The organism is Streptomyces sp. NPDC050264, assembly GCF_040655895.1.
GTDB lineage: Bacteria > Actinomycetota > Actinomycetes > Streptomycetales > Streptomycetaceae > Streptomyces.
In genome coordinates this window covers 477,042-534,712 of record NZ_JBFAKV010000001.1, presented here as the reverse complement: position 1 = coordinate 534,712, position 57,671 = coordinate 477,042, and the positions used below count along the sequence as shown (strand labels likewise).

The 57,671-nt window shown below is 71.1% G+C and carries 44 protein-coding genes and 2 tRNA genes; 35 read left to right on the top strand and 11 right to left on the bottom strand.

Annotation, left to right across the window (positions count from 1 at the left end; genetic code table 11):
* Nucleotides 1-141: 141 nt before the first annotated feature.
* From AB0J02_RS02400 to obgE, 5 genes are all read left to right on the top strand, one after another.
* Nucleotides 142-4,137, top strand: coding sequence for an Rne/Rng family ribonuclease (locus tag AB0J02_RS02400; RefSeq protein ID WP_363191629.1), 3,996 nt, complete (start codon nt 142-144; stop codon nt 4,135-4,137).
* Between the two features lie 253 nt (nt 4,138-4,390).
* Nucleotides 4,391-5,719 (top strand): phospholipase D-like domain-containing protein, encoded by a 1,329-nt coding sequence (locus AB0J02_RS02395; RefSeq protein ID WP_363191628.1) that lies wholly within the window; start codon nt 4,391-4,393, stop codon nt 5,717-5,719.
* A gap of 177 nt (nt 5,720-5,896) precedes the next feature.
* Nucleotides 5,897-6,217, top strand: coding sequence for a 50S ribosomal protein L21 (gene rplU / locus AB0J02_RS02390; RefSeq protein WP_324772180.1), 321 nt, complete (start codon nt 5,897-5,899; stop codon nt 6,215-6,217).
* An 11-nt stretch (nt 6,218-6,228) separates the two neighbouring features.
* Nucleotides 6,229-6,486, top strand: coding sequence for a 50S ribosomal protein L27 (gene rpmA, locus AB0J02_RS02385; RefSeq protein WP_026245994.1), 258 nt, complete (start codon nt 6,229-6,231; stop codon nt 6,484-6,486).
* A 134-nt stretch (nt 6,487-6,620) separates the two neighbouring features.
* The gene (obgE, locus tag AB0J02_RS02380; RefSeq protein ID WP_363191626.1) at nt 6,621-8,069 is read left to right on the top strand and encodes a GTPase ObgE; all 1,449 of its coding nucleotides are present in this window, start codon (nt 6,621-6,623) and stop codon (nt 8,067-8,069) included.
* 115 nt (nt 8,070-8,184) lie between these two features.
* Here the strand turns inward: obgE and AB0J02_RS02375 are convergent, their stop codons facing one another.
* A complete protein-coding gene (locus tag AB0J02_RS02375; RefSeq protein WP_363191625.1) occupies nt 8,185-10,275 on the bottom strand; it encodes a hypothetical protein in 2,091 nt (696 codons plus the stop codon).
* 270 nt (nt 10,276-10,545) lie between these two features.
* Here AB0J02_RS02375 and proB point away from each other — a divergent pair, with 270 nt between their 5' ends.
* The 5 genes from proB (at nt 10,546) to AB0J02_RS02350 (ending at nt 15,536) form a co-directional block, all read left to right on the top strand.
* A complete protein-coding gene (proB, locus tag AB0J02_RS02370) occupies nt 10,546-11,685 on the top strand; it encodes a glutamate 5-kinase (RefSeq protein WP_363191623.1) in 1,140 nt (379 codons plus the stop codon).
* A gap of 167 nt (nt 11,686-11,852) precedes the next feature.
* Nucleotides 11,853-12,329, top strand: coding sequence for a hypothetical protein (locus tag AB0J02_RS02365; protein ID WP_363191622.1), 477 nt, complete (start codon nt 11,853-11,855; stop codon nt 12,327-12,329).
* A gap of 97 nt (nt 12,330-12,426) precedes the next feature.
* Nucleotides 12,427-13,716, top strand: a complete 1,290-nt coding sequence (locus tag AB0J02_RS02360; protein WP_363191621.1) for a glutamate-5-semialdehyde dehydrogenase — start codon at nt 12,427-12,429, stop codon at nt 13,714-13,716.
* Nucleotides 13,717-13,757: 41 nt separating this feature from the next.
* A complete protein-coding gene (locus tag AB0J02_RS02355) occupies nt 13,758-14,375 on the top strand; it encodes a hypothetical protein (protein WP_363191620.1) in 618 nt (205 codons plus the stop codon).
* Between the two features lie 78 nt (nt 14,376-14,453).
* Nucleotides 14,454-15,536, top strand: coding sequence for a hypothetical protein (locus AB0J02_RS02350; RefSeq protein WP_363191619.1), 1,083 nt, complete (start codon nt 14,454-14,456; stop codon nt 15,534-15,536).
* A gap of 18 nt (nt 15,537-15,554) precedes the next feature.
* Here the strand turns inward: AB0J02_RS02350 and AB0J02_RS02345 are convergent, their stop codons facing one another.
* Nucleotides 15,555-16,652 (bottom strand): M48 family metallopeptidase, encoded by a 1,098-nt coding sequence (locus tag AB0J02_RS02345; protein ID WP_363191618.1) that lies wholly within the window; start codon nt 16,650-16,652, stop codon nt 15,555-15,557.
* A gap of 123 nt (nt 16,653-16,775) precedes the next feature.
* Here AB0J02_RS02345 and AB0J02_RS02340 point away from each other — a divergent pair, with 123 nt between their 5' ends.
* The 7 genes from AB0J02_RS02340 (at nt 16,776) to AB0J02_RS02310 (ending at nt 21,120) form a co-directional block, all read left to right on the top strand.
* Entirely contained in the window at nt 16,776-16,937 is a 162-nt protein-coding gene (locus tag AB0J02_RS02340; protein ID WP_363191617.1) for a hypothetical protein, read from the top strand.
* A gap of 112 nt (nt 16,938-17,049) precedes the next feature.
* Nucleotides 17,050-17,214, top strand: coding sequence for a hypothetical protein (locus tag AB0J02_RS02335; RefSeq protein ID WP_363191616.1), 165 nt, complete (start codon nt 17,050-17,052; stop codon nt 17,212-17,214).
* A 46-nt stretch (nt 17,215-17,260) separates the two neighbouring features.
* Nucleotides 17,261-17,923 carry a nicotinate-nucleotide adenylyltransferase gene (nadD, locus tag AB0J02_RS02330; protein ID WP_363191615.1) on the top strand — a complete coding sequence of 221 codons (663 nt, stop codon included), beginning with the start codon at nt 17,261-17,263 and terminating at the stop codon, nt 17,921-17,923.
* A 25-nt stretch (nt 17,924-17,948) separates the two neighbouring features.
* Complete coding sequence (locus tag AB0J02_RS02325; protein WP_363191614.1) at nt 17,949-19,661, top strand: LCP family protein; 1,713 nt, start codon at nt 17,949-17,951, stop codon at nt 19,659-19,661.
* Between the two features lie 149 nt (nt 19,662-19,810).
* Complete coding sequence (gene rsfS / locus AB0J02_RS02320) at nt 19,811-20,269, top strand: ribosome silencing factor (protein WP_363191613.1); 459 nt, start codon at nt 19,811-19,813, stop codon at nt 20,267-20,269.
* Nucleotides 20,266-20,916: a histidine phosphatase family protein gene (locus AB0J02_RS02315; RefSeq protein WP_363191612.1), complete on the top strand. Its 651-nt coding sequence runs from the start codon at nt 20,266-20,268 to the stop codon at nt 20,914-20,916. Before rsfS ends, AB0J02_RS02315 begins: the two co-directional genes overlap by 4 nt.
* 131 nt (nt 20,917-21,047) lie before the next feature.
* A tRNA-Ala gene (locus AB0J02_RS02310) sits at nt 21,048-21,120 on the top strand.
* A 40-nt stretch (nt 21,121-21,160) separates the two neighbouring features.
* On the opposite strand, the gene AB0J02_RS02305 is transcribed toward AB0J02_RS02310, so the two are convergent.
* Complete coding sequence (locus AB0J02_RS02305) at nt 21,161-22,060, bottom strand: helix-turn-helix transcriptional regulator (protein WP_363191767.1); 900 nt, start codon at nt 22,058-22,060, stop codon at nt 21,161-21,163.
* A gap of 242 nt (nt 22,061-22,302) precedes the next feature.
* On the opposite strand from AB0J02_RS02305, the gene AB0J02_RS02300 reads away from it, so the two are divergent.
* The 3 genes from AB0J02_RS02300 to AB0J02_RS02290 all read left to right on the top strand — a co-directional run bounded on the left by AB0J02_RS02300 (nt 22,303) and on the right by AB0J02_RS02290 (nt 24,218).
* Nucleotides 22,303-23,667, top strand: a complete 1,365-nt coding sequence (locus AB0J02_RS02300; RefSeq protein ID WP_363191766.1) for an MFS transporter — start codon at nt 22,303-22,305, stop codon at nt 23,665-23,667.
* A gap of 88 nt (nt 23,668-23,755) precedes the next feature.
* On the top strand, nt 23,756-23,974 hold the full coding sequence (locus AB0J02_RS02295) for a hypothetical protein (RefSeq protein ID WP_363191611.1): 219 nt from the start codon (nt 23,756-23,758) through the stop codon (nt 23,972-23,974).
* A 10-nt stretch (nt 23,975-23,984) separates the two neighbouring features.
* Nucleotides 23,985-24,218, top strand: a complete 234-nt coding sequence (locus AB0J02_RS02290) for a hypothetical protein (protein WP_356493193.1) — start codon at nt 23,985-23,987, stop codon at nt 24,216-24,218.
* On the opposite strand, the gene AB0J02_RS02285 is transcribed toward AB0J02_RS02290, so the two are convergent.
* Nucleotides 24,187-25,407, bottom strand: coding sequence for a glycosyltransferase 87 family protein (locus AB0J02_RS02285; RefSeq protein WP_363191610.1), 1,221 nt, complete (start codon nt 25,405-25,407; stop codon nt 24,187-24,189). The genes AB0J02_RS02290 and AB0J02_RS02285 overlap by 32 nt on opposite strands.
* A gap of 118 nt (nt 25,408-25,525) precedes the next feature.
* Between AB0J02_RS02285 and AB0J02_RS02280 the strand changes: the two genes are divergently transcribed.
* Nucleotides 25,526-25,598: transfer RNA gene (locus AB0J02_RS02280), tRNA-Ala, on the top strand.
* Between the two features lie 57 nt (nt 25,599-25,655).
* Here the strand turns inward: AB0J02_RS02280 and AB0J02_RS02275 are convergent.
* A complete protein-coding gene (locus AB0J02_RS02275) occupies nt 25,656-27,233 on the bottom strand; it encodes an NADH-ubiquinone oxidoreductase-F iron-sulfur binding region domain-containing protein (protein WP_363191609.1) in 1,578 nt (525 codons plus the stop codon).
* Entirely contained in the window at nt 27,230-28,411 is a 1,182-nt protein-coding gene (locus AB0J02_RS02270) for a cytochrome b/b6 domain-containing protein (protein ID WP_363191608.1), read from the bottom strand. The genes AB0J02_RS02275 and AB0J02_RS02270 overlap by 4 nt, the downstream gene beginning before the upstream one ends.
* Before the next feature lie 499 nt (nt 28,412-28,910).
* On the opposite strand from AB0J02_RS02270, the gene leuS reads away from it, so the two are divergent.
* From leuS to holA, 8 genes are all read left to right on the top strand, one after another.
* Nucleotides 28,911-31,817, top strand: coding sequence for a leucine--tRNA ligase (gene leuS / locus AB0J02_RS02265; RefSeq protein WP_363191606.1), 2,907 nt, complete (start codon nt 28,911-28,913; stop codon nt 31,815-31,817).
* 134 nt (nt 31,818-31,951) lie between these two features.
* Nucleotides 31,952-32,635 carry a hypothetical protein gene (locus tag AB0J02_RS02260; RefSeq protein ID WP_363191605.1) on the top strand — a complete coding sequence of 228 codons (684 nt, stop codon included), beginning with the start codon at nt 31,952-31,954 and terminating at the stop codon, nt 32,633-32,635.
* A gap of 93 nt (nt 32,636-32,728) precedes the next feature.
* Entirely contained in the window at nt 32,729-33,577 is an 849-nt protein-coding gene (locus AB0J02_RS02255; RefSeq protein WP_363191604.1) for a DegV family protein, read from the top strand.
* Between the two features lie 565 nt (nt 33,578-34,142).
* A complete protein-coding gene (locus AB0J02_RS02250; protein WP_363191603.1) occupies nt 34,143-34,862 on the top strand; it encodes a ComEA family DNA-binding protein in 720 nt (239 codons plus the stop codon).
* 188 nt (nt 34,863-35,050) lie between these two features.
* Nucleotides 35,051-37,819, top strand: a complete 2,769-nt coding sequence (locus AB0J02_RS02245; RefSeq protein WP_363191765.1) for a ComEC/Rec2 family competence protein — start codon at nt 35,051-35,053, stop codon at nt 37,817-37,819.
* Between the two features lie 348 nt (nt 37,820-38,167).
* On the top strand, nt 38,168-39,049 hold the full coding sequence (locus AB0J02_RS02240) for a YceI family protein (RefSeq protein WP_363191602.1): 882 nt from the start codon (nt 38,168-38,170) through the stop codon (nt 39,047-39,049).
* Between the two features lie 66 nt (nt 39,050-39,115).
* Entirely contained in the window at nt 39,116-39,361 is a 246-nt protein-coding gene (locus tag AB0J02_RS02235) for a hypothetical protein (protein ID WP_363191601.1), read from the top strand.
* A gap of 405 nt (nt 39,362-39,766) precedes the next feature.
* Nucleotides 39,767-40,756, top strand: coding sequence for a DNA polymerase III subunit delta (holA, locus tag AB0J02_RS02230; RefSeq protein ID WP_363191600.1), 990 nt, complete (start codon nt 39,767-39,769; stop codon nt 40,754-40,756).
* 271 nt (nt 40,757-41,027) lie between these two features.
* Here holA and rpsT read toward each other — a convergent pair whose 3' ends face one another.
* Entirely contained in the window at nt 41,028-41,294 is a 267-nt protein-coding gene (rpsT, locus tag AB0J02_RS02225; protein ID WP_363191599.1) for a 30S ribosomal protein S20, read from the bottom strand.
* A 225-nt stretch (nt 41,295-41,519) separates the two neighbouring features.
* Here rpsT and lepA point away from each other — a divergent pair, with 225 nt between their 5' ends.
* On the top strand, nt 41,520-43,388 hold the full coding sequence (gene lepA, locus AB0J02_RS02220) for a translation elongation factor 4 (protein WP_363191598.1): 1,869 nt from the start codon (nt 41,520-41,522) through the stop codon (nt 43,386-43,388).
* A gap of 245 nt (nt 43,389-43,633) precedes the next feature.
* Nucleotides 43,634-45,523, top strand: coding sequence for an AMP-dependent synthetase/ligase (locus tag AB0J02_RS02215; RefSeq protein WP_363191597.1), 1,890 nt, complete (start codon nt 43,634-43,636; stop codon nt 45,521-45,523).
* A 21-nt stretch (nt 45,524-45,544) separates the two neighbouring features.
* Here AB0J02_RS02215 and AB0J02_RS02210 read toward each other — a convergent pair whose 3' ends face one another.
* Nucleotides 45,545-46,123 carry a response regulator gene (locus tag AB0J02_RS02210; protein WP_363191596.1) on the bottom strand — a complete coding sequence of 193 codons (579 nt, stop codon included), beginning with the start codon at nt 46,121-46,123 and terminating at the stop codon, nt 45,545-45,547.
* A 12-nt stretch (nt 46,124-46,135) separates the two neighbouring features.
* The gene (locus AB0J02_RS02205; RefSeq protein WP_363191595.1) at nt 46,136-50,290 is read right to left on the bottom strand and encodes a HAMP domain-containing protein; all 4,155 of its coding nucleotides are present in this window, start codon (nt 50,288-50,290) and stop codon (nt 46,136-46,138) included.
* A 110-nt stretch (nt 50,291-50,400) separates the two neighbouring features.
* On the opposite strand from AB0J02_RS02205, the gene AB0J02_RS02200 reads away from it, so the two are divergent.
* Both AB0J02_RS02200 and hemW read left to right on the top strand, forming a co-directional pair.
* The gene (locus AB0J02_RS02200) at nt 50,401-52,353 is read left to right on the top strand and encodes a SpoIIE family protein phosphatase (protein ID WP_363191594.1); all 1,953 of its coding nucleotides are present in this window, start codon (nt 50,401-50,403) and stop codon (nt 52,351-52,353) included.
* 27 nt (nt 52,354-52,380) lie between these two features.
* The gene (gene hemW, locus AB0J02_RS02195; protein WP_363191593.1) at nt 52,381-53,613 is read left to right on the top strand and encodes a radical SAM family heme chaperone HemW; all 1,233 of its coding nucleotides are present in this window, start codon (nt 52,381-52,383) and stop codon (nt 53,611-53,613) included.
* 138 nt (nt 53,614-53,751) lie between these two features.
* Here the strand turns inward: hemW and AB0J02_RS02190 are convergent, their stop codons facing one another.
* Complete coding sequence (locus tag AB0J02_RS02190) at nt 53,752-54,576, bottom strand: DUF3097 domain-containing protein (RefSeq protein ID WP_363191591.1); 825 nt, start codon at nt 54,574-54,576, stop codon at nt 53,752-53,754.
* 35 nt (nt 54,577-54,611) lie between these two features.
* Nucleotides 54,612-55,352: an MBL fold metallo-hydrolase gene (locus AB0J02_RS02185; RefSeq protein WP_363191590.1), complete on the bottom strand. Its 741-nt coding sequence runs from the start codon at nt 55,350-55,352 to the stop codon at nt 54,612-54,614.
* Nucleotides 55,353-55,482: 130 nt separating this feature from the next.
* On the opposite strand from AB0J02_RS02185, the gene hrcA reads away from it, so the two are divergent.
* Both hrcA and dnaJ read left to right on the top strand, forming a co-directional pair.
* Nucleotides 55,483-56,499 carry a heat-inducible transcriptional repressor HrcA gene (gene hrcA / locus AB0J02_RS02180; protein ID WP_363191589.1) on the top strand — a complete coding sequence of 339 codons (1,017 nt, stop codon included), beginning with the start codon at nt 55,483-55,485 and terminating at the stop codon, nt 56,497-56,499.
* Nucleotides 56,500-57,636, top strand: coding sequence for a molecular chaperone DnaJ (dnaJ, locus tag AB0J02_RS02175; RefSeq protein WP_363191588.1), 1,137 nt, complete (start codon nt 56,500-56,502; stop codon nt 57,634-57,636).
* Nucleotides 57,637-57,671: the final 35 nt, after the last annotated feature.

The window sequence follows — 57,671 nt, the reverse complement described above, 5'->3', positions numbered from 1 at the left end:
GAACCGGCGAGAACAGACAGAGAGCCCCCGTGCGGCGCCCGCGCCCCGGACCGGCGGCACCGCGCGACACGCGCGAGCCGCAGACGTCACCGGTCATGGATCAGGCGCGGCGCCCGGGGGCCTGACGGGAGATCCACCCGCATGCCCGAGCAGACCGAACCGAACGACCCCACCGCCACCGCCGTGGGCGACACGCCCAGCGACACCCTGCCCCCGCGCCGTCGGCGCCGGGCCGCGTCGCGCCCCGCGGGACCGCCCGCGGGCAAGGCCGCCGTGGAGACCGCGCCGGCCATACCGGCCGCTGCCGCGGACGCCGAGCCCGAGCTCGACGCCGCCGACGAGGCGACCACCCCCGAGACCTCCCCGGCCGCCGAGGCCCCGGCGCAGGACACCGCGCCCGCCGGCCGCCCGCGCCGCCGCGCCACCCGCCGCGCCTCCGCGCCCGCCGGTGCACCCGTGCAGGACGAGGCCGCGCAGCCCGTGGCCGAGACCGCCGCTCCCGTCGAGGAGCCGGCCGCTCCCGCCGCCGAACCGGCGGCCGAGGACGCGGCCCCGCGCCGCTCCCGCCGCCGTGCCACCCGCGCCGTGACCGCGCCCGCCGCGGAGCAGGCCGAGCAGCCCCAGCAGGCCGCTGAGCCGGTCGCCGAGCCCGAGCCCGCCGCTGTGGAGGCCGAGGCCGCCGCCGAGGCGCCCGCGCCGCGCCGCCGTCGCCGCGCGACCCGTACCGCTGCCGCGCCCGCCGCCGAGGCCCCCGAGGCCGCCGCCGACGAGCCGCAGCCGGTCGCCGCGCCCGAGGAGCCCGCCGCCGTCGAGCAGCCCGCCGAGGACGCGGCCCCGCGCCGCAACCGCCGTCGTGCCACGCGCGCCGTCGCCGCCCCGGAGGCCCAGCAGGCCGAGGCCGCCGCCGCGCCCGCCGAGCAGCGCTCCGAGCAGGCCGACACCGCCGCCGTGACCGAGGTCACGGACGCGGCCGACAGCTCCGACACCTCGGACAGCTCCGACAGCTCCGACAGCTCCGACAGCGAGGACGCCGCGCCGCGCCGCCGTCGCCGCGCCACCCGTAAGGCCGCGGGCGGCTTCGCCGAGCCGAAGTCGTCGCAGCGTTCCGCGTCGAGGGCCGGCCGGGACGAAGAGGGCCCGGGCCGTCCGAAGCGGCCGTCCGTCGCCGTGTTCCAGGCGCCCGTCTTCACCGAGCCGATGTTCCAGACCCCCGAGCGCGCCGCCGCCGCTGCCGCGGCCGAGGCCGCCGAGGAGAAGCCCGCCGAGGCCGAGCCGACGCCCGCCGCCGTTGCCGTCGCCGCCGAGGAGGAGCCGGCCCCGCGCCGCCGCCGCCGCGGCAAGCGCGCCGCCGACGAGCAGCCGGTCGCCGAGCAGCCCGTCGAGGCCGAGCCCGAGGCGGACACCGAGGTCGAGGCCGAGCCGGAGGAGCCCGCCGACCAGGACGACTCGTCCGACGACCACGACGAGAACGGTGACCGCCCGGCCCGTCGCCGCCGTCGCGGTGGCCGCCGCCGTCGCCGCGGCGAGTCCGCCGACAACGACGCCGACAACGACCAGGGCGCGTCCGACGACGACCAGGAGCAGGGCTCCGCGGACGACTCGGACGACCACGACGAGCGTGGCGAGCACGACGAGCGTGACGACCACGACGAGCGCGACGACAGCGCCGCGTCCGGGTCGAGCAGCAGCCGCCGTCGCCGTCGCCGTCGCCGCCGCGCCGGTGACTCGGGTCCGGAGAGCGAGCCGCAGTCGTCCGACGACCCGGAGCGCACGGTCGTCAAGGTCCGTGAGCCCCGCAAGAAGGAGAGCCACGCCGAGCGGTCGACCTCCGCGGACGAGGTGCAGTCCATCAAGGGCTCCACGCGTCTGGAGGCCAAGAAGCAGCGCCGCCGCGAAGGCCGCGAGCAGGGCCGCCGCCGTGTGCCGATCATCACCGAGGCCGAGTTCCTGGCGCGCCGCGAGGCCGTCGAGCGCGTGATGGTCGTCCGCCAGAACGGCGAGCGCACCCAGATCGGCGTGCTCGAGGACGACATCCTCGTCGAGCACTACGTCAACAAGGAGCAGTCGACCTCGTACGTCGGCAACGTCTACCTGGGCAAGGTCCAGAACGTGCTGCCGTCGATGGAGGCCGCCTTCATCGACATCGGCAAGGGCCGCAACGCGGTGCTCTACGCCGGTGAGGTCAACTTCGAGGCGCTGGGCATGGCCAACGGCCCGCGCCGCATCGAGACCGCCCTCAAGTCCGGCCAGTCGGTGCTCGTGCAGGTCACCAAGGACCCGATCGGCCACAAGGGCGCGCGCCTCACCAGCCAGATCTCGCTGCCCGGCCGCTACCTGGTCTACGTGCCCGAGGGCTCGATGACCGGCATCAGCCGCAAGCTCCCGGACACCGAGCGCGCGCGTCTGAAGACCATCCTCAAGAAGATCGTCCCCGAGGACGCGGGCGTCATCGTGCGCACCGCCGCCGAGGGCGCGAGCGAGGACGAGCTGAGCCGCGACGTCGAGCGTCTGCAGGCCCAGTGGGAGGACATCCAGAAGAAGTCCAAGCAGATCTCGACGTCGTCGCCGAGCCTGCTCTACGGCGAGCCGGACATGACGGTCCGCGTCGTGCGCGACATCTTCAACGAGGACTTCTCCAAGGTCATCGTCAGCGGTGACGAGGCGTGGGAGACCATCCACGGCTACGTCAACCACGTGGCGCCCGACCTGTCCGACCGCCTGACGCGGTGGACCAGCGAGGTCGACGTCTTCGCGACGTACCGGATCGACGAGCAGCTCGCCAAGGCGCTCGACCGCAAGGTGTGGTTGCCCTCGGGCGGCTCCCTCGTGATCGACAAGACCGAGGCCATGATCGTCATCGACGTCAACACCGGGAAGTTCACCGGCCAGGGCGGCAACCTCGAAGAGACCGTCACGAGGAACAACCTCGAGGCGGCCGAGGAGATCGTGCGCCAGCTGCGCCTGCGCGACCTGGGCGGCATCGTCGTCATCGACTTCATCGACATGGTCCTGGAGTCCAACCGGGACCTGGTCCTGCGGCGGATGCTCGAATGCCTGGGCCGGGACCGCACCAAGCACCAGGTCGCCGAGGTCACCTCGCTGGGCCTGGTCCAGATGACCCGTAAGCGCGTCGGCCAGGGCCTGTTGGAGTCCTTCTCCGAGACCTGCGTGCACTGCAACGGCCGCGGGGTCATCGTCCACATGGAGCAGCCCGCCTCCGGTGGCGGTGGTGGCGGCAAGCGCAAGAAGCGCCGCGGTGGCAACGGCGCGGACCACCACGAGCACGACGCCGCGCACCTCACGGAGTCGGACGACACCGAGACCGAGGCCGAGGTCGCCGCTGAGACGGCCGCCCCCGTGGCGCTGCCCGAGCCCGACTACAACCCGGACGAGGAGCTGTACTCCAGCGCCGCTGAGGCGGAGGCCGCGGCGAGCCGTGGCGGCCGCTCGCGCCGCCGTGCCACGCGCCGTGCGTCGGCCCCGGCCGGTGCGCCGAAGGAGCCGGTGGCCCAGCAGGCGCCGACGGCTCCCGCGCCCGAGCCCGAGCCGGTCGTCGAGGCCGAGGCCCCGAAGGAGGCCGAGCCCGCGCAGTCCGTGGCGGACGAGGCCCCCGCGCCGCGGACGCGTCGCCGTGCCACCCGTAAGGCCAGCGCGCCCGCCGGTTCGCCGAAGGCGTCCTCCGAGGAGGCCGCCGAGGTGACCGTCGCCGAGCCGGTGAAGGCCGAGGAGCCGGTCAAGGCCGAGGAGGCCCACGTCGTGGCGGAGGCTGCCGAGCCGGCGGCTCCGGCCCGTCCGCGCCGTCGTGCCGTCCGCAAGGCCACCGCCCCCACCACGTCCGAGGAGACGGCCGTCGTGGTCGTCCCGTCGGCCGCGGAGGAGGCCGGCCCCGCGGAGTCCGCGGCCGAGGAGGCCGGGGACGAGGCGCCCGCCGCCAAGAAGACGGCCCGTAAGACGGCCAAGAAGGCGACGGCGAAGAAGGCCGCCACCAAGAAGACCGCGGCAAAGAAGACGGCCGCGAAGAAGACGACGGCCAAGAAGGCGGCGAAGGCGCCCGCCAAGAAGACGGCCGCGAAGAAGACCGCGGCGGCCGAGCAGCAGTCGCTGCCGTCCGTCTCGGCGACGGCCGACGAGGCCTGAGGCACCGTCCGGGAGACCGGACAGGGCGACGCCCCCGCACAGCCACGCGCTGCGCGGGGGCGTCGTCGTACGTCGCGGTGTTCCCGGTCGCCGTGTGCGTGACGATCCTCATGTCTCTAATGTCTCGATGAGCACTCAATTCGACCCCGCCTCTTGGAGCCCGGTCAACTACCTGTAAAACTCACCAGTCGTACAAGTGAATGCGGGGGCGCGCGTTGGGGAGACGGGCGCTCGTGCCAGGGGAGGGGTTGCGATGGCGCACGTGCGTCTCAGAGGCACGGGACGACACCGGGCCGTGAAGCCGGCCAAGGGCGGACGGCAGGCCGTGGCGCTGGCCACCGTGCTCTCGGCGGCCGGTCTGCAGGCGGGACTCTCCGCGGGCACCGCGTCGGCCGAGACCACGCCGACCTGGACCGAGGGGCCCATCTTCAACAACCCTCTGGGCACCGCCGAGCAGCAGTACGCGATCCGTACGCGCCTGGTCGAGCTGACGAACGCGGCGCTGCCCGGCTCGTACATCAAGGTCGCCGTCTACCACGTGTGGGAGGCCACGGTCTCCGACGCGCTGGTGGCCGCCAAGAACCGCGGTGTGAACGTGCAGATCGTGCTCGACTCGTCCAGCGTGAAGGACCGCCCCGACAACCCGGTGTACGGCCAGCTGAAGGCGGCCCTGGGCACCAGCCGGACCAGCCCGTCGTTCGTGACGCTGTGCCCGACCGACAAGTCCTGCCTGGGCGACCCCAAGTTCGGCAAGTCGATCATGCACAACAAGTTCTGGCTCTTCTCGGCCGTCCGGGGCGCCACGAACGTCGTCGTGCAGACCACGTCGAACTCGACGCCGTCCGCGAACACGAAGTTCTTCAACGACGCCCTTCAGCTGCCCAACAACCGGGTTCTGTACGGGGCGTACGCGGACTACTTCGACGACATGGCCGCCAAGCTGTGGAAGGACTGGGACTACCGCACCGTCAGCAACGGCCACTACAAGGCGTACTTCTTCCCGCGGGCCGGCACGACCAACTCGACGGACACGCTGTACTCGGTGCTCAACAACGTCTCCTGCACCTACAAGGACGCGGGCGGCGTGAAGCGCAGCACCATCGTGCGGGCCGCGATCTTCCAGATCACCCGGCAGGCCATCGCCGACAAGCTGGTCGCGCTGAAGAAGGCGGGCTGCACCGTCAGCATCGAGTACGCCACCGCCGACGCCGGCACCTGGAAGACGATGAACGCCACGGGCGCACCGCCCGCGCGCTGCTACAACGACGACCGGGACCCGCTGCACCCGGGCACCAAGCTCACGACGCCGTTCATCATCCACACCAAGTACGTGGCGATCGACGGCTGGTACGACGGCGCGCGCAACAAGATCACGTTCACCGGCTCGCAGAACGCCTCGGGACCGGCGCTGCGGGAGAACGACGAGGCGTACGTCAAGATCGACGACGACTCCGTGCACGACACGTACCGCGCGCACTTCGCCAACGTGTGGAACGTCGCGTACCCGGGGTCGAACGACAACACGAACCTGTGCAAGGGCGTCAAGGTCCTGCCGCAGGACGGTGAGGTCAAGACGGCGTGAGAGGGCCGGTTTGACCCTGCTCAGGGCTGCCCCGTAACCTTGACCGTCGGCGTGTCCATAGAGACGCCGCACTCCCGTAAACCTATGTCCTCCGGGCGCATCCTTCTGTGATCGCCCGGAGAGGCCGCTTCGCGCGGCTGGACTGCGGGGGTCCCGTTCCGAGCGAAAGAGAGATCCGTGTACGCCATCGTGCGCAGCGGTGGTCGTCAGCACAAGGTTGCTGTCGACGACATCGTTGAGGTTGACAAGCTTCCCACCGCCAAGGTTGGCGACACCGTAGAGCTCTCTACGCTGCTCGTTGTCGACGGCGACGCCGTGACCAGCGACCCGTGGGTGCTGGCCGGGATCAAGGTTCAGGCCGAGGTCGTGGACCACCACAAGGGTGCGAAGATCGACATCCTTCGCTACAAGAACAAGACCGGCTACCGCCGTCGTCAGGGCCACCGCCAGCAGTACACGGCGATCAAGGTCACTGAGATCCCCGCGGCTGCGAAGTAAGGGACTGAGACATGGCACACAAGAAGGGCGCATCGTCCACTCGGAACGGGCGCGACTCCAATGCTCAGCGGCTCGGCGTGAAGCGCTTCGGCGGCCAGACCGTCAACGCCGGTGAGATCCTGGTCCGCCAGCGCGGCACCCACTTCCACCCCGGCAACGGTGTGGGTCGTGGCAAGGACGACACGCTGTTCGCGCTCGACGCCGGTGCGGTGGAGTTCGGTACCCACCGTGGCCGCAAGGTCGTGAACATCGTTCCGGTCGCCGCCTGAAAGGCAGCTTGACCGGTACTTTTCGCGAGGCGGACCTCACTTCCCTCCTGGGGAAGCGGGTCCGCCTTTCGCGTGTTGTTAATGAACACAGCACGCAGTAGCAATTCCCCGTACGTTTCTGGAGGCACTGACCAATGACCACCTTCGTGGACCGCGTCGAGCTGCATGTCGCCGCGGGTAGCGGGGGCCACGGCTGTGCCTCCGTTCACCGTGAGAAGTTCAAGCCGCTCGGCGGCCCGGACGGCGGCAACGGCGGCCGTGGCGGCGACGTCATCCTGGTCGTGGACCAGTCGGTGACGACGCTCCTCGACTACCACCACTCCCCGCACCGCAAGGCCACCGCCGGCAGGCCCGGCGAGGGCGGCAACCGCTCCGGCAAGGACGGCGAGGACCTGGTCCTGCCCGTCCCCGACGGCACGGTCGTCCTCGACAAGCAGGGCAACGTCCTGGCGGACCTCGTCGGCCAGGGCACGACCTTCATCGCCGCCCAGGGCGGCCGCGGCGGCCTCGGCAACGCGGCCCTCGCCTCGGCCCGCCGCAAGGCCCCCGGCTTCGCGCTGCTCGGCGTCCCCGGCGACCTGCGCGACGTCGTGCTGGAGCTGAAGACCGTCGCCGACGTCGCTCTGGTGGGTTACCCGAGCGCCGGCAAGTCCTCGCTCATCTCGGTGCTCTCGGCCGCCAAGCCGAAGATCGCCGACTACCCCTTCACGACGCTGGTCCCGAACCTCGGCGTCGTCACGGCCGGCGCGACGGTCTACACGATCGCCGACGTGCCGGGCCTGATCCCGGGCGCCAGCCAGGGCAAGGGCCTCGGCCTGGAGTTCCTGCGGCACGTCGAGCGCTGCTCGGTCCTCGTGCACGTACTCGACACGGCGACCCTGGAGTCCGACCGCGACCCCGTCTCCGACCTCGACGTCATCGAGGCCGAGCTGCGGGAGTACGGCGCGGGCCTGGAGAACCGGCCGCGGCTCGTCGTCCTCAACAAGATCGACGTGCCCGACGGCCAGGACCTCGCCGAGATGGTCCGGCCCGAGCTGGAGGCCCGCGGCTACCGCGTCTTCGAGGTGTCGGCCGTCGCCCACAGGGGCCTCAAGGAGCTGTCGTTCGCGCTGGCCGAGCTGGTGGGCGGCGCGCGTGCCGCCAAGCCGAAGGAGGAGGCGACCCGCATCGTCATCCGCCCGAAGGCCGTGGACGACTCGGGCTTCACCGTGGTCCGCGAGGATGTCGACGGGGAGCCGCTGTTCCGGGTGCGCGGCGAGAAGCCGGAGCGCTGGGTGCGCCAGACCGACTTCAACAACGACGAGGCCGTCGGCTACCTCGCCGACCGGCTCAGCCGCCTCGGCGTGGAGGACCAGCTGATGAAGGCGGGCGCCCGCAGTGGTGACGGCGTCGCCATCGGCCCCGAGGACAACGCGGTCGTCTTCGACTGGGAGCCCACCATGATGGCGGGCGCCGAGATGCTCGGCCGCCGTGGCGAGGACCACCGCATGGAGGCGCCGCGTCCGGCCACCCAGCGCCGCCGCGACAAGCAGGCGGAGCGGGACGAGGCGGACAAGGCCTACGACGACTTCAAGCCCTTCTAGGCCCTGGAGCAGGGCCGCACAGCCCTGCACGCTGGTCTTTGAGCAGGTCTTCGGCATGAGAGAGGGCCCGGGAGAAATCTCCCGGGCCCTCTCTCATGCTCGCGCGCGGCAGGCGCTACGCCGTGACGTCCTCCGACTCCGGGGCGGCCTCCGACGCCATCGCGTCGGCCACCTGCTCCTCTACGGAGTCCTCACGCTGCGCGGGGATCTCCGCGTCGCCCCGCGCGGCCATCCGCACGCGGCGCTCGTCGGCGCGGGCGCACAGGGCGGCCACACCGGCGTTGAAGCGGTCGATGGACGGCGGGTCGGAGGGGCCCAGGAGGTGCTCCTTGAGCTCCAGACGCGCCTCGGCGTACACATCCTCGCTCTCGCCGCGAACGGCCGCGAGAAGGCCGGGTACGCCCTTGGCGTCGGGTGCCAGGATCGTCGCGGCGCTCACCGTGGGGAAGCCGGTGCGGAAATCCGCCTCCGACAGGCCCGAGGTGTTCGCGACGGCGTACGGCTTCTCGCCGGCCAGCCAGTCGGAGACGACCGAGGAGACGTCGGAGACGAGCACGTCGGCCTGGTTGAAGCAGGTGAAGATCGCGGGGCGGGCCTCGGTGACGATCAGGTGCTCCCACTCGGGGAACGAGGCCCAGTACGCCTGCTCCCACGCCGCCGTCGCCTCGGCCACGGCGGCCTGCCGGTCGCCGTCGGGACGGCCCTGCAGCAGCATCTTCTCCATCTCGTCGGCGCTGGTGCGGAACGACGTGGAGGTCAGCTTGTCGAGCGTCGCGGCGCGGCGGGCCAGCTCGGCGGCGGCCTCGGGGCCCGGACGGGCGCCGGAGCGGCGGGTGTTGGCCTCGCGGATCATCGCCATGATGCGCGCGTTGGCGGCGCCCGCGGCGGGGACCTGCGAACCGGTCATCGGGTGCGGCTTGTAGACCAGACGCACCCGGTCGTCGGCGAGCAGGTGCCGCACGATGTTCTCGCCGGCCAGGATCACCGAGGTGTTGCCGGGGTTGCCGTCCCAGCCCTCCCAGGTGGGGGCGTACAGGACCGTCGTGAAGGCGCCCTTCGCGGGGCCCGTGCCGACGGTGATCGGGGCCAGCTGCGGGCGGCCCACCTCGACGACGTCCTTGTCCTCGACGCCGACGTCGGCCAGCTGGTAGCGGTCGCGGGCCGCGGGTCCCGCCACCCACACCTCGTCGTACGCCTTCGCGTACGGGTTGCAGGAGGAGAGCTTGTCGGACTCGCCGTGGTTGATGAACGCGTGCTTGATCGTCGGGATGCGCAGCACCTGCGAGGTCTTCGCCGCGTTCGCCGGGTGCAGCATCATCTTCAGCGTCGAGTTCTCCAGCGAGAACATCGAGGCGACCTTCGGGAAGCAGATGACCGGCACGTCGGTGGCGTCGATCTTGTTCACCATGAAGCGCTCGCGCAGCACGATCAGCGGCTTGCCGTCCACGTCGGCGAGCGTGGAGAGCCACATGTTCGCCTGGTACGCGGAGGTGGTGCCGCCCGAGAAGTACATGGCCACGGTCGGCTTGTAGTTCGCCAGCCACTTGTCCAGCCACGCCATGACCTTCGCCTCGCTCAGCGCCCGCTTCTTGGGCAGCAGCCAGGTGGCCAGGTACAGCGTGCCGCCGCCGAACAGGACGATCGAGAGGCCGATGCCGATGCCGCCCCAGTACGCGTCGGTCGTCGCGGCCGTGAGCAGCAGGCCGACGGTGGCCGGGATCGAGAAGGTCAGCATGCGGTGGCTGGAGCGGCGGGCCAGGATGCGCGGAGGGGCCGCGGACAGCCGCAGCTCCGAGGCGTCGATGTTGCGCGTGAGGATCGGCAGCGTGCGGGTGCGGCGCACCAGGACCGCGGCGGCCTGGCAGCCGAAGTGCAGCACGTACACGGCCAGCAGCGCGAAGAGCAGCGGCGCCTGCTCGCCCAGCGGCTCGATGCCGTCGATGCGCAGCAGGCCGACGAGGATCAGCATGTCGCGCAGCAGCTGTCGCACGGTGACGTCGAAGCGCACCTTGCCCAGGAGGGTCAGCAGGCCCGGCTGCTTGTACTGCATATACGTGTCGAGGGCGAGGCCGGCCGCGCTCGCGGCGACGAACACCGGTACGTACGGAAGTGACGCGCTGACGAGCTGGGCCACGTAGAGCGCGAACATCGCGAACAGCGTGGAGAGCTGCACGATGCGGCGCGGGGCAAGTCCGGCGGAGGGCACGGGCTGGGCTCCTGGCAGGGATTAGGAGGGGATCAGGGAGGGGGGTGCGACCGTGGGGGGTGATCCACCTCGGTGAAGAGGCTGACCACTGACCGTATGACTTCCAGAGGTCCCGTAGCAATCCTCCGTGACGGCAATCACCCGATAAAGGGGCAAAGGGCATGGAACCCGAGGGCCCAAATCCCCGTCCGCGGCCCGGCGGGTCGCGGTGTTGTCCGCTCCGCGAAACCCCAGCGCGTCCGCGTGGTCACGTCACGTAGATTGCGGAGCATGTCAGGGGCAACACGTGCGGCACGGCAGGGCGTGGCGGAAGCGCGCCGGATCGTGGTCAAGGTCGGATCGTCATCGCTCACCACGGCCGCGGGGGGCCTGGACGCGGACCGCGTCGACGCCCTCGTCGACGTCCTGGCCAAGCAGCGCTCCGGCGGGGAGCGGGAGATCGTCCTCGTCTCCTCCGGAGCCATCGCCGCCGGACTCGCCCCGCTCGGCCTGACCCGCCGCCCCAAGGACCTCGCCCGCCAGCAGGCCGCGGCGAGCGTGGGACAGGGCCTCCTGGTGGCGCGCTACACCGCCTCCTTCGCGCGCTACGGCGTCCGCGTCGGCCAGCTCCTGCTCACCAGCGACGACATGGCCCGCCGCACCCACCACCGCAACGCCTCGCGCACCGTCGACCAGCTCCTCGCGATGGGCGCCTTCCCGGTCGTCAACGAGAACGACACCGTCGCCACCGACGAGATCCGCTTCGGCGACAACGACCGGCTCGCCGCCCTCGTCGCCCACCTCGTCCACGCCGACCTGCTGGTCCTCCTCTCCGACGTGGACGGCCTCTACGACGGCGACCCCAGCAGGCCCGGCAGCTCCCGCATCGCCGAGGTGCGCGACCCCGCCGACATCGCGCACGTCAGGATCGGCAGCACCGGGAAGGCGGGCGTCGGCACCGGCGGCATGGTCACCAAGGTCGAGGCCGCCTCGATCGCGGCCGCGGCCGGCATCCCCGTCGTCCTCACCGGCGCCAGCCACGCCGCCGACGCCCTCGCCGCCCGCGACACCGGCACGTACTTCCACCGCACGGGCCGGCGCAGCGCCGACCGGCTGCTGTGGCTCCAGCACGCCTCCACCCCGCGCGGCGCGCTCACCCTGGACGACGGCGCCGTACGGGCCGTGGTCGAGCGGCGCACCTCACTGCTGCCGGCCGGAATCGCCGCCGTGGAGGGCGAGTTCAGCGCGGGCGACCCGGTCGAACTGCGCGACGAGAGCGGCCGGGCGGTCGCCCGGGGCCTGGTCAACTTCGACGCCAAGGAGATCCCGCAGCTGATCGGCCGCTCCACCCGGGAGCTCGCCCGCGACCTCGGCCCCGCCTACGAACGAGAAGTCGTACACAGGGACGATCTGGTCCTCCTCAGGGCGTGATCCTTGCCCGTCTGCCTTCGAAACCGTTGTGCAATCGGCCGAAAGCCTGCCACCCGAGGGGGACCTTCCTCAAAACCACCCCACGACGTCTCGTGTCCTGCTCAACTCTTGATGCAGGGACCTCATGCAGGGAAGTTCCGCACGACCATTGCGCAAAGGAGGCCGTCGTGAGACGAGCGCGCCCGGGGGCGACGCCCCGAGGGTCGGCGGAGCGGGCACTGACCAGCGTGGCCGCCGGGGCGGCGTACGAGGAGGGGACCGCGGGCGACTTCGGCTCCGACCCCGGCGCGATGGCCGAAGCGGGACCCCGCCTGTGGCACATCACACTCAGCGTCTCGGGCGCCGAGTCCCCCCTCGCGGAGATCCGCCGCGGCCTCGAACAACTCGCCCACGACCACCCGTTTCTGCTGACCAGCCGCTATGCGGTCGACCACGCGGAGATCCGCTACTGGGAAGAGGCCCGCGACCTGCACGACGCGGCGGCCGTGGCGCTGCGCCTGTGGGGCGAGCACCGCCAGACCTCGCGGCTGCCGCCCTGGGAGATCGTCGGCCTGGAGGTCATCGACCGCCAGACCTATCACCACCGCATCGCGGAGGGTTACGGCCCGCTCCCCGCCACCCCGGTGGGCGTGCACCCTTTCTAGGAGCCGTCACCGCCGCCGAACCTGCACCTTTTCGGCCATGTCTCAGCCCCCGGAACAGGATCTGGACGCCCGCCCGTCCCCCGTTACCCTGCGGAGCATGACGTCGCCTTCGCTCAACCCGTACGACTCGATGACTCCGGTCACCCGGGTCGCCTACCGCGCCCGCGCCGCCGCCAACGACCTCGCCCCGCTGCCGCGCGCGGAGAAGGACGACGCGCTTGCCGCGATCGCCGACGCCCTCGAGGTACGCACCGCCGAGATCGTCGAGGCCAACGCCGAGGACATCGCCCGCGCCCGCGAGGCCGGCACCAGCGAGTCGGTCATCGACCGGCTGACCCTGACCCCCGAGCGGGTCCGCGCCATCGCCTCCGACGTGCGCGACGTCATCGCCCTGCCCGACCCGGTCGGCACGGTCGTCCGCGGCAACACGCTCCCGAACGGCATCGACCTGCGCCAGGTCCGCGTCCCGCTCGGCGTCGTCGGCATCATCTACGAGGCCCGCCCGAACGTGACGGTCGACGCCGCCGCCCTCTGCCTCAAATCGGGCAACGCCGTACTCCTGCGCGGCAGTTCCTCCGCGTACGCCTCGAACACCGCGCTCGTGCGCGTGCTGCGCGACGCCGTCGGCGGCAGCGGCCTGCCCGCCGACGCCGTCCAGCTCGTGCCCGGCGAGAGCCGCGACTCGGTCACCGAACTCATGCGCGCCCGCGGCCTCGTCGACGTCCTGATCCCGCGCGGCGGCGCCTCCCTCATCAAGAACGTCGTGGAGAACTCGATCGTGCCCGTGATCGAGACCGGCACCGGCAACTGCCACGTGTACGTCGACGCCGACACCGACATCGACATGGCCGTCGACATCCTCGTCAACTCCAAGGCGCAGCGCCCCTCCGTCTGCAACGCCGCCGAGACGCTCCTGGTCCACCAGGACATCGCCGACGCGTTCGTGCCGCGCGCCCTGGACGCACTCGCCGACGCGGGCGTCACCGTCCACGCCGACCCGCGGATCCTCGCGTACGCGGACCGGACCAAGGCCACCGTCGTCGAGGCGACCCACGACGACTGGGAGACCGAGTACCTCTCGTACGACATCGCCGCCGCCGTCGTCGATGACCTGGACAAGGCCGTCGAGCACATCCGGCTGTGGTCCTCGGGGCACACGGAGGCCATCGTCACCACGTCCCAGCAGGCCGCCCGCCGCTTCACCCAGCTCGTCGACTCCACGACCGTCGCGGTCAACGCCTCCACCCGCTTCACCGACGGCGGCCAGTTCGGCTTCGGCGCCGAGATCGGCATCTCCACCCAGAAACTGCACGCCCGCGGCCCCATGGGACTGCCGGAACTGACGAGCACGAAGTACATCGTCACCGGCGACGGTCACATCCGTTAAGCAGTGTCTTGTGGGGTGAATTCCCTTACCGTCTGCCCAAATTGACCCCTCAGGTCTACTCTGGAGAGGTGCCGGAGGACGTGGGGGGCGCGCCGTTCCCGGACGGCTGGGAGCCCGACGACGACCACGACCGCGGGGGCTGGGACGAAGAGTTCGCCTCCGTGGTCTTCGATGAGGACTTCGTGCGGGCCGCCGAAGTCCATGAGCCCACCGCGGTCGAGCGGCTGCTCGCCGCCGCCCAGGCGCGCGCCGAGGCCCAGGAGGCCGAGGCCCGCCGGGCGCGCACCCGCCGCGGCCCCGACGACGACTTCTACGAGGACGGCGAAGGGTTCGGGACGGCGGGCGCGGGCCGGTTCGGGCACGTGCCGGACGACGCCGACGGCCTGTACGAGGAAGGGCTGGAGGCGGACGGCAGGGCGGGAGCGCACGCGGGCATGGTCCGCTGGCGCAGGCCCGTCGCCTGGGCGCTCGCCCTGCTCATGGGCGTCGGCATGGTCGCCCTGGCCTTCACGGCCGTCTACCGTGGCGCCGCGGCCGGCCGCCAGGACCAGGTCCCGCCGCCCGCGACGACGGAGCTGGAGAAGGGCGCCCCGAGCCTGCCCTCCGCCTCCGCGGACTATTCGCAGCCGGCGGTTTCCGCGGTCCCGAGAACGCCTTGAGCGGTCGCGCGGGGCGCTGTCAGAAGTTGTCGTGCACCAGGGCGTTTACCGGAGGTCCCGGAGACCTACCCTGAAGGTATGGGCGGGCCAGTGGACCCACCGGAGGGGTCACCGGAAGGCGGACCCGGCGGTGGCGGCGCAAGTGACGACGAGTACCGATCCGTCGTGTTCGACGAGTCGTTCGTCCGGGCTGCCCGCCTCCAGGAGTTCTCCGCGCAGGAACGGATCACCGACCACGCGCCCGCCGTGCGCCGCACACCCGCGCTGCGCCGCGGCCTGACCAGGCAGGTCGTCATACTCGTCGTCCTGATCGTCATCGCCTTCGGCACCGCGATCTACATGGGCGTGCGCAGCCCGTACCGCACGGCCCCCGTCGCCCGGCACACCGAACCGCTGCGGATGACCGTGATCCCGCTCGCCCCGACCGGGGCGGTCCCGGGCTCCGGCTCCGTCCGCGACCTGTACGAGCACAGCCCCGCCGCCCAGTTCCGCACCGCCGCCGACGGCATCGCACTGCCGGCCGCCGTCCGCCGCACCGCGCACTTCTCCGACAGCCAGGTCGTCACCGCGCTGACCACCGCCAAGGACTATCTCGTCGACTCCTCGCTCGACCCCGACGTGCTCACCGGGGGAGCGGTCAGGACCGTGCGCATGCTCGTCGACCCGCAGCAGCTCGACCAGTTCGACCAGAGCTTCGACCAGCCCGTCGTGGACGGGCGGCACGCGGCGACCGGCTGGCTCGTCCGCTTCGACCCGGCGCAGGCCGAGCTCGCCGACCCGCACATCCGCGTCCAGGGCACGCTGCACGCCGCCGAGACCGACACGGACTCCCTCGAAGTGACCTCCGACCACACGTTCGTGTACGCGCTGCGGCCGGCGGGCGCCGTCGACGGGGCGCGGGCCTCCCTGTTCACGGTCCGCCGCGAGCTGCACTTCCGCTTCGACCGCGAGGACCTGCGCAACCACCAGGCCGAGCTGCTGGTGTCCTACGTCCAGGCGGGCCCGCTCTCCTGCTCCGTGGACTCCGCCGAACACCTGCACCCGCTGCTCGCGGGCCAGACGGCGAAGAAGGACGGCCCGGCGGGTACCGACCCGTACGCGACGGGCGGTGCGACCGCGCTGTGCGGCGCGCTCGCACCGAGCGCCCAGCCGTCCGTCTGACGCTGAACTTTTTGGGGCTCAGCTCTCGGCGGCGTCGTCCTGAGCACCGTGGTTGCCGGTGTTGCCCCCGCCCCCATTGCCGTTGCCGAAGCCGCCGAAGCCGCGCTTCACTCGGCCGCCCAGGTCGCCCGCGCCGCCCGCGATGTCGCTGACCAGCTTCATCAGCGGGTCCTTCGAGTTCTTGACGTGGTCCGTGTAGTGCGCGGCCGACTCGCGGAAGGAGTCGGTCACCGAGGCTTCCTTGTCCTCCGTGCGGCGCGGGTAGTGCCCGTCCATCAGCCGCTGGAAGTCACGGGACTCGGCCCACTTCTTCAGCTCCGCGGCCCGCACCGTCGTGAACGGGTGGGAGCGCGGCATCACGTTCAGGATCTTCAGCACGGAGTCGCGCAGATCGCCCCCGGACTCGTACTCCTCGGCCTGCTTGAGGAACGCGTCCACGTTCATCTCGTGCAGGTGGTTACCGCCCGCGATCTTCATCAGGCCGCGCATGGAGGCCTTCAGGTCCTGGCCGACCAGCAACCCGGCGCGGTCCGCGGAGAGTTCGGACTTGCGGAACCACTCGCGCAGCGCCGTCACGATCGCCATGATCGCGAGGTTGCCGAGCGGGATCCACGCCACCCGCAGCGCGAGGCTGGTCAGGAACAGCAGTATCGTCCGGTAGACGGAGTGCCCGGACAGCGCGTGGCCCACCTCGTGGCCGACGACCGCCCGCATCTCCTCCTCGTCGAGCAGCTCCACCAGGCCGGTGGTGACGACGATGATCGGCTCGTCCAGACCGATGCACATCGCGTTCGGCTGCGGGTCCTGGTTGACGTACATCGGCGGGACCTTCTCCAGGTCCAGGATGTAACAGGCGTCCCGCAGCATCGAGTTGAGGTGCGCGAACTGCTCGTCCGAGACCCGCACGGAGTCCGACAGGAACAGCAGACGCAGGCTGCGCTCCGGGAGCAGACCGCTCAGTGCCTTGAAGACGGTGTCGAATCCGGTGAGCTTGCGCAGCGCCACCAGGGCCGAACGGTCCGCGGGGTGCTCGTACGCCCGCGAGGAGATTCCCGGGAAGCGCCTGCGCTGCCTGCTGGGTACGTTCTCGTGCTGCTCGTTCGGTACGTCGGGCATGCGGCCCCCCATGTCGATGGCATGTCGATGGCATGCCGGTGTGATTCGGTTGTGCCCCCAAGGCGGGATCCACACTAGGCGGAGATACCGTGACGGGGCAGCACACAGAAGGAGCGAACCGTGATGGATCACCACGCCGGCGCCGCCGGGCTCGGGCACGTCGTCAACGCCGCCGCGGCCGGCCAGGGCCCCGGGAGCCTGCTGCGCATCGTGCTGATCGTCGGCATCCTCGGCGCCCTCTTCATGGCCTGGTTCCTGCTGCGCGGCTACAAGCGCGACGACTGATCCGGGGTTTTGGACCCGTACGGCAGAGTCGGCGTGATCGCCGCGAGCACCCCCGCTTACGATGGGCCGGAAGTCTTTATCCCGATCCCACACCGGATAGGTCCTGCTGACGATGAGCCTCGCAAGCACCACTGCCCAGCTGGCCACTCTCGCCGCCGAGGGCGGCGAGCACGGCGGCAACCACGAGAGCATCAGCCCCCTCATGACGGGTGGCGGCGCCTTCGTCATCCTGCTTCTGCTGCTGTGGATCGTGACCCGCTTCAACCGCGACCGCTGAGCACGGGGCGCGGACCACTCCGATCGGGCCAGTAGGCTCTGCACGCATGGGAGCGCAGGACATGCCTACCGGCCCGGTCAATAGCCCGGCCGGCGGCCCGGATCACGAGTGGGTGTCGCCCGCAAAGCGACGTCTCGGCGTCATGGGCGGAACGTTCGACCCGATCCACCACGGACACCTGGTGGCGGCCAGTGAGGTCGCCGCGCAGTTCCACCTCGACGAGGTGGTGTTCGTGCCGACCGGGAAGCCGTGGCAGAAGAGCGACAAGCAGGTTTCCCCGGCAGAGGACCGTTATCTGATGACGGTCATCGCGACCGCCGAGAACCCGCAGTTCTCGGTGAGCCGCATCGACCTCGACCGCGGCGGTCCGACGTACACCACGGACACACTGCGCGATCTGCGGGGACTCAACCCGGAAACGGACCTCTTCTTCATCACCGGCGCGGACGCCCTGGGGCAGATCCTCACCTGGCGTTACACCGAAGAGCTCTTCTCCCTGGCACACTTCATCGGCGTCACCCGGCCCGGCCATCCGCTCACCGACCCGGGCCTCCCCGAAGGCGGTGTCTCGCTGGTCGAGGTGCCGGCACTCGCGATCTCGTCCACGGACTGCCGGGACAGGGTCGCCAAGGGGGACCCCATCTGGTACATGGTGCCGGACGGTGTGGTGCGCTACATCGACAAGCGCCAGCTGTACCGAGGCGAATGACCCTGCACCGCCGAGAGGGGCATCGGTGAACGACCGCTACGACGGTTACGACCAGCGCAACGACGAGTACGAGCTGGTCGGCTACGACGAGTTCGGCCAGCCGGTGTACCGGCAGGTCCAGCAGGCGCCGTCGTACGAGCAGCACGCAGACAACTCCGGGTACGGATACGGCTACGACCCGTACGCGACCGGACAGCAGCCGCCGGTGCCGCCCGCTCCGCCGCAGCAGTCCGCGCACACCTACGACCCGTACGGAACCGGTGGCTACGACCCGTACGGGCAGGCCACCGGGACCGGTGAGCAGCCGCGGGTCACCCAGCAGGCGCCGTACCCCCCTCAGGCGCCCCAGGTACCCCAGCAGGCCCATCCGACACCTCAAGCGCCCCAGCAGACCGAGCAGGCCACCGCCTACATCCCGCAGCAGGCGCCGGCACCCCAGGAACCCGAGCGGCACGGCCGCGACCAGCAGCAGGACCGCGACTACCGCACCGAGCAGTTCTCCTTCGTGGAGGAGCCGGACGAGAACTCCGAAGACGTCATCGACTGGCTGAAGTTCACCGAGTCGCGCAGCGAGCGGCGCGAGGAGGCCAGACGGCGCGGCCGCAACCGGGTCGTCGCCCTCGTCGTCGTGCTCGCCCTGTGCCTGGCCGGCGGCATCGGCTACCTCTGGTACGCGAACAAGCTGCCGTTCCTGTCCAAGGACGACACGAAGGCGGGCGGCGCCGCCGCGACCGGCCCGCAGAATCGTGACGTCATCGTCGTCCACCTGCACAACACCAAGGGCGGCGGCACCTCGACGGCGCTGCTCGTCAACAACGCCACGACCAGGCAGGGCAGCACCGTCCTGCTGCCCAACTCCCTTGCCCTGACGGGCGATGACGGCACCGCCACCACACTCGGCAAGTCCGTCGACGACGACGGCTCCTCCGGTACCAGCGGCGCGATCGACACCCTGCTCGGCACGGACGTCGAAGGCACCTGGCGGCTCGACACCCCTTACCTGAACAACCTTGTGGAACTCGTCGGCAACATCGAGATCGACACCGACACCGACGTCCCCGACCCGGCCAAGAAGGGCACGTTCCTCGTCCACAAGGGCGAGGCCCAGACCCTCAGCGGCGCGGCGGCCGTCGCCTACGCCACCTACCAGGCCAAGGGCGAGGCCGAGACGGCACAGCTCATGCGGTTCGGGCAGGTCATGCAGGGCGTACTGCGCAAGCTGTCGTCCGACCCGCAGGCCGCGACGACCACCGTGCAGACGCTCGCCCAGATCCTCGACCCGTCACTGACGGAGAAGGACCTCGGCGCCTTCCTCGCCAAGCTCGCCGACCACGCCAAGGAGGGCGACTACAAGACCGCCCTGCTGCCGGTCCAGCAGAACGGCACCCTCTCCGAGGCGGCCTCGGACTCCGTGGTCAAGGACGTCCTCGGCGGCACCGTCAAGGCCCCCGCCAAGGGAGACTCGCTGCGCGTCGCCATCAAGAACGCCACCGGCGACAAGGCCCGCACCGAGAAGGCCCGCGTCGCCCTGGTCAACGGCGGCTACACCTTCGTCGAGGGCGGTACCGGGACCGCGGCGGCGGCGTCGCAGGTCACATACGGCGACGACGCCCGCAAGCAGGACGCGGTCGAGGTCGCCAAGACGCTCGGCCTGCCGACCTCGGCGGTGAAGCAGAGCAAGGCCGCGGCGAACGCGGACGTGTCCGTGGTCCTCGGCCAGGACTACACCGGCAAGTGACCGCCTGGTGGCCCCGGAACCGCCCCGGAATCTCCGCGAACCGGGGCCACCAGGAACGCAGTGAGGCCATCCGGCGGTCCGTGAGACCCTTGAGGTACCCCCGTCAGGGATATCTCGGGGGATTCTGACCGCCGACGGAAAGCCATGTAGTGACCGCCACTGACCGTTCCCTCGAGCTCATCACCGTCGCCGCACAGGCGGCCGCCGACAAGCTCGCGCACGACATCATCGCCTACGACGTCAGCGACGTGCTGTCCATCACGGACGCCTTCCTGCTCGCCTCCGCGCCCAACGACCGCCAGGTCAAGTCGATCGTCGACGAGATCGAGGAGCAGCTGAACAAGCAGCTCGGCACCAAGCCGGTCCGCCGCGAGGGCGACCGCGACGCCCGCTGGATCCTGCTCGACTACGTCGACATCGTCGTCCACGTCCAGCACAGCGAGGAGCGTGTCTTCTACGCCCTCGAGCGCCTGTGGAAGGACTGCCCCGAGCTGGACCTGCCGGCCGACGCCAAGGCGACCCGCGGCAAGGGCGCCGAGCACTCTCAGCGCGAGCAGGCCGCGGCGGAAGCGGAGGACATCCGCGAACTCGGCGGTGAGGTTCTTTGACCGGCGGTTCCCAGCGGGGCCGCCGGGTCGTCCTGTGGCGGCACGGCCAGACGGCCTGGAACCTGGAGCGCCGCTTCCAGGGCACCACGGACATCGAGCTGACCGACACCGGCGTCGCCCAGGCCCGCCGGGCCGCGCGGCTGCTCGCCTCCCTGAAGCCGGACGCCGTCGTGGCCTCCGACCTCAAGCGGGCCGCCGCCACCGCCGCCGAGCTGACCGCTCTGACGGGCCTCGACGTCACGTACGACGAGGGCCTGCGCGAGACGTACGCCGGTGACTGGCAGGGCCTCACGCACGACGAGATCATCGCCCGCTACGGCGAGCAGTACGCCGCGTGGAAGCGCGGCGAGCCGGTGCGCCGCGGCGGCGGCGAGCTGGAGACCGAGGTCGCCGACCGGGCGGCGCCCGTCGTGCTGCGGCACGCCGACAAGCTGCCGGACGACGGCCTGCTCGTCGTGGTCAGCCACGGCGGCACCATCCGCACCACCATCGGCCGCCTCCTGGGCCTGGAGTCCCAGCACTGGGAGGGACTCGGGGGACTGTCGAACTGCTGCTGGTCCGTCCTCGGCGAGGGCGCGCGCGGCTGGCGGCTGCTCGAGCACAACGCGGGCACGCTGCCCGAGCCCGTCCTCGGCGACGACGACTGATCCGGTCCCCGCGGGCCGCGGGGACCGGATTTCACTTTCGGGCAGGTCGCAAGCTAAAGTTCTTCTTGTTCGGGCCGCCGGGAAAACCGGCGGGAAGAACAGTGAGAAGGACCGCGAGAAGATCGCGGCGCGGGGCTATAGCTCAGTTGGTAGAGCGCCTGCATGGCATGCAGGAGGTCAGGAGTTCAATTCTCCTTAGCTCCACAGAATTTCCTGTTCCACAGGTACCGAAGATCCCGTCCCGTCAGGGGCGGGATCTTTCGTTGTCCGCACGCAGCCTCCCCAGCAGCTCGCGGGACTCCTCGTCCGCCGGCGAGTAGACGACGATCCGGCACTCCGGCAGGTTGTCGATCCCGAGCGACGTCGACGTCATGCGCAGGTCGCGATCGAGCGCCTGGTGCCGGAACGTCTTGACGTACTGGCCGGGCGGCGCGACGTCGCCGCCGCGCCACAGCTCGGCGAAGTAGTCGCTGGCCTCCGACAGGGCGTGGATGAACTCCTCCCAGACGGGCTCGCCCACATGGCGCCCGTACGCCGAGCGCAGGATCGCCACCATGACGGGCAGCTCGCTCTCGCGGAAGAGCAGCGGGCACAACTCCTCGGGCGCGACGAACAGGGTCCACATGGCATTGGCGAGCCGGCCCGTCGCCGGGTCCCGCAGATCTCTTCGGACCTGGAAGAGCAGGCGGTATCCGAGGTTCGTGGCGAGCAGGTCGTACCGCGCGTTGTAGACCACCGCCGGGAGCGGGTCGAGGGCGTCGAGGATGCCCTGCACATCCGGCGCGACCGCCTCGACGCCGGCCTCCGGCGTGGCCGCGTACGCCACTCCCGCCAATTGGTACAGGTGCTCCCGCTCCGGCCGGTCGAGCCGCAGCGTGCGCGCCACCGCGTCCAGGACCTGGGGCGAGGCGTTGATGGGGCGGCCCTGCTCCAGCCACGTGTACCAGGTGACGCCGACGCCGGAGAGCTGCGCGACCTCCTCGCGGCGCAGGCCGGGCGTGCGTCTGCGCGGGCCCGGGGGCATGCCGACGTCCTGGGGCGTCACTCTGGCGCGGCGGCTGCGCAGGAAGGCGGCCAGCTCGGGCCTGCGGCGGTCGGTCGTCGGCCCCGCCGGGTGTTCTGCCGTGCGGTCCGTCGCGGTCATCGTCGTCACATCCCCCATCGTGTGCGTCGGCTCCGTACCCCGGAAGGCACGTACCGGGTGCTGCCGGTACCAGCATCAGCGGGCTCTCGTGACCCGGATCCGATCGGCGTCAGGCTCCGGACATGACGACAACCGTCCCGGAAAGTCCGCAACTCCCAACTCCCGGATCACTCCCCGCATCCAGTAAAGCGCCCGGCACCGACAACGGCACCGCGTCCGGCCGGGGGCGGCTGCTCGCGGTGGTGCTGACCGCCCAGTTCATGGCGGTCCTCGACGTGTTCATCGTGAACGTCGCCGCCCCCACGCTGCGCACCGAACTCGACGCGTCCGGCGCCGCGTTGCAGCTGGTCATCGCCGGATACACCATCACGTACGCCGTGCTCCTGATCACCGGCGCGCGGCTCGGCGACCGGTTCGGGCACCGCCGGGCCGTGCTCGGCGGCCTCGCCGTGTTCACCGCGGCCTCGCTCGCCTGTGGACTGGCGCAGAGCAGCGGCCAGTTGATCGCGTTCCGCATGCTGCAGGGCGCCGGGTCGGCGCTGATGATCCCGCAGGTGCTCAGCCTCATCCAGCGGAACTTCGCCGGGGAGTCCCGCACCCGGGCGCTCGGCGCCTACGCGGCGGTGCTCGCCGTGGGCGCCGCGGCCGGACAGGTGCTCGGCGGGGTCCTGGTCAGCGCCGATCTCCTCGGTACCGGCTGGCGGGCGGTATTCCTGGTCAACGTGCCCGTCGGCCTGGCCCTGCTCGCCCTCGGACGCCGGGAACTGCCCCGCGACGGTGCGCGCCGGGCGGGGCAGCCGCGGCCGCTCGACCTGCCCGGCCTCGTGCTGCTCGGCGGCGCCGTCTCGCTGCTCACCGTGCCGCTCGTGCTCGGCCAGGAGGAGGACTGGCCGCTGTGGTCCTGGCTGTGCCTGGCCGCGTCCGTCGTGGTGTTCGCCCTGTTCTGTGCCTACGAGGCCCTGCTGGCGCGGCGCGGTGGCGCACCGCTGATCGCGCTCAGGGTGCTGCGTGTCCCCGGCATCGGCCGGGCCGTCTTCCAGATCCTCGCCGCGATGGCCGTCAACGCCGGCTTTCTCTTCGCGCTGACGCTGCACATCCAGGGCGGCCTCGGGTACAGCGCGCTGCGCGCGGGGCTGACGTTCGCGCCCGCCGCCGTCGTGTTCGGCGCGGTCGGGCTGACCTGGCGGCGCTGGCCCGCGCGGTGGCAACGGGTCCTGATTCCCGGTGGGTTCGTGCTCGCGGCGGCCGGGGCGCTCGGTACCGGTCTCGCGCTGCACGGCGGGGGCGACGGCGGGTTCCGGCTCTACGCCTCGTTCGTGGCGATCGGTGCGGGGCTCTCGCTCGGTTTCAGCCCGACGCTCACGCGGGCCCTGGCGACGGTGCGGCCCGAGGACGCCGCAGACGCCAGCGGACTGCTCGCCACGGTGACGCAACTCGGCCAACTCGTCGGCGTCGCCGCCTTCGGGACACTTTTCCTCCATCGCGTTGAGACGTCTGGGGCCTCAGGGGCGTATACCTCTGCGGACGCGCTCCTGATGTGCGCGTATGCGCTGGCGGGGACGGCATTTCTGGGTGCCGTATCCGGACTGGTACGCAGGCGTCGCTGACCGTATTGCTCCGGCCGTGGCAGAATCGGACGGCCGGAAGGGGGCTGCGTCCGACCGACGAAGACGGCCCGACGGGAGGGAGTGCGCGATGCCCTTGAGCATCATCGAGGAGGCCGACCGCCTCCTCGGCGTGGCAGCGATACCCGTCGAGCCCCCGGCTCCGTCTCATTTTTCCGGCGATGTCCCTCTTGTTGTAGATGTTCTCCTCAACTGTCCGTCCTGCGGATCCCGCCACGTCGCCCAGATGCTGGGCGACAACGGTGGGATCTCGTACGTGTGCACGGCCTGCGGCCACAGCTGGAGCTGAGCGGATCGACATGGGGTCACACAGGAGGAAGTGCGATTGGTGCGGCAGTGGTACGCCCATCGTGCGCGACATGGAGCCGGTGAACCCGGACTACCAGTACTGGTGCGAGGAGTGCGCGCGGGCGCTGATCATAAAGGGCGACCCGATCGAGACGTATCGGGAGCTGGAGGGCGAGCCGATCTATGGCCGGCTTCTCGACGAACACTGCACCCTCAAGCGGTTCTACTCGTTCGCCAGAGCCTGAACCCGGAGCACACCAAGAAGGCGTACGCCACGCCTACGTAGAGCGCCGACAGCGCCAATTGCCCACCGTTCTGATGGAGTTCGAGCCGGCCCGGGCCGTGCGGCACCCACCACAGTGCGTACGAGCAGAACACCGACGTCAGCAAGGCGGCGGTGCGCCTGCGGCCGGACTCCCACACCAGGAGGAGCAGGGGTACGCACCACACCCAGTGGTGCGACCAGGAGACGGGACTGACCAGGAGCGCCGTCATCGCGCACGCCACCACGGCCTGGGCCCGCCGCCCGCGCAGCGCCGCCGCGACGGCGACCGCGAGGCCCAGAGCGCCCGTCACGGCGGCGGTGAGGGCCCACCACGGGCCGGGGTCGCCGGTGTGCAGCAGCCGGGCCAGGGTGCCGCGCAGCGACTGGTTCGCGGTGTCCTCGGCGTACCCCACCCGGCTCGCCTCGAAGACCATCCGGGTCCAGAACCGGCGGGAGTCGTGGGGCAGGACGGCTGCGGCCGGCGCCGTGGCACCGGCGAACGCACACCCCGCCACGCACGCGTGCCGCAGCCACGGCCGCCAGTCGCCCCTCCTGAACACCGCCACCGTGATCCCCGTACACACCAGGAAGACGGCGAAGAGGGCGGGCGTCAGCTTGATCGCGGCCGCCACGCCGATACCGATGCCCGCCCAGCGGTGCCCGGGGCGCCGCGTCAGATCCCACAGGACGAGCACGGCCAGCAGGAGATTGACCTGCCCGTAGCGCAGCGTCGTCCACACCGGCTCGCACCACACGGCGCCCGCCGCCACCCACAAGGCGTGCTCCACGCGCGCGTGGCGCCCCACGAGACGCAGGGACAGATGCGCGAAGGCGACCAGAAGGGCGAGGTTCGCCACGGTCGCCGCGGCACGCATGGTGGCGACGTCCACGAGCGTCAGCGGGGCGAACAGCAGCGCGGCGAACGGCGGATACGTCGTGGGCAGTCGGGCATGCGTCGTACGCAGCGCATACAGGTCGCCACCCGCTCTCACGGTCGCGCCCTCCGCCCGGTAGACCAGCAGATCGATCATCGAGACATGGGCGGCGCGCTGGGCGATCCAGAAGCTCACGAAGGAGAGCAGGCAGACGGCCAGGGCTGCGGGCACGCGGCGACGGGCGCGGGGCAGGACGAGCACGGTCACCCAGGGGACCCTAGTGGTCGTTTCCATCCTCTTTCTCCACAGAGCGGGTCAGATGGGAAACGATTTGGTGATGCACCTGGGGGACCGTGTAATGTTGGCGTCGCCGCCGGGGAAACCGACAGGAAAACCTGGCGGACCACGGCACGGGGCTATAGCTCAGTTGGTAGAGCGCCTGCATGGCATGCAGGAGGTCAGGAGTTCAATTCTCCTTAGCTCCACAAGAATTGAAAGCGGGCCATCCCATCGGATGGTCCGCTTTCGTCTGTCCCGGCCCCTTACTGCTTACGAGCCCGACTGCGGCCCGGCGGAAGCGCGGGCGGGAGCGGCGGCCGGGCGGGCAGCGCCGCCGCGTCCTCCTCCAGGCGCAGGGCAAGGGCCGGGCAGCGCCGCACTGCACGTACGGCGTTCGCCTCCGAATAGCGTGGCACCGCCGCGTCCGCGACCGCCGGATACCCGTCCGGGCCCAGCTGGATCAGCTCCGGCACGATGTCCGCGCACAGGCCGTGGCCCCGGCACAGCGTCCAGTCCACGGCGAGCCGCTTGCCGCTGGGGGCCGCGCCGGCCGGCGCCTCCGTGTGCAGCGGCAGCACCCCGCGCACCGGGCGGCCGCACCCGGCGCCCAGGACGTGCGCCGCCAGGTCGTCCGTGAACGCGGAGATCGTCGACTCGATGAACGCCGCCGAACCGTCGGGGTGTTTGCACGCCCCGCGACGCTTCACCGCCCGGGTGACCTCGCGCAGCGCCTCCAGGGCGGTGGGCCCGCCGCCGTTCAGGACGTCCTCCAGGCCGCGCGCCGCCGCGGGCAGGCCCAGATAGCAGGGCCCGCACTGGCCCGCGCTCTCCGAGGCCAGCCATTGCGCGACCCGTAGCGCTTCGCCGAGCGGGCAGGTGTCCGGGCCGATCGGCAGGATCGCGCCCGCGCCCAGAGCGCCGCCGCTCGCCTCCAGGGACGCGCGGGAGACGATGGCGTCCTGCGCGGCGGCCGTGTCCAGCCACTTGCCGTGATAGCCGCCCGTGAGCACGCCCTGGGGGAGCGGCGGAGCACCCGCGAGCTGGAGGACGTAGCGCAGCGGGACGCCGGAGGGCACCTCCAGGACCATGGGCCGCGTGACGGCGCCGGAGAGCGTCAGCAGGATGGTGCCGGGCTCGTCGTGCAGGCCGGTGCGGCAGTAGCGCTCGGGGCCCGTGCGGGCGGCGACGGCGAGCTGGGCGAACGTCTCCGCGTTCGACAGGAGCGTGGGGGCGCCGCCCACTCCGGAGTCGGAGGCCCGCACCTTGCGGCCCGGCGGCATCGGCGGCCCGCCGTCCGCCGAGCGGATCAGGGCGGAGGACTCGCCGGTCACCATGCGCACCGGATTGCGCTGCACACGCGCGCGTAGCGGTGCGTTACGCCGGTTCGTCAGGCCGCGTTCGGCGAGGGCCGCCTGCATCGAGGCCTCCGTGGAGTCGCGGGTCACGCCCACGACGAGCGTGCGCGCGCCGAGCGCCTCGGCGACCAGGAGAGCGCCGTCCAGGATCAGGTGGGGTGCCCGGTTGATCAGCACGGTGTCCTTGCGGCACGCGGGTTCGTCCTCGCTGCCGTTGACGACGACCACGGGGCGCACACCGCGCCGGATCGCCGACTCGGCGACGGCGCGCAGCTTCTTGGCGAACGGGAAGCCGGCGCCACCCCGGCCGCGCAGCGCCACCGCCTGGGCCAGCTGCGCGAGCGACTCGCCCGCCATGGGTTCCAGCGGGCCGTGCACCTTGAGGTGCATGTCGAGGTCGAGCCGCTCCACGAGATCGAATCCCGACGTGAGCTGGGGAAGGCCGACGACGCGGACCTCCGGGACGTCGGGCAGCGCGGTGTTCACTGCGGGCCTCCGTAGGGCGTGGTCCAGGGCTCACCCGACGAAGGGGCCTGGAAAGGGCCGGGCAGCGGTTCGGTGGGTGACTCGTCGGCCGCGTACTGGCCGCCGTATGTGGCCTCGTAGGAGCCGCTGTTCTCGTATGCGGTGTCGTACGAGGGGACGCCTCCGTAAGGGGTGTCGTACGAGGGGTCGTACGAGGAGGGCGGCGCCTCGGCCGGGGGCCGGGGAGACGGAGCGGGCCAGCGCTGGGCGGGGGCGGGTCCGACGGACTCTCCGTATGCGGGCTCTGCATAGGCGGGTTCTACATGGGCCGGTTCTATGTATGTGGGTTCTACGTATGTGGTCTGCGGGGACTCCGTGTAGGGGAGCGAGGATGTGGGGGCCTCGCTCCGCGGGGTCACGGAGACAGCGCGGTAGGCGGCCGCGAAGCCGACCCCGGCGGTTGCCGGCGCCGGGCGGGCGGGGGCCTCTGTGGCGGGCAGCGGCTGTTCGGCCACGTCGCGGGCCACGTCACGGTCCGCGTCGCGCGGGGCGGCACGGGGCATGCGCGGGCCCGGGTCCAGGAAGGCGAGGACCCGTGCCGCGACTTTGAGCTTGACCGGGCGGGGAGCCGCCCGCAGGCCCACCGCTCCGGCGACCGCGAGCAGACACAGGCAGTACAGGACCACCACGTACGTCTTGGGCGGCCGCCCCGCATACAGGCCGTGGATCAGGGCCATGCACCACGCCGGGTAGGCGAGCATGTGGGTCGCGCGCCAGCGCGCGGCGAGCCCGGCCGGGGACGCCATGGAGCTGCGCAGCGCGCCGGTGATGCCGGTGGTCACCATGAGGAGCCCGGCGAGCACGCCGATGCCGATCAGCCCGCTGCTGCCCGTGACGCCCGCCCCGAAGGGGATCAGCGCCCCGATGAGCGTCACATGGGCCAGCGCCACCTTCACGCTGACGTGCAGCAGCAGGAAGCCCAGCGAGGCGATCGCGGTGGCCCGGTGGACGCCCTGGGCGAGCAGCCGCTGCCTGGAGGTCAGGAACAGGCGGTCGGAGGCGACCAGGCCCCACACGACGGACGCCGTGAGGGAGACCAGGGACAGGACGCCCGTGGTGAAGTCGAGCGCCGCTCTGAAGGCGTCGCTCCCGATGACCACGATCACGGGTATGAGGAGCAGGACCGCCGCGCTCAACACCCCCGTGGTCGCGCGGCGGCGGCTCCCGGTGGTGCGTGGGGTGTTGCGTGAACTCGTACGTGAACTCCTGGGTGTACGAGGCGAGTTCAGAAAGTGAGGGGTTCGAGGGTTCATGGGGGCGACTCCGAAAGGTTCGGCACAGTGGACCCACAGGCCCGCACTCTAGGTCGGCGAATACCAGCCAGTACGAGGTTTGAGTTATCTCGTCGTTATCTAGAGGCGGCCTGGTATTTGCGTTGCCCCGATAGCGGGCGGTACGCGGAGTAACCGTTGGCCATGGGTGGGGCCTGTGGAAGCCCGTCGCGGCCCGCGTGGGGGCTGCGGTACCCTGACGCCATGCGTGCCGTACGCCTTCTGCTTAGTGAGCCGCGCTGATCAGTCCCGACCCGCCTTCGCGCGTGTGGTCGGCATCGGCGCGGCGTCCCCTCCTGTGCGAGGGGCTTTTTCATTTCCCGAGCACTGGCAGCCGGCAGAGACGATCGATGGAGCTTTGAGGATCATGAGCGAGACGAATACTGCCGCCGCTTCCGAGGCGGCGGTCGCACCGCACCGCTACACGGCGGCCATGGCTGCCGACATCGAGGCACGCTGGCAGGACTTCTGGGACGCCCACGGCACGTACGAGGCGCCCAACCCGACCGGTGACCTGGCGGGCGACCCGGAGGTCGCCGCCCGGCCCAAGAAGTTCGTCATGGACATGTTCCCGTACCCCTCGGGCGCGGGCCTGCACGTCGGTCACCCGCTGGGCTACATCGCCACGGACGTCTACGCGCGCTACCAGCGCATGACCGGGCACAACGTGCTGCACACCCTGGGCTTCGACGCGTTCGGCCTGCCGGCCGAGCAGTACGCCGTGCAGACGGGCACCCACCCGCGCACGTCGACCGAGGCCAACATGGAGAACATGAAGGTCCAGCTGCGCCGCCTGGGCCTGGGCCACGACAAGCGCCGGTCGTTCGCCACGATCGACCCGGAGTACTACAAGTGGACGCAGTGGATCTTCCTGCAGATCTTCAACTCCTGGTACGACGACGAGCTGAAGAAGGCCCGTCCGATCGCCGACCTGGTCAAGCAGTTCGAGACCGGTGAGCGCGCCGTCGACGGCGGCCGTTCCTGGACCGGCCTGAGCAAGGCCGAGCAGGCCGACGTCCTCAGCGGGTACCGCCTGGCGTACGCCTCCGACGCGCCCGTGAACTGGGCGCCCGGCCTGGGCACCGTCCTGGCCAACGAGGAGGTCACCGCCGACGGCCGCTCCGAGCGCGGCAACTTCCCCGTCTTCAAGGCGAAGCTGCGCCAGTGGAACATGCGCATCACCTCCTACGCGGACCGCCTGCTGGACGACCTGGACGGCCTGGACTGGCCCGAGGCGATCAAGCTGCAGCAGCGCAACTGGATCGGCCGCTCCGAAGGCGCCCGCATCGACTTCGAGGTGCCGTCCGGCTCCGGTTCCGGCGCGGAGGCGATCACCGTCTTCTCGACCCGCCAGGACACCCTGTTCGGCGCCACCTACATGGTGCTGGCGCCCGAACACGACCTGGTGGACCGGATCGCCCCGGCCGCCTGGCCCGAGGGCACCCACGACGTGTGGACGGGCGGCCACGCGACGCCCGCCGAGGCCGTCGCCGCCTACCGCAAGCAGGCCGCCTCCAAGTCCGACGTCGAGCGCCAGGCCGACGCCAAGGAGAAGACCGGCGTCTTCACCGGCGCGTACGCGATCAACCCGGTCAGCGGCGAGCAGGTCCCGGTCTTCATCGCCGACTACGTACTGATGGGCTACGGGACCGGCGCGATCATGGCCGTCCCGGCGCACGACGTCCGCGACTTCGCCTTCGCGCGCGCTTTCGAGCTGCCGATGCGCTGTGTCGTCGAGCCCTCGGACGACCGCGGCACCGACACCGCCACGTGGGACGACGCCTTCGTCGCGTACGAGGCGAAGCTGGTCAACTCCGCGGGCGAGGGAATCAGCCTGGACGGACTGGGCGTCACCGACGCCAAGGCACGGATGACCGAATGGCTGGAGCGCAAGGGCATCGGCCACGGCACCGTCAACTTCCGGTTGCGCGACTGGCTGTTCAGCCGGCAGCGCTACTGGGGCGAGCCCTTCCCGATCGTCTACGACGAGGACGGCATCGCCCACGCGCTGCCCGAGTCGATGCTGCCGCTGGAGCTGCCGGAGGTCGAGGACTACAGCCCGCGCACGTTCGACCCCGACGACGCCGACACGCAGCCCGAGACGCCGCTGTCGCGCAACGACGAGTGGGTCCACGTCACCCTGGACCTGGGCGACGGCGCGGGGCCGAAGAAGTACCGCCGCGAGACCAACACCATGCCCAACTGGGCGGGCTCGTGCTGGTACGAACTGCGCTACCTGGACCCGCACAACAGCGACAAGCTGGTCGACCCGGACGTCGAGCAGTACTGGATGGGCCCCCGCGAGGGCATGCCCACCGGCGGCGTCGACCTGTACGTGGGCGGTGCCGAGCACGCCGTGCTGCACCTGCTGTACGCGCGTTTCTGGTCGAAGGTGCTGTTCGACCTGGGCCACATCTCCTCGGCCGAGCCGTTCCACAAGCTGTTCAACCAGGGCATGATCCAGGCCTACGTCTACAGGGACGCGCGCGGGATCGCGGTACCCGCCGCCGAGGTGGAGGAGCGCGACGGCGCCTTCTGGTTCGAGGGCGAGAAGGTCTCGCGGCTGCTGGGCAAGATGGGCAAGTCCCTGAAGAACGCGGTCACGCCGGACGAGATCTGCGCCGAGTACGGCGCGGACACGCTGCGCCTGTACGAGATGGCGATGGGCCCGCTGGACGTGTCGCGGCCGTGGGACACGCGCGCGGTGGTCGGCCAGTTCCGCCTGCTGCAGCGCCTGTGGCGCAACGTGATCGACGAGGCGACCGGCGAGGTCACCGTGGTCGACGTGCCCGACGCGGAGATCGACCCGGCCACGCTGCGCGCCCTGCACAAGGCGATCGACGGCGTCCGGGGCGACCTGGAGGGCATGCGCTGCAACACCGCCATCGCCAAGGTCACCGAGCTGAACAACCACCTGACCAAGGTGGGCGGCGCCCTGCCGCGCTCGGTCGCCGAGCGACTGGTGCTGCTGGTCGCGCCGCTGGCCCCGCACGTCGCCGAGGAGCTGTGGCGCAAACTGGGCCACACCGACTCGGTCGTCCACCGGGACTTCCCCGTCGCCGACCCCGCGTACGTCGTCGACGAGGCCGTGACCTGCGTCGTGCAGATCAAGGGCAAGGTCAAGGCCCGCCTGGAGGTCTCCCCGTCGATCTCGGACGAGGAGCTGGAGAAGGTGGCCCTGGCCGACGAGAAGGTCGTCGCGGCGCTGGCCGGCGCCGGTATCCGCAAGGTCATCGTGCGGGCGCCGAAGCTGGTGAACATCGTGCCCGCGTAGGCATCGTGCCCGCGTAAGCACTCAGGGTTGTTCCCTACGGGCAGGTTGGGGGTTCTGATGGAACCCTCGGCCTGCCCGCTCCGTTTACGGTGGAGAAGCGGGACAACGGGGTACGGACGAATCGGAGGAGCGCCGTGGAAACTGTGCTGGTGATCGTGGCGCTGATCTTCATCGCATTTCTGGTGCTCGGCGCGTACGCGACGGTGAAAGTGGTCGGCGCGGCCAAGCGCGGCGTGGACCGCACGGTCGGGCAGGCCCGGCGGGCGGTGGAGGACACCACCCTGCGGGCCAGATCCTTCACGCAGCCCGGCACAACGAGCCAGTTGGCGCAGTTGCGGCTGAAGCTGCGCACCTCCATGCGGGCCACGCAGGACTCGCTGCACGCGCGCGTCGGCGAGGACGTCACGCTCAAGGAGTCCCTCGGCCTCTTCGAGCGGCTGAGCGCGCACGGGCACGAGCTGGACAGCGAGCTCAAGCGCCTGGAGACCGAGCCCGACAAGGCCCGCGTGGCTGCCCTGCTGCCGGAGCTGAAGGCGCGCACGGAGCAGATCACGGCGTCCGCCGACGCGCTGCGGCACGCGGCCCGGGACCGGGCCAGCCGCTTCGCGGGCGACGACCTGGACTCGCTGCGCGCGCAGATCGACCTGGAGGCCGGGGCGCTGCGGCACTGGACGACCGAGGACGTCACGCCGGGCGCTCCGCAAGGCGCCGAGGGCGCGGGTACGGATCAGGAGCCCGCGCGGCCCGCGATCACTCCGCCAGGTGTGCGGCCGGTGTATCCGTGGCAGAAGAAACCCCGTCCCGAGAGCACGACTTGATCCCTGAGGTCCTTGGCCGACGGACGCCCGTCGGCAGCCGGCCGGTGGGGGCCGGGCTGCCGCCGACGGGCCCCGGCGGGTAACCTCCGGTGCATGTCCCGCCATGTCGCGATCGTCACCGATTCAACGGCCTACCTGCCGCAGCGGACGATGGAGCGCCACAGCATCACGGCGGTGCCGCTGACCGTGGTCCTGGGCGACCGGGCGCTGGAGGAGGGCACGGAGATCTCCGCCCGCTCGGTCGCCGAGGCGCTGCAGAAGCGCCGTTCGGTGACGACGTCGAGGCCCAGCCCCGAACAGTTCGCCGAGACCTACCGCAAGATCGCCGAGTCCGGTGCCACCGGCATCGTCTCGCTGCACCTGTCCGCCGAGTTCTCCGGGACGTACGACGCCGCGGTCCTGGCCGCACGGCAGTCGCCGGTCCCGGTACGGGTCGTGGACACCGGCATGGTGGCCATGGCCCTCGGGTTCTGCGCGCTCGCGGCGGCGGAGACGGCCGACGCCGGCGGCACCGTCGACGAGGCGGTGACGGCGGCGGAGAAGCGGGCCGCGGACACCTCCGCCTATTTCTATGTCGACACCCTGGACTATCTGCGCCGCGGCGGACGGATCGGCGCCGCGCAGGCGTTGCTCGGCTCCGCGCTCGCCGTCAAGCCGCTGCTGCAACTCGACGGCGGCCGCATCGAGTTCATGGAGAAGGTTCGCACGGCGTCGAAGGCGATCGCGCGGCTGCAGGAGATCGTCGCAGAGCGTGCGGGCAGCGGGCAGGTCGACATCGCCGTGCACCACCTGGCGGCGCCGGACCGGGCGGAGGCGCTGGCCGGCTGGTTGCGCGAGCATGTGCCGGGCCTCGGCGAGCTGCATGTCAGCGAGGTCGGGGCGGTGATCGGGGCGCACACCGGGCCGGGGCTGTTGGGGGCGGTGGTGTCGCCTCGGGCCTGAAGACGCGGGCGCGTTATTTTCGCGGGTGGGCTGTGGGCTGTGGGCTGTGGGCGATCCCGGGGCGATCTCCGGGCGAGCTGGGCATCGGTGGGGCACCTGTGGGCGGGTCTGCGGGTGAGGGAGTTATCCACAACTGCCAGGTTCTCCACGGGAATTGACCAAGATCCACTGGTTCGCCGCGGGATGTCTACCGTCTCGTGACATGGCACTTCGATCACTGGCCCGAACAGCACGGGCATCCAGCGGGCCGGGGCGCGTCCCCGCTTCCGACAGCCGCGCACAGCACCGGCACGCCGTCCGACGGCGTACGCGGCGCAGGCACCTCGCGGCGGAGCGGACGCGGCTGCGGGCGGAGGCGTTGTTCGCGCCGCCGCCGCCGCCGCAGCAGCAGCGGTCCGCGGAGCCCGGGGCGGCGCCGGGGGAGGCGGTCTCGGCTGTTCCGGCGGTTCCGGCGGTTGCGGTGGTTTCGGGGGTTCCGGCGCGGGACCCGATGCCGGACGTCCCAGATCCGTTCCCCGATCCGATCCCTGCGTGTGGGCCCCGGGCCGAGCCCGCTCCGGAGCCGGTGCAGTCGTGGCGTGAGCGGGTCGCGCTCGGCGTGCGCGACCGGGTGCCGCTGTGGGTGCAGACGAGGTGCGGGATCGAGCGCCGCGGCGCGGTGGCGCTGGTCGTCGTCCTCGGTGTGGTGGCGCTCTTCGCGGTGCAGCACTTCTGGGCGGGCCGGACGCAGCAGGTACGGGCGCCGGAGACGGTCCGCGCCGCGGCGCCGCAGATGATGGAGCCGTCGGATGTCCCTGCCTCCCCGGCCGCGCCAGGAGCCGTCGCGCCGGGACCCGGGGCGACGGGCAGTGCGGGGATCATCGTGGATGTCAGCGGCAAGGTCCGCAGGCCCGGAGTGCAGCGGCTGCCCGCAGGGGCCCGGGTGGCGGACGCGTTGCGGGCGGCCGGTGGGGTCCGCCCCGGAACGGACACCGCGGGGCTCAACAGGGCGCGGCTCCTGACCGACGGCGAGCAGGTACTGGTGGGCGCCCAGGGGGTGGCGGCCCCGGTGCCTGCGGCGCCGGGTGGTGGGTCCGCCGGGGCGGCTCCCGCGGGGCCGATCGGCCTCAACACGGCCACGCCGGAACAGCTCGACACGTTGCCCGGCGTCGGGCCCGTGCTGGCCCAGCACATCATCGACTACCGCACGGAGCACGGGGGTTTCCGCTCCGTCGACGAACTGCGCGAGGTCAACGGGATCGGGGACCGCCGCTTCGAAGACCTGCAGAACCTTGTGCGGCCATGAGGGGCACACGCGTCGACCGTCGACGTCGTTCGCCATTGGCTCCGGGTCCGGCACGGGTTTCGGATCCGGTACGAGTTTCGGCCTCGGCCTCGGCTCCGGATCCGGCACGGGTTTCGGCTCAGGCTCCGGTTCGGGCATCGGCCTCGACCGGTCGACTCGGCGACGCGGACCCGCGTCAAGAGGAGTCGCTGGACTTGAGGTTGGTGCCGCCGGCACTCGCGGCATGGCTGACGGCGGCGGTGGCCTTGACGGCTCCCTGGCGCTGGGCGGTGGTCGTGGCGGCGGTGAGCTTGGTCGCCGGCCTGGCGTTCCTGGTGGCGTCGGGGCGTGGGCGCCGACGGCAGGGGGGTGCGGCGCGGGGCGCCAGCGGCACGCGGTTGGGCCACGGGGTGGGCGTGGCGTCCGAAGGTTCGGCGCCCGGGGGTCACGTTGCTGGAGGCTCGGATCCCAGAAACCCGGTGCTTGAAGGGCCGGTGCCTGGAGGCTCGGATCCCAGAAACCCGATGCCTGAAGGGCCGGTGCCTGGAGGCCCGGCGCCCAGAAACCCGGCGCCCAGAAACTCGGCGCCCGGGGGCTTGGCTCGGGGGAACCCGACTCCCGGAGGCCCGGCCCCGGGGGACCTGACTTCCGGAGGCCCGGCCCCCGGAAGCCCGGCGCCCGGAAACCCGGCCCTCCAAGACCCACCCCCGCCGGCCACCCCAACTCACCCCTGGCGGAGCCCATCCGTCGCCGTGCTTCTGTTCTGCATCGCCGCGGCCGCGGCCTCCGCGGGGTTGCACGGGGCCGATCTGCACAGAGGGCCCGTGCCGGGGCTCGCCGTTCAACATGCGCGGGTGGACGCCGAGTTGGAGGTCACTTCCGATCCGCGGGTCACCCGGCCCCGGATCACGGGGGACCACGCGGCGCCGTCCGCCGTATTGATCGAGGCGGACGTGGTGCGGGTGAAGGCGCCCGACGGGGCGGTGTCGCGGACCAGCGTGCCGGTTCTGGTCCTGGTCGAGGCGCGGGGCGGTCCCTGGCTGTCCCTGTTGCCCTCCACGCGGATCGCCGTCAGGGGCGGGCTGGTTCCGCCGCTGAGGAACGGCGACCGGATCGCGGCAGTGCTGCGCGTGGCGCACGGGGAGCGGCCGCGCGTGGTGGCCGGGCCGAGCGGTCCGCAGCGCCTGGCCGGGGCGCTGAGGGCGGGGCTGCGCGAGGCGACGGACGGCCTGCCGGGGGACGCGCGGGCGCTGCTGCCGGGCCTGGTGGTCGGCGACACCGCGCGCGTCACGTCGGAGTTGCACGCGGCGTTCCAGGCGACGGACCTGCTCCATTTGATGGCGGTCAGCGGGGCCAATTTTACGATCTTGCTTGCCTTGTTGATCGGCCCGCCCGGCATCGCGCACCGCGTCGAGCGCAGGGGTCTCGCGCCCCGGATCGGCCTGTCCCTCAGGGCGACGGCACTGCTGGGAGGGGTTCTCACGCTCGGGTTCGTCGTGGTGTGTCGGCCCGAGCCGAGCGTGTTGCGGGCGGCGTCGTGCGGTGCCATCGCGCTGCTGGCCGTCGCCACCGGGCGCCGCAGATCCCTGATCCCGGCGCTGGCCACGGCGGTGCTGCTGCTCGTTCTCTACGACCCCTGGCTGGCGCGGAGTTACGGGTTCCTGCTGTCGGTGCTCGCCACCGGGGCGCTGCTGACGCTGGCTCCGCGGTGGAGCGCGGGGCTGCGGCGGCGCGGGGTCCCGGCGCGGCTGGCCGAGGCGCTGGGAGCGGCCGGGGCGGCGCAGGCCGTGTGCGCGCCCGTCGTCGCGGTTTTGGCGGCGCGGGTGAGTCTGGTGGCGGTGCCGTGCAATCTCCTCGCGGAGTTCGCCGTGGCTCCGGCGACGGTGCTCGGGTTCGCCGCGCTCGCGACGGCGCAGGTGGCGATGCCGGTGGCCGAGTTCTTCGCGTGGTGCGCCGGTTGGCCCGCGGGGTGGATCGCGGACATCGCGCGGGCGGGGGCCGCGTTGCCGGGCGGCGGGGTGGACTGGCCCGGGGGCTGGCGCGGCGGAGTGTTGCTGGCGGTCGGCACGGTGGTGGCCGTGTGGTTGGGGAGGAGAGTGCTGAGGTCGCCGTGGGTCGTCGCGGGCTGTGTGCTGGTGCTGGTTCTGATGGTGGTGCGGCCGCCGCCGCTCACCCGGGTGATCACGGGCTGGCCGCCACCGGGTTGGCGCCTGGTCATGTGTGACGTGGGGCAGGGGGACGCGCTGGTGCTGGCAGCGGGGGCCGGGGCGGGCGTGGTGGTGGACGCCGGGCCCGATCCGCTGCTCGTGGACCGGTGCCTGCGTTCGCTCGGTATCACGAAGGTTCCGCTGGTGCTGCTCACGCACTTTCACGCGGATCATGTGGCGGGCCTCGCTGGGGTGTTGCGCGGGCGCTCCGTCGGGGTGATCGAGACGACCGGGTTCCAGGAGCCGGTGGGCCAGGCCGCGTTCGTCCGGCGGCTCGCCGCGCGGCACGGTGTCCCGGTGGCCGGCGCGGTGGCGGGGGAGCGGCGCAGGACCGGGCCGCTCGACTGGGAGGTGCTGTGGCCGCCGAGGCCGATGGTGACTCCGGACGGCCCGAACGACGCGAGCGTCACGCTGTTCGTGCGCACGGCGGGGCTGACCATGCTGCTGCTCGGGGATCTCGAGCCGGCCTCGCAGCGAGCCCTGTTGAGAACCGGCGACGGGGCCCGGCTGCCCCCGGTCGATGTGCTGAAGGTCGCCCACCACGGTTCGGCGTACCAGGATCCGGGGCTGCTGCGCCGGGCCGCGCCCCGGCTCGCGCTGATCTCGTGCGGGGTCGACAACCCGTACGGGCATCCCTCGCCGCGCACGGTGGGGGCGCTGCAAGGGCGGGGTGCGGCCGTGCTGCGGACGGACCGGGACGGGGCGATCGCGGTCGTGGGCCGGGACGAGGGCGGCGGACGCGGGCTGGGGGTGGCGCACAGCGGACGCTGATCCGTCGACGCGTGGGCCGGAATCGGCGGGGGAGGAAGCCGAGTTGGGAACAGGCGGCGCGGCACTGCCGGTACCTGTCGGCGGCTGTGCGCAGGCTGTGTATGACGCGCTCGGGACGCTGCTGCCCGGGAGGGCGCCGGGCGAGTGCTACCCGTGAGTAGAAATGCCTCTGAGCTGGCCAAACGCCATCCGGAGCATCCAATTCCTCTCACTCGCGGGCAGCAGCGCACCTTCCCCTCGATTCCCGCGATGTGGGTCCGTGTTGCCTCGAAAGCCGCAACGGTGATCGAATGCTGTTTCGTTCAAGCAGCAACGATCGTCGCCAAGGCGCACTGGGGTGGGTAGGTCATGTTCGGCCGCAGGCTGGGAAACCGTACGAACCGGGTCCAACGGACAAGTCCTCTGGCGGGGTTGACGGTGCCGCCCAGTGCGGGCGTGCTCAGCTGCCGCGTCCTCGACCCGGTCAACGAGCCGGTGAAGGACGCCGAGTTGGCGGTGAGCGACGCGATGGGGCGCAAGGTCGTCAGCGGGGGGACCGACCCGTTCGGCTCGTTCGTGGCGACCGTGCCCGCCGGTGACTACCGGCTGGCCGTGTCGGCGGAGGGGTACGCCCCGTTCCACGGCGGCGCCACGGTCGCCGAGAGCGGGCACGCCTCGCTCGGGGACGTCATGCTCCAGGTCTCCCCGCCGCCGCAGCTGCCCGCGCCGGGCGAGTGGGAGATCGAGCCGACGCACTCCTCGATCGCGTTCACCGCACGGCACATCGGGCTCGCCCGGATCCACGGCCGGTTCAACACCTTCGCGGGTGCGCTGCGGCTTGCCGACCGCATCGAGGAGTCCGCGATGCACGTCGTCATCGACGCCTCGTCCATCGACACGAACGTGCGGATGCGCGACGACCACCTCAGGTCGGCCGACTTCCTCGACGTCGACCACTTCCCGACCCTGGAGTTCTACGGCGACCGCTTCACGCACAAGGGCGGCAGCCGCTGGACGATCACCGGAGCGCTGACGCTGCACGGAGTGACACGCACGGTCACCCTGGACGCCGAGTACCTCGGGCTCGGCAACGGCATGGAGGGCGAGACCCGTGCCGCCTGCCGCGCCACCGTGGAGCTGCACCGCGACGACTTCACCGTCAGCTGGCAGACCATGCTCGCGCGGGGCATCGCCGTCGTCGGCTCCAGCGTCCGGATCGAGCTCGACGTGCAGATCGTGCCCAAGAACTGAGTCCCGAATGTCCAGGGTGCGGGGCGACGGTGCGGCGGCGGTCGGCGCGTAGCGGAAAATGGTGCCGTGAGCGATGTGAGACACGTACTGGTACTGCCCGACCGTGACGCCGCGCAGGAGGCCGCGGAAGGGCTCAAGGAGCGCTTCGGTGTCGCCGAGGAACCGCAGCTCGTACGGGACGCGCTGGCCGGCGAGGACGACGCCGAGGACGCGCAGTGGCTGGTGGTCGTGGAGGACCCGGGGAACCGCCTCGACCCCGGGGAACTGGACGAGTTCGCGGCCGGCTGGGACGGCTGGCGCGAGGAGCCCTAGGGTCAATGCCGTTGCCTTAGCCGCGATCTTGGTGCGTGCACCCCCGAGCGCAGGCGCGGCGCGCATCCTGGTGACATTCTCAAGATCCGCAGGAGTCCACCGTGCCACGGCGGTTCATGAGCCTGGGGCGACGAAGGGCAAGATCGCCCGTAACGCAACGGCATTGGCCCTAGGGTCTGTCTTCAGACTCCCCTCTGCCCGGCGACGTTCGGCACGCGCTCTCGCCGCACCGGGCGCGAAGCCGAGTACGCCCTGTGCGAGGCCCTGCATCCGGCCCGCCGAGAGCGCACGCACCGAACGCCTCCGGCCGCCCTCCGGGCGACGAGGGGAGTGTGAAGACAGACCCTAGCCGGGAGGCCTTCGGCCCGGCCGGTTTGTCAGTGGCCCGTGGGATGCTTGTCCGCGATGGCCAGGAAGAGTGCACACGACGAACCCCTCGCCCCGCTCACCGTTGCGGTGGGCCAGGAGGACCTGCTGCTCGACCGCGCGGTGCAGGAGGTGGTGGCGGCCGCCCGCGCCGCCGACGCGGACACCGACGTGCGTGACCTCAGCTCCGACCAGCTGCAGCCCGGCACGCTCGCCGAGTTGACGAGCCCGTCGCTGTTCGCCGAGCGCAAGGTCGTCGTCGTACGCAATGCGCAGGACCTGTCGGCGGACACCGTCAAGGACGTGAAGGCGTACCTCGGCTCGCCCGCCGAGGAGATCACCCTGGTGCTGCTGCACGCCGGGGGCGCCAAGGGCAAGGGGCTGCTCGACGCCGCGCGCAAGGCCGGCGCCCGGGAGGTCGCCTGCCCGAAGATGACCAAGCCGGCGGACCGGCTGGCCTTCGTGCGCAGTGAGTTCCGGGCACTCGGGCGGTCCGCGACCCCGGAGGCCGGCCAGGCGCTCGTCGACTCCATCGGCAGCGATCTGCGGGAGCTGGCATCCGCCGTGACCCAGCTCGCCTCCGACATCGAGGGCACGATCGACGAGGCCGTCGTCGGGCGCTACTACACGGGGCGGGCCGAGGCGTCCAGCTTCACCGTGGCCGACCGGGCCGTGGAGGGGCGGGCAGCGGAGGCCCTGGAAGCCCTGCGGTGGTCGCTGTCGACCGGCGTCGCGCCGGTGCTGATCACCAGCGCCCTGGCGCAGGGCGTGCGCGCCATCGGCAAGCTGTCCTCCGCGCGCGGAGGCCGTCCCGCGGATCTGGCGCGGGAGCTCGGGATGCCGCCGTGGAAGATCGACCGGGTGCGGCAGCAGATGCGTGGGTGGACTCCGGACGGGGTCTCCGTGGCGCTGCGGGCCGTGGCCGAGGCCGACGCCGGTGTGAAGGGCGGCGGGGACGACCCGGAGTACGCGCTGGAGAAGGCCGTCGTGACGATCGCGCGGGCCGCACGCGCGCGGGGCCGTGCGTAGCGCGAGCCGCCCGCAGCCAGGACCAGGAGCAGCCGGCACCCAGCACGGACCGACAGCACCACGAGCGGTCAGGGCCACACGCCGAAGCCCCGCTCTGTCGGAACAGGGCGGGGCTTCGGGTGACGCATGTGGTGAGCCCACACCCGCGTGGCGAACGCAGTCGCGTGCGGGCTCGGGGTGCCGGTCGGGGGCGGATGAGAGAGGGCCCGCCCGGGTCCTTCCGGCGTCGGATCAGCTCCCGGACTCGACATCCGGGAAGAGAAAGAAGAGATCAGCCCTTGAGGGCGGCGACCTTGGAAGCAAGCGCCGACTTCTTGTTGGCGGCCTGGTTCTTGTGGATGACACCCTTCGAGACGGCCTTGTCGAGCTCACGCGCGGCAGCGCGCTGGAACTCGGTGGCCTTCTCGACGTCACCCGCGGCAGCGGCCTCGCGGGCCTTGCGCACCGCGGTCTTCAGGGAAGACTTGACGGACTTGTTGCGCAGCCGAGCCTTCTCGTTGGTCTTGATCCGCTTGATCTGGGACTTGATGTTCGCCACGAAATGAGCCTTTGCAGGTTCAGGCACGGGGCCGGTGAAGGACCCGTACCGATGATTTTCACTGAGTGTGTGCCTCCTGCTGAGAGGGCATGAGACACAGCTGCTCACGGTACCAGCCGTACTCCCACCGGCCCAAACCAGTCCCAGTCCCCTCGCCGTGGGACCATGGAAGCTACGTATCGATCCGACCCGAGGCATAAGGCGCCTCAAGAGACAGGACCCTGCGTGCCCGCGATCCCTAACAATGTGCCCGAGCCGAGCCGTACCGACCCGGCGCTGCTCCGCAATTTCTGCATCATCGCGCACATCGACCACGGCAAGTCCACGCTCGCCGACCGGATGCTCCAGCTGACCGGAGTGGTCGATCAGCGGCAGATGCGCGCCCAGTACCTCGACCGGATGGACATCGAGCGCGAGCGCGGCATCACGATCAAGTCCCAGGCGGTGCGACTGCCCTGGGCCCCCACCGAGGGCCCGGACCAGGGCAGTACCCACATCCTCAACATGATCGACACCCCGGGCCACGTGGACTTCACGTACGAGGTCTCGCGCTCGCTCGCCGCGTGCGAGGGCACGGTCCTGCTCGTCGACGCCGCCCAGGGCATCGAGGCCCAGACCCTCGCCAACCTGTACCTGGCGATGGAGAACGACCTCAAGATCATCCCGGTGCTCAACAAGATCGACCTGCCGGCCGCCCAGCCCGAGAAGTTCTCCGAGGAGCTGGCGAACCTCATCGGGTGCGACCCCGACGACGTCCTCAAGGTCTCCGCGAAGACCGGCATGGGTGTCGACGCGCTCCTCGACAAGGTCGTCGCCGAGATCCCCGCGCCGGTCGGCGTCGCCGACGCCTCCGCCCGCGCGATGATCTTCGACTCGGTCTACGACTCGTACCGCGGTGTCGTCACCTACGTCCGTGTCGTCGACGGCCAGCTCAACAAGCGTGAGCGGATCCGGATGATGTCCACCGGCGCGACGCACGAGCTGCTGGAGATCGGGGTCTCCTCGCCCGAGATGACCCCGGCCGACGGCATCGGCGTCGGCGAGGTGGGCTACATCATCACCGGCGTGAAGGACGTCCGTCAGTCCAAGGTCGGTGACACGATCACCTCGCTGCACAACGGCGCGACCGAGGCCCTCGGCGGGTACAAGGACCCCAAGCCGATGGTGTTCTCGGGGCTCTACCCGCTGGACGGCTCGGAGTACCCGGACCTGCGCGAGGCCCTCGACAAGCTGCAGCTCAACGATGCCGCCCTGGTCTACGAGCCGGAGACCTCGGCCGCGCTCGGCTTCGGCTTCCGCGTCGGCTTCCTGGGGCTGCTGCACCTCGACGTGATCCGTGAACGCCTCGAGCGCGAGTTCGGCCTCGACCTCATCGCGACCGCTCCGAACGTGGTCTACCGCGTGATCATGGAGGACGGCACCGAGCACACTGTCACCAACCCGAGCGAGTTCCCCGAGGGCAAGATCGACGAGGTGTACGAGCCCGTCGTACGCGCCACGATCCTCGCCCCGAGCGAGTTCATCGGCTCGATCATGGAGCTGTGCCAGAACCGGCGCGGTGTCCTGCTCGGCATGGACTACCTCTCCGAGGACCGTGTGGAGATCCGCTACACGCTGCCGCTCGCCGAGATCGTCTTCGACTTCTTCGACAACCTGAAGTCCAAGACGCGCGGGTACGCCTCGCTGGACTACGAGCCCACCGGCGAGCAGTCGGCCCAGCTCGTCAAGGTCGACATCCTGCTGCACGGCGACAAGGTCGACGCCTTCTCCGCCGTCACCCACAAGGACGCCGCCTACGCGTACGGCGTGCGCCTGGTGGCCAAGCTGCGCGAGCTGATCCCGCGGCAGGCCTTCGAGGTGCCGATTCAGGCCGCGATCGGCTCCCGGGTCATCGCCCGCGAGACCATCCGCGCCATCCGCAAGGACGTCCTCGCCAAGTGCTACGGCGGTGACATCTCCCGTAAGCGCAAGCTCCTGGAGAAGCAGAAGGAAGGCAAGAAGCGCATGAAGATGGTCGGCTCCGTCGAGGTGCCGCAGGAAGCCTTCATCGCGGTGCTCTCCAGCGACGACAGCGGCGGCAAGGGCAAGAAGTAGCAAGAAGTAGCTCTGAGCAGCTGTCGCGCTACAGGGAAACGGTGGGCTCGGTACGCACATGCGTGCTGGGGCCACCGTTTTTGTGTGGGCCCTGTGAGAGCCGAGGCCACTGGGGCAACCCGGTCGAAGTTGAAAGCCGGAGCCTCTTACGCACCGGGCGAGCGCGCCTTACCCTGATCACTGCTCAATGGTTACTCGCCAGTTAAACAAGCCGCGTTTCAACAGTCGCGGGCCCGGAGGACGTCGTGAGCGACACACAGACCCTGATCGAGAACCGGCCGCCCTCCGTGGCGTCCCTCTTCCTGGAGCGCGTCGCGGCGACACCTGATGCCGAGGCCTACCGCTACCCGGTGCCGGCCCCGTCGGGCGCGGGCCCGGACGAGTGGAAGTCCCTGAGCTGGGCGGGCGCCGCGCAGCGGGTCCACGCCGTCGCCGCCGGGCTCGTCGAGCTGGGTGTGCGGCCCGAGGAGCGGGTGGCGCTCGCCTCCTCGACGCGGGTCGAGTGGATCCTCGCCGACCTCGCCATCATGTGTGCGGGAGCGGCGACGACCACCGTCTACCCGCAGACCAACGCCGAGGAGTCGGCGTTCATCCTGTCCGACTCCGAGTCCAAGGTGCTCGTCGCCGAGGACGCCGCGCAGCTCGCCAAGGCGCGCGAGCGCCGGGCCGAGCTGCCGGAGCTGAAGCATGTCGTGGTGATCGACGCGACCGGGGTCGAGCCCGACGCCGCCGACCCCGACGGCTGGCTGCTCACCCTGGAGGACCTGGAGGCGCGCGGCGCCGCCTATCTGGAGAAGAACCCGGCTGTCGTCAAGGAGCGGGTCGCGGCGATCCGCAAGGAGCAGCTCGCCACCCTCATCTACACGTCCGGGACGACCGGGCGCCCCAAGGGTGTCCGGCTGCCGCACGACAACTGGTCGTACCTGGCGAAGGCCATGGCCGCGACCGGGCTCCTCGGCCCGGACGACGTGCAGTACCTGTGGCTGCCGCTCGCGCACGTCTTCGGCAAGGTGCTGATCAGCGGCCAGATCGAGGTCGGGCACGTGACGGCCGTCGACGGTCGCGTGGACAAGATCATCGAGAATCTGCCGATCGTGCAGCCGACGTACATGGCCGCCGTGCCGCGCATCTTCGAGAAGGTCTACAACGGCGTCGCCGCGAAGGCGCGGGCCGGTGGCAGCGCCAAGTACAAGATCTTCCAGTGGGCGGCCGGGGTCGCGCGCGAGTACGCGAAGGTCAGCCAGGACAACTTCCGCCGTACGGGCGTCGCGTCGGTGCCGTTCAAGCTCGCCTCGAAGCACAAGGCCGCCGACCGGCTCGTCTTCAGCAAGCTGCGGGAGGCCTTCGGCGGGCGGCTGCGGGCCTGCATCTCCGGCTCGGCGGCGCTCGCCCCCGAGATCGGCTACTTCTTCGCCGGCGCGGGCGTGCACATCCTGGAGGGGTACGGGCTGACCGAGTCGTCGGCCGCGTCCTTCGTCAACCCCGGCGAGGCGTACCGGACCGGGACCGTCGGCAAGCCGCTGCCCGGCACCGAGGTGCGGATCGCCGACGACGGGGAGATCCTGCTGCGCGGCCCCGGCATCATGGAGGGCTACCACGGGCTGCCCGAGAAGACCGCCGAGGTGCTGGAGAGCGACGGCTGGTTCCACACCGGCGACATCGGCGAGCTGTCCGTCGACGGCTATCTGCGGATCACCGACCGCAAGAAGGACCTCATCAAGACGTCGGGCGGCAAGTACATCGCGCCCGCCGAGGTCGAGGGCCAGTTCAAGGCCGTGTGCCCGTACGTGTCCAACATCCTGGTGCACGGGGCCGACCGGAACTTCTGCACCGCGCTCATCGCCCTCGACGAGCCGGCCATCCTGGAGTGGGCCAAGGAGAACGGCCTGGAGGGCAAGTCCTACGCGGACGTCGTCGCCGCGCCCGCGACCGTGCAGCTCGTCGACGGCTACGTACGCGAGCTGAACGAGGGCCTGCAGCGGTGGCAGACCATCAAGAAGTTCAAGCTGCTGCCGCGCGATCTCGACGTGGAGCACGGTGAGCTGACGCCGAGCCTGAAGCTGAAGCGGCCCGTCGTCGAGCGGGAGTACAAGGAGCTGCTCGACGACATGTACGCCGGGTCGCGGGAGAACTAGGCGGGCGACGGGGCGCCCCGCTCAGGGGCGCCTCATCATGCGCAGGGTCTCCTCCATCCGCGTGAGGTGATGGCGCAGTTCCCGTACGTCGGGGTCGACGTCTTCCGACAGATGGTGCTCGATCGAGGTCATGCGGGACGTCAGCGCGTCGAACTGCTGCTGTTCGCGGGCCAGTAGCCGTTCCAGTTGCTGGGTTTTCCGGTGCAGGTCCAGGAAGACCGTGACCTTCGCCCGCAGCACCCAGGGGTCGAAAGGCTTGGTCAGGTAGTCGGCCGCGCCCGTCGCGTAGCCGCGGAAGGCGTATCCGGCGTCGGCGTCCGTGCCCGTCAGGAAGATGATCGGGACGTCTTTTGTCTGGTCCAGGCGCTTGATGTTGGTCGCCGTCTCGAAGCCGTCCATGCCCGGCATCCGGATGTCGAGCAGGACCACGGCGAAACGGCGGCGGAGCAGTGCCTTCATCGCCTCCTCGCCCGAACGGGCCCGTACCAGCGGCTCGTTGAGCGAGCCGAGGACGGCTTCCAGCGCGACCAGATTGTCCTCCATGTCATCGACGAGAAGGATGCTCGCCCGCTCGTCCGTGGTCAGCTCTGCAGTGGTCATGACGCAGGTCCCTCATTCGATTGTCGGCGGGGCGACCGTTCCATCCTTGCCCTCCCGCTCTTGTGGTGCGGTGGGTCCGCCCGTGCCGACGACCTCAGGGGCCAGGAGGTCGCACACGACAGTCAACAATTGATCGACGTCCACCGGTTTGGGTACGTAGTCGTTGGCGCCCTTGGCGATCGACTTCTCCCGGTCGCCGGGCATGGCCTTCGCGGTGAGGGCCACGATCGGCAGTCCGGCCCAGCGCGTCGTTCCACGAATGACCGAGATCGTCTCATAGCCATCCATCTCCGGCATCATGATGTCCATCAGGACGAGTTCGACGTCGGAGTTGCGCTCCAGCGTTTCGATGCCCTCCCGGCCGTTCTCCGCGTACAGGACGGGCATGCCCACGCGGCCGAGCACATGAGTGAGCGCGAAGACGTTACGGATGTCGTCGTCGACGATGAGCACCCGGCGTCCGGGCAGCACCTGGCCCGCGAGACCGGTCTTCCACCGCTCCAGCTTCGTCGGCGTCGGCCAGTTGTCCTCCTGCTCGTGGATCGTGTACGCGTCCGCGGAGCCGTCCTGCTGAGCGGGGACGAGGGGCATCGGATCGGTCTGCATCTCGTCGCCCGCCGGCTCGTGCCCGGGATGGACGACGGGCACGTACAGCGTGAACGTGGAGCCCTCGCCGGGCTCGCTCTCGGCAATGATGCGGCCGCCGAGCAGCCCGGCGATCTCCCGGCTGATGGAGAGGCCGAGGCCCGTGCCGCCGTACTTGCGGTTGGTGGTGCCGTCGGCCTGCTGGAACGCCTCGAAGATGACGGGGAGTTTGTCCCGCGCGATGCCGATGCCGGTGTCCGAGACGGCGAAGGCGATCAGGTCCTCGCTCTCGCGCACGAACGTGTGCTCCGGGTCCTTGATCCGCTTGACCCGCAGTTCGACCCGGCCGTTGGCGGTGAACTTGATCGCGTTCGACAGGAGGTTGCGCAGGATCTGCTGGAGGCGCTGCTCGTCGGAGAAGACCTCGCGCGGCACGTCCTCGCCGACCGTCACCTCGAAGGCGAGCCCGCGGTCGAGGGTGATCGGGCGGAACGTGGCGTGGACGTAGTCGAGGAGCTTGATGAGGGGGAGCTTCTTGGGACGTACGTCCATGCGTCCCGCCTCGATCTTCGACAGGTCGAGGATGTCGTTGATGAGCTGGAGCAGGTCGGATCCTGAGCGGTGGATCGTCGTCGCGAACTGGACTTCCTGGTCGTTGAGGTGCCCGTCCGGGTTGTCGGAGAGCAGCCGGGCCAGGATGAGGAGCGAGTTGAGGGGAGTGCGCAGCTCGTGCGACATGTTCGCCAGGAACTCCGACTTGTACTGGGAGCTCGTCGCCAACAGGGCCGCTTTCTCTTCCAGTTCCGCGTTCGAGCGCTGCAACTCGCCCTGCTGGCGCTGGAGTTCGTCGGACCGCTCCTGGAGCTGGGTCGCCAGGCGCTGGGACTCGCCGAGCAGGGACTCGGTGCGGGAGTTGGCGATGATGGTGTTGATCGCGACGCCGATCGTGTTCACGAACTGGTCGAAGAAGGCCAGGTGGACGTCGGAGAAGCGGGAGAACGACGCCAGCTCGATGACGCCGAGGAGCTTGTCCTCGAAGAGGATCGGGATGATGACGACAGAGGCGGGGGCGGCTTCCCCCAGGCCGCTGTTGATCTTGATGTAGTCCGGCGGGGCCTCCTCCACCAGGATCCGCTTCTTCTCCAGGGCCGCCTGCCGTACGAGACCGTGGACCGGCATGCCGCCGGTGTCGACGACCAGGGCCGCGGCCGAGCCGTAGCCCGCGATGTAGGCGAGCCCCTTGGTGGGGATGGTCGTCCGGATCGGGGTGTCGTCCTCGTCCGGCTCGGCGAGGAAGAAGGCGCCGTACTGCGCGTTCACCAGCGGGGTCAGTTCGCGCAGGATCAGGTCGGCGACCTCCATGAGGTCCCGGTGTCCCTGCATCAGGGCCGCCAGGCGCGCCAGGTTCGACTCCAGCCAGTCCTTCGCGCGGGTCGTCTCGCGGAGGTTGGCCACCATCAGGTTGATGTTGTCCTTCAGCTCCGCGACCTCGCCCTGCGTCTCCACCGCGATCGAGCGGGACATGTCACCCTGCGTGACCGCGGACGCCACCTCGGCGATGGCGCGAACCTGTGTGGTCAGGTTCGACGCCAGCTCGTTCACGTTCGTCGTCAGGCGCTTCCAGGTGCCGTAGACGCCCTCGACCCGTGCCTGCCCGCCGAGTTGACCCTCGGAGCCGACCTCGCGGGCCACACGCGTGACCTCGGAGGAGAAGGACGACAGGGTGTCCACCATCGTGTTGATGGTCGTCTTCAGTTCGAGGATCTCGCCGCGCGCGTCGACGTCGATCTTCTTGGAGAGGTCGCCCTGGGCCACCGCCGTGGCGACCTGCGCGATGTTGCGGACCTGCGACGTCAGGTTGTCCGCCATGTAGTTGACGTTGTCGGTGAGGTCCTTCCAGACACCCGAGACGCCGTGCACCGTCGCGCGTCCGCCGAGGGCGCCGTCCGTGCCGACCTCGCGGGCCACGCGCGTGACCTCGTCGGCGAAGCCGCGCAACTGCTCCACCATCGTGTTGACGGTGTCCTTCAGCTCCAGGATCTCGCCGCGGGCGTCGACCGAGATCTTCTTGGAGAGGTCGCCCTGGGCCACCGCCGTCGTGACCTGCGCGATGTTACGGACCTGGGAGGTGAGGTTCGACGCCATGAAGTTGACGTTGTCGGTCAGGTCGTTCCACACGCCGGCGACACCGCGCACCTGCGCCTGGCCGCCCAGGTTCCCCTCGGTGCCGACCTCGCGGGCGACGCGGGTGACCTCGTCGGCGAAGGCGGAGAGCTGGTCGACCATCGTGTTGATCGTCGACTTGAGTTCGAGGATCTCGCCCTTCGCCTCGACCGTGATCTTCTTGCCGAGGTCGCCCTGCGCCACCGCCGTGGACACGAGGGCGATGTTGCGCACCTGCGACGTCAGGTTGTCGGCCATGAAGTTGACGTTGTCGGTGAGGTCCTTCCAGACGCCGGAGACGCCGCGGACCTGGGCGCGGCCGCCCAGCTGGCCCTCGGTGCCGACCTCGCGGGCGACGCGGGTGACCTCGTCGGCGAAGGCGGAGAGCTGGTCGACCATCGTGTTGATCGTCGACTTGAGTTCGAGGATCTCGCCCTGCGCGTCGACCATGATCTTCTGGCTCAGGTCGCCGTTGGCCACGGCCGTCGTGACCTGCGCGATGTTACGGACCTGGGAGGTGAGGTTCGACGCCATGAAGTTGACGTTGTCGGTCAGGTCCTTCCAGACGCCGGAGACACCGCGGACCTGGGCGCGGCCGCCCAGCTGGCCCTCGGTGCCGACCTCGCGCGCGACGCGCGTGACCTCGTCGGCGAACGCGGAGAGCTGGTCGACCATCGTGTTGACGGTCAGCTTCAGCTCCAGCAGCTCGCCCGTCGCCTCGATCGTCACGGTACGGGTCAGGTCGCCCCGGGCCACCGCGGTCGTCACGAGCGCGATGTCCCGCACCTGGGCGGTCAGCCGGGACGCCATGGTGTTGACCGCCTCGGTCACGTCACGCCAACTGCCGGACAGACCCTGCGCCTTGGCGCGCCCGCCGAGCCGGCCCTCGGTGCCCACCTCGCGGGCCACCCGGGTCACCTCGCCGGTGAAGAGGGACAGCTGGTCCACCATCTTGTTGACGGCGCGGCCCAACCGGCGTAAGTCGCCTCTGAGTTGGCGGTTGCCGTCGTGCAGGTCGACACGCTGCGTCAGATCGCCGCCCGCCACCGCGTCGAGCACCCGCGTGGCGTTCGCCGCGGGGGCGACCAGGGCGCCGATGATGGTGTTGACGTCGTGAATACGCGTGGCCCACGCACCCTGCCCCGGGCTCGCCTCCAGCCGCTCGTCGAGCCGCCCGTGCCGGACGATCTCCCGGCGCACCCGGGTCAGTTCGACGTTGTAGTGGACGCTGCGGTCGATGAGCTGGTTGAACACGGCCGCCAGCTCGCCCACCATGCCCTCCCCGCCATCGGGGAGCCGGGTGAAGTTCCCGTCGCGGGCAGCCGATATGGCGGCCAGCAGCGGCCGGAGGTCGGGCGGACGGATGACGTCGCTTTCCGGCCTGTTCGGATGCACACGCATAGCACTGTTCTCACTCATGGCGGCCCACTTCGGTAACTCGGTGCTTATGGGCGTGGTCAGTCTGTCACTCTGTTCGTGTCGCCTGAGGCGTCTTTGCCCGAACTGCTCAGGAGCCGAACGTGGGGCCCATGCCTATCCAGCGGGAAACCACCTTCAGTGACGGGGACGTAGCGGACCATCCGCACGCAGGACCGTTCCTGGTCCACACGTCGCTGCCGGGGGACTCCCTCGCGCCCGCGGCCGCCCGCCGCTTCGTACGGGCCGCGTTCGCCGACTGGACCGAGCAGGCAGTGCCCGGCTGCGCCGCTCTCGGCGACCGGCTGAGCGACGACGCGATCGTCGTCCTGAGCGAACTCGTGACGAACGCCGTGGTGCACGCCGGCACCAGCGTCGACCTGCTCTGCCGCCTGGACGAGGCCGCCGCCGACGGCACCCCCGCGGGGGTCGTCGTCGAGGTCACCGACCACCACCCGGCCCGCGCCGTACGCGGCGAGCGGGCCTGCCGCACGTCCGAGACCCCCGAAAGCGGCCGCGGCCTCCAGCTCGTCGCGTCCCTCGCCGAATCGTGGGGCATCACCTACCGGCCCGGCACCAAGACGGTCTGGGCCCGGCTGCCCGCGGCCGACACCGAGGAGGCCGCGACCGGCCCCGCCGTGCACTCCGCCGTCCGCGCCCTGGAGCGCGGCCTGCGCGCCGAACTCCTCGCGCCCATGCCCAGACGCGTGCCCCAGGACCGGGACTGGGTCAACCGCGGCGCGCTCTCCTTCCTCGCCGAGGCCTCCGACCTGCTCGCTGGCCAGCTCGACGAGGACATGGTCGCCGCGCTCGTCGGCCAGCTCCTCGTGCCGCGGCTCGCCGACTGGTGCGCGATCTGGCTGTACGACGAGGAGGGCCGCGGTCTGCCGGGCACCGCTGACCGCGACCTGCGGGGCGGCGCCGACCCGATGCCCGCGCCCCGCCTGGCCCGCGTCTGGCACGGCCACGAGAACCGTAGCGAGGAACTACGCCGGATCCTGGAGAAGGAACCGCCGCGTCTGCCCGACGCCGCCCGCACCGCGGCCGTCCCCATGCCCTGGCCGTTTGAGACGCGGGGCGAGAACTGCCAGGACGACGAGTGGGGCGCCGCGCTCGCCTACCGCCTGATGGTGGGCGGGCGCAGCCTCGGCGTCCTGCTCATCGGGCGCGCGGGCCTGCCCCGCTTCCCCGACGAGGTCACCGGACTCGTCGAGGACTTCAGCCGCCGGGTCGCCCTCGCCGTCAGCGCGGCCCGCCGCTTCACCCGGCAGGCCACCATCAGCCGCATCCTGCAGCGCGGCCTGCTGCCCGTCTCCATCGCCGAGATCCCCGGCATGCAGAGCGCCCTCGTGTACGAGCCGAAGGAGGCGGGCGGCCCCGGCGGCGACTTCTACGACGTGTTCCCCGCCGCTGACGGCCGCTGGTGCTTCGCGCTCGGCGACATCCAGGGCAAGGGCCCCGAGGCCGCGGTGGTGATCGGGCTCGTCCGGCCCTGGCTGCGGCTCCTCGCCCGGGAGGGCTACCCGGTCGCCCAGGTCCTGGGCCGGCTCAACCGGCTGCTGCTCGACGACGCGACCGAGGCCGCCGACGCCGCGGCCCGCGCCCTCGCCGCGGCCGGCGGCGAGGGTGTCCCGCCGGACGGCTCCAACGCCCGCTTCCTCTCCCTCCTCTACGGCGAACTGACACCGGCCGGCGACGGGGGCGCGGTCACCTGCACCCTCGCCTCCGCCGGGCATCCGCTGCCCCTGCTGATGCGCCCCGGCGGCGAGGTCGTCACGGCGGCCACCCCACAGGTGCTGCTCGGTGTCGTCGAGGACCCGGAGTACACGAGCGAGTCGTTCGAGCTGCTGACCGGCGACACGCTGCTGTGCGTCACGGACGGCGTGACCGAGCGCCGCTCCGGGCACCGTCAGTTCGACGACGGCGACGGGCTCGCGCACGCCCTCGCCGGGTGCGCGGGGCTGACGGCGCAGCTGCTCGCCGAGCGCATCCGGCGCCTCGTGCACGCCTACGCGGACGGCCCGCCGGACGACGATCTGGCGCTGCTGGTGCTCCAGGCGCTGTGACGGTGCGGGAGGCGGGACAATGGGGCCATGCCTTCCGCACTTCCCGATGGTGAGCCCGTGCCCGACGACGGGGCTCTGCCCGCCGCCGCGCTGGCCGGCGCCGCCGACCGGCCCCTCGGCTTCTACCTGCACGTCCCGTACTGCGCCACGCGCTGCGGCTACTGCGACTTCAACACGTACACGGCGACCGAGCTGCGCGGCACCGGGGGCGTGCTCGCCTCGCGGGACAACTACGCCGAGACCCTGATCGAGGAGGTCCGGCTCGCGCGCAAGGTGCTCGGGGACGACCCGCGACCGGTACGGACCGTGTTCGTCGGCGGCGGCACGCCGACCCTGCTGCCCGCCGCCGACCTCGTACGGATGCTCGGGACGATCCGGGACGAGTTCGGGCTCGCGGACGACGCGGAGGTGACGACCGAGGCCAATCCCGAGTCGGTGGACCCGGCCTACCTGGCACAGCTGCGGGCCGGGGGCTTCAACCGGGTCTCGTTCGGGATGCAGAGCGCGCGGCAGCACGTGCTGAAGGTCCTCGACCGTACGCACACCCCCGGGCGGCCCGAGGCCTGTGTCGCCGAGGCGCGGGCGGCCGGCTTCGAGCACGTGAACCTGGACCTGATCTACGGCACGCCGGGCGAGAGCGACGACGACTGGCGGGCCTCGCTGGACGCCGCCCTCGCGGCAGGGCCCGATCACATCTCCGCGTACGCGCTGATCGTCGAGGAGGGCACGCAGCTCGCCCGGCGGATCCGGCGCGGCGAGGTGCCGATGACCGACGACGACGTGCACGCGGACCGGTACCTGATCGCCGACGAGACCATGGCTGCGGCCGGGTTCGGCTGGTACGAGGTCTCGAACTGGGCGACGTCCGAGGCGGCCCGCTGCCTGCACAACGAGCTGTACTGGCGCGGCGCCGACTGGTGGGGGGCCGGGCCCGGGGCGCACTCACACGTGGGCGGTGTGCGGTGGTGGAACGTCAAGCATCCCGGCGCGTACGCCGCCGCGCTGGCCGCGGGGAGGTCGCCGGGGGCGGGGCGGGAAGTGCTGGCCGACGAGGATCGGCGGGTCGAGCGGATTCTCCTTGAACTACGGCTCCGGGAGGGCTGCCCCTTGTCGCTGCTGAGGCCCGCGGGTACGGCTGCGGCGCGCAAGGCGTTGGAGGACGGGTTGCTGGAGCGCGGGCCCTTTGAGGAGGGGCGGGCTGTGCTGACGTTGCGGGGGCGGTTGTTGGCCGATGGGATTGTTCGGGATCTGGTCGACTGAGTGCGCTGCGCCCACGCGCCGTAGGGGGTGCGGGTTCGTCGCGAGTGCGTCGTCGTGGCTGCTCGCGCCCCGCGGCGGACCCGCTGACCGGCCCAGCCCCGTGCCCCTGGCGGGGCGCTTCCTGCCCGGAGAAGGGTCCTAGTCGTCTGTACCCGTCACGAAGTCGATCAACTCCTCGACCCTGCCGAGGAGCTCGGGCTCCAGGTCCTTGTACGAGCGGACCCGGGACAGGATGTGCTGCCAGGCCTCGCCCGTGTTCGCCACGCGCCAGCCCAGCGCACGGCACACGCCCGTCTTCCAGTCCTGGCCGTGCGGGATCCGGGGCCAGGCCTCGATGCCCAGCGAGGACGGCTTCACCGCCTCCCAGATGTCGATGTACGGGTGGCCGACGACCAGCGCGTCGGCGCTCGTGACCGACTGGGCGATGCGCCACTCCTTCGTACCGGGGACCAGGTGGTCGACCAGGACGCCCAGCCGCGCGTCGGGGCCCGGGTCGAACTCCGCCACGATCGCCGGGAGGTCGTCGACGCCCTCCAGGAACTCCACGGCCACGCCCTCGATGCGCAGGTCGTCGCCCCAGACCCGCTCGATGAGCTGGGCGTCGTGTTTGCCCTCCACGTAGATGCGGCCCGCGCGGGCCACCCGGGCGCGGGCACCCGGGACCGCGACCGAGCCGGAGGCCGTGCGCGTGGGACGTACGGGGCCGCCGGCGGCGGGACGCACCAGCGTGACGACCTTGCCCTCCAGCAGGAAACCGCGCGGCTCCATCGGGAACACCCGGAGCTTGCCGAAGCGGTCCTCCAGGGTCACCGTCGGCCCCTGCGCCGTCTTCTCGACGCGCACGACCGCACCGCAGAAGCCCGTACCGACCTCTTCCACGACAAGATCCGGCTCTGCCGGGATCTCGGGAACAGACGTGTTCCGCTTCCAGGGGGGAGTGAGGTCCGGAGAGTACTGGCGCATTCGGCAGACGATAAGAAAAGGCGCCCCCGTCCGGCCTACGACACGCCGGTACGGGCCGCCAGTGTGGCGCGCTGCTCGCGGACAAACCCCGCATTCACCACAGACCCGTGCCCCGGAACGTAGCGGGCGTCCTCGCCGCCCAGCGACAGCAGCCGGTCGAGCGCCGCGGGCCAGTGGTGCGGGGCCGCGTCCGGACCGGCCTGCGGTTCGCCCGACTCCTCCACCAGGTCGCCGCAGAAGACGATCCCGGGGAGCGCGGGACCACCGGGGACCAGGACCGCCAGGTCGTGGCCGCTGTGCGCCGGGCCGACGTTCGCGAGCAGCACCCGCACACCGCCGCCGAGGTCAAGCGTCCACTCGCCGCAGACCCGGTGGGGCGGGGTGACGAGGAGATCGGCCGCCTCGGCCGCCGCGTCGGGGTCCAGGCCGTGGCGTACGGCGTCGGCGCGCAGCTGCCCGGCGCCGCCCGCGAACACGGTGTCGATGCCCACGGCCCCGTACACCTCGACGCCCGCGAACGCGGCCGTGCCGAGCACATGGTCGAAGTGCGGATGGGTCAGCGCGATGTGCGTCACCCTCCCGTGTGGTCCCAGGAGGCGGCGCACGTCCCCGCGCAGCCGGACGCCTTCACGGAGTGAGGATCCCGTGTCGATCAGCAGGGCCGCGTCCTCGCCGACGACGAGACCGGTCGTGCAGTCCCAGCCGGGCAGCCGGATTCGTCCCACATGCGGCGCCAGTTCTTCCCAGCCGGTCGACTTCCAGTCGATGCCTTCCATGTGTCGACGCTAGCGGCCTTGCCGGGTGCGTACCCACCGGCCGTACACTGAGCCGGGGACGATTGGCACTCACGCGCAGCGAGTGCCAAATCCGAAAGATCGCAGAGACAGTTGCTGGAGGTGTGCGCCGATGCTCAGTGAACGCAGGCTCGAAGTGCTGCGCGCCATCGTCCAGGACTACGTCGGCACCGAGGAGCCCGTCGGCTCCAAGGCGCTGACCGAACGGCACAGCCTGGGCGTCTCACCGGCGACCGTGCGCAACGACATGGCCGCCCTGGAGGACGAGGGGTTCATCGCCCAGCCGCACACCAGTGCCGGGCGGATCCCCACCGACAAGGGGTACCGACTCTTCGTCGACAAGCTCACCGCGGTGAAGCCGATGACGGCACCCGAGCGGCGCGCCATCCACAACTTCCTGGAAGGCGCCGTCGACCTCGATGACGTCGTCGGACGGACCGTGCGGCTGCTCGCGCAGCTGACGCGGCAGGTCGCGGTCGTCCAGTATCCGTCCCTGACCCGGTCCACCGTGCGCCATGTCGAGCTGCTCTCGCTCGCGCCCGCCCGTCTGATGCTCGTACTGATCACGGACACCGGGCGCGTGGAGCAGCGGATGATCGACTGCCCGGCGCCGTTCGGTGAGACGTCGCTGGCGGACCTGCGGGCCCGTCTCAACGCCCGCGTGGCGGGGCGCCGGTTCGCCGACGTGCCGCAGCTGGTGCAGGACCTCTCCGAGGCCTTCGAAGCGGAGGACCGGGGCACGGTCACGACGGTGCTCTCCACTCTGCTGGAGACGCTCGTCGAGGAGACCGAGGAGCGGCTGATGATCGGCGGAACCGCCAATCTCACCCGCTTCGGACATGACTTTCCCCTCACTATCCGGCCCGTGCTGGAGGCACTGGAGGAGCAGGTCGTGCTCCTCAAGTTGCTTGGTGAGGTGGGCGATTCGGGCATGGCCGTACGGATCGGTCACGAGAACGCCCACGAGGGACTCAACTCCACGTCCGTCGTGTCGGTCGGCTACGGTTCGGGCGGCGAGGCAGTGGCCAAGCTCGGCGTGGTCGGCCCGACCCGCATGGATTACCCGGGAACGATGGGAGCAGTACGCGCAGTGGCACGTTACGTCGGACAGATCCTGGCGGAGTCGTAAGTGGCCACGGACTACTACGCCGTACTCGGCGTGCGCCGCGACGCTTCCCAGGACGAAATCAAGAAGGCCTTCCGAAGGCTGGCCCGTGAGCTTCACCCGGACGTGAATCCGGATCCGAAGACTCAGGAGCGGTTCAAGGAGATCAACGCCGCCTACGAGGTGCTCTCCGACCCGCAGAAGAAGCAGGTCTACGACCTCGGGGGCGACCCCCTGTCGCAGGCCGGCGGAGGCGGCGCCGGAGGCTTCGGCGCCGGTGGGTTCGGGAACTTCTCGGACATCATGGACGCGTTCTTCGGAACCGCGTCGCAGCGTGGCCCCCGGTCGCGTACGCGCCGCGGCCAGGACGCCATGATCCGGCTCGAGATCGAGCTGGACGAGGCAGCCTTCGGCACCACCAAGGACATCCAGGTCGACACGGCTGTCGTCTGTACGACCTGCAGCGGTGAGGGCGCGGCGCCCGGGACCTCCGCCCAGACCTGCGACATGTGTCGCGGGCGCGGCGAGGTCTCGCAGGTCACGCGGTCCTTCCTCGGCCAGGTCATGACGAGCCGCCCGTGCCCGCAGTGCCAGGGCTTCGGCACCGTCGTGCCGACGCCGTGCCCCGAGTGCGCCGGTGACGGCCGCATCCGGTCGCGGCGCACGCTGACGGTGAAGATCCCGGCCGGTGTGGACAACGGGACGCGGATCCAGCTCGCGGGCGAGGGCGAGGTCGGCCCCGGCGGCGGCCCCGCCGGTGACCTGTACGTCGAGATCCACGAGCTGCCGCACCCGGTCTTCCAGCGGCGCGGCGACGATCTGCACTGCACGGTGACGATCCCGATGACGGCGGCGGCCCTCGGCACGAAGGTGCCGCTGGAGACGCTCGACGGCATGGAGGAGGTCGACATCCGGCCCGGCACCCAGTCCGGTCAGTCGGTCCCGCTGCACGGGCGCGGTATCACGCACCTGCGGGGCGGCGGCCGCGGCGATCTCCTCGTGCACGTCGAGGTCATGACGCCGCAGAAACTGGAGCCCGAGCAGGAGCGCCTGCTGCGCGAGCTGGCCAAACTGCGCGGCGAGGAGCGCCCCACCGGGCAGTTCCAGCCCGGGCAGCAGGGGTTGTTCTCGCGGTTGAAGGATGCCTTCAACGGGCGGTGAGTGTCTCTTTTGTGGCCGGGGGGTCCGGGGTGTAC

Excerpts from the sequence above, each read along its gene's own strand:
- AB0J02_RS02205 (WP_363191595.1), bottom strand. The coding sequence starts at position 50,290 with ATGAGTGAGAACAGTGCTATGCGTGTGCATCCGAACAGGCCGGAAAGC.
- leuS (WP_363191606.1), top strand. The coding sequence starts at position 28,911 with ATGAGCGAGACGAATACTGCCGCCGCTTCCGAGGCGGCGGTCGCACCG.
- AB0J02_RS02255 (WP_363191604.1), top strand. The coding sequence starts at position 32,729 with ATGTCCCGCCATGTCGCGATCGTCACCGATTCAACGGCCTACCTGCCG.
- AB0J02_RS02395 (WP_363191628.1), top strand. The coding sequence starts at position 4,391 with ATGGCGCACGTGCGTCTCAGAGGCACGGGACGACACCGGGCCGTGAAG.
- AB0J02_RS02305 (WP_363191767.1), bottom strand. The coding sequence starts at position 22,060 with ATGACCGCGACGGACCGCACGGCAGAACACCCGGCGGGGCCGACGACC.
- proB (WP_363191623.1), top strand. The coding sequence starts at position 10,546 with ATGTCAGGGGCAACACGTGCGGCACGGCAGGGCGTGGCGGAAGCGCGC.
- AB0J02_RS02400 (WP_363191629.1), top strand. The coding sequence starts at position 142 with ATGCCCGAGCAGACCGAACCGAACGACCCCACCGCCACCGCCGTGGGC.
- AB0J02_RS02190 (WP_363191591.1), bottom strand. The coding sequence starts at position 54,576 with ATGCGCCAGTACTCTCCGGACCTCACTCCCCCCTGGAAGCGGAACACG.
- AB0J02_RS02285 (WP_363191610.1), bottom strand. The coding sequence starts at position 25,407 with ATGGAAACGACCACTAGGGTCCCCTGGGTGACCGTGCTCGTCCTGCCC.
- hrcA (WP_363191589.1), top strand. The coding sequence starts at position 55,483 with ATGCTCAGTGAACGCAGGCTCGAAGTGCTGCGCGCCATCGTCCAGGAC.
- AB0J02_RS02295 (WP_363191611.1), top strand. The coding sequence starts at position 23,756 with ATGCCCTTGAGCATCATCGAGGAGGCCGACCGCCTCCTCGGCGTGGCA.
- obgE (WP_363191626.1), top strand. The coding sequence starts at position 6,621 with ATGACCACCTTCGTGGACCGCGTCGAGCTGCATGTCGCCGCGGGTAGC.
- AB0J02_RS02210 (WP_363191596.1), bottom strand. The coding sequence starts at position 46,123 with ATGACCACTGCAGAGCTGACCACGGACGAGCGGGCGAGCATCCTTCTC.
- hemW (WP_363191593.1), top strand. The coding sequence starts at position 52,381 with ATGCCTTCCGCACTTCCCGATGGTGAGCCCGTGCCCGACGACGGGGCT.
- AB0J02_RS02240 (WP_363191602.1), top strand. The coding sequence starts at position 38,168 with ATGTTCGGCCGCAGGCTGGGAAACCGTACGAACCGGGTCCAACGGACA.
- AB0J02_RS02360 (WP_363191621.1), top strand. The coding sequence starts at position 12,427 with ATGACGTCGCCTTCGCTCAACCCGTACGACTCGATGACTCCGGTCACC.
- AB0J02_RS02340 (WP_363191617.1), top strand. The coding sequence starts at position 16,776 with ATGGATCACCACGCCGGCGCCGCCGGGCTCGGGCACGTCGTCAACGCC.
- nadD (WP_363191615.1), top strand. The coding sequence starts at position 17,261 with ATGGGAGCGCAGGACATGCCTACCGGCCCGGTCAATAGCCCGGCCGGC.
- holA (WP_363191600.1), top strand. The coding sequence starts at position 39,767 with ATGGCCAGGAAGAGTGCACACGACGAACCCCTCGCCCCGCTCACCGTT.
- AB0J02_RS02185 (WP_363191590.1), bottom strand. The coding sequence starts at position 55,352 with ATGGAAGGCATCGACTGGAAGTCGACCGGCTGGGAAGAACTGGCGCCG.
- AB0J02_RS02350 (WP_363191619.1), top strand. The coding sequence starts at position 14,454 with ATGGGCGGGCCAGTGGACCCACCGGAGGGGTCACCGGAAGGCGGACCC.
- AB0J02_RS02290 (WP_356493193.1), top strand. The coding sequence starts at position 23,985 with ATGGGGTCACACAGGAGGAAGTGCGATTGGTGCGGCAGTGGTACGCCC.
- AB0J02_RS02200 (WP_363191594.1), top strand. The coding sequence starts at position 50,401 with ATGCCTATCCAGCGGGAAACCACCTTCAGTGACGGGGACGTAGCGGAC.
- rpmA (WP_026245994.1), top strand. The coding sequence starts at position 6,229 with ATGGCACACAAGAAGGGCGCATCGTCCACTCGGAACGGGCGCGACTCC.
- AB0J02_RS02345 (WP_363191618.1), bottom strand. The coding sequence starts at position 16,652 with ATGCCCGACGTACCGAACGAGCAGCACGAGAACGTACCCAGCAGGCAG.
- AB0J02_RS02335 (WP_363191616.1), top strand. The coding sequence starts at position 17,050 with ATGAGCCTCGCAAGCACCACTGCCCAGCTGGCCACTCTCGCCGCCGAG.